Below are 57,671 nucleotides of genomic sequence, written 5' to 3' on the forward strand. Positions count from 1 at the left end.
TGTGTTCACTCCAAAATATCGACGAAAAATTATCTATGGTCAACTTCGAAAAGATATTGGGGCGATTTTAAGAAAATTATGCGAAATGAAAGATGTAGAAATCATTGAAGCTCATGCCATGCCAGATCATATTCATATGCTCGTACGGAATACCGCCTAAAACAAGTGTTTCGAGCTTTATGGGCTTTTTGAAGGGGCGTAGCGCTATACTAATCCATGAGCGTCATGCCAATTTAAAATACAATTATGGCAATCGCACATTCTGGTCTAAGGGCTATTATGTATCTACTGTGGGACTGAATCAAAAAACAATCCAAAAGTATATAAGAGAACAAGAAGCAGAGGACTGGATTAAGGCTAGTATAAGCAAATGAGAATACATGGACCCATTCAAAACATAAAAATTTGTCAACATCAGCAGCATAGAAGCGGTTGGCGGTCACTTAGGAAGGGTCCCTTTAGGGGCCAAGCGAGTATTGAGCCCTTCTAGGGCTAATAAAAAGCCACCCGTTCACACGGGTGGATAGTTACTCGCTTTTAAATAGACATCTTTGATTAGTAGTTTGGCAATTTCTTTCATTATGGCTATATAATCATTTGACGACCTAATATGCTATAATGAAAACGGATAACAAAACCAAGGAGGAATCAACCAATGAAAAAATTATTCGATGAAACACATGAATCTGAGGCAAGGTTTTACCGCACGATTTGGTATGGTTATGTGGAGGGGGATCTGGATGATGCGCTACAAGAAAACATTGTTTCAATTGTAAGGGCGGACTTGACACAAAAAGCAGATAATCCACCAACTGCAACGCATTGGGTTTTCTACGGTGGTGCGACGAATAAAGATGCGGTTGGTGATACGGTTCGTGCTTCGCTCATGATTCGGGAGCGAGACGGTGATTTTGTTTGCCATTATAATATGAGTGATTTTGACTTTGTGATGGTTTTTGATATGGTTGAGACCTTTAAAGTGAATTTACAAAAGCAATTAAATACGATAGAGTGATAACAAACTGAGAAATCAGGTTATGAAAGGATGGGCATGAGGAATCTGAAATTTTCTCGTGTTCTAGCCTTTTATGTTGTGAAAAGTAGAAATGCGGAGATATGTATGAAATGGCAAGGAGGAATCGGGATGAGGGAACTTCAATTCAAGGAACAAGTGAACGGATTTCAATTGTGCTTGCTGTCGACAAACTCTGGTATGCATACGTATATTGCTATTATTGCTTTGGATAAGACGGGACGAAATTTTGAACAAAATACGAAATATATAACGTGTCTCCATCATCCTGAGGTAATGTTAAATCGAGCGATGAGGAAGTTCAATCGAAGTAACCCATATGCGATTGTTTTTGATTGGAAGAAGCAGGCGGAGATAATTTTGGATTAGTTGATAAGATAGACGATAAACATATAACGCTATGCATTTTTATGTAGCGCTTTTTTTTATATATTGACAGATTCTTTGGCAGGGTTTTCGTATGTGCTACGGAGAATGTGAGTCTATGCCTAGTTTTTATTTAGTGTCATCATTCGAAATTGTCTAAAATTTGCATTGACAAACGCCCGATTTAGCTATAAGATAAATGCAATAAAACAGAAAGGGTGAAACATCATGGTACAAATAATAAGAAAAGGCTCACCAATCTACGCGATGGACAAAAACAATAGTCCCGTTGCAACAGCAAAAGACGGAGACCGCTTAGTTTTTGAGGCGTACGATTGCTTTGAAGACCAGCTTACAGATGCGCACGATGCTTTTGAGAAGTTGGACTGGAATCGTATTAATCCTGCAACAGGGCCAGTTTATGTGGAAGGCGCAGAGGTTGGTGATATTTTAGCCGTAACGATTGAGAAACTAGAGATTGGTGATACTGCGACATTATTTACTGGGCCTGACTCTGGTGTTATGGGTGATGAGTTGACAGAAAATACGATTCGTCGTCTCTCAATTGAAAATGGAGTTGTCAAATTTTCAGAAAACATAAACTTGCCGCTAAATAAAATGATTGGTGTCATTGGCACGGCGCCTGCGGGAGAGGCAGTTTCTTGTGGAACGCCGGATGCGCACGGTGGGAATATGGACTGTAAGGAAATCGGCGAGGGAACGACTTTATTTCTGCCAGTAAATGTGGCTGGTGCGCTACTTGCGATGGGCGATTGCCATGCAGCAATGGGAGACGGCGAAGTTTCTGTTTGTGGCGCTGAAGTACCTTGTGACATAACGGTTACTATTAAAGTTTTCAAAAATAAAGATTGGCCGACACCGTTCTTATTGCGCGACGGTAAGTTAAGTACGATTGCCTCTGCAAAAACGATTGACGCGGCAAATATCATGGCAACGAAGCAAATGGTTCACTTTGTGGAGAGTTACACGGAATTGACGAAAGGGGAAGCGATTCATTTACTGTCACTGGCAGGAAATTTGCGAGTATGTCAAATTGTTGATCCGAATAAGACCGCACGAATGGAATTACCACTTACCTATCTTACAAAATGGAGCACAGAGGAGCTGAACTAATATGACACAACCAGAAAAAGGTAGTTTGGAGTCGTTTGGCTACAAGCAAGAATTAAAAAGAACATTAACTTTAAAAGATTTAATTATATATGGACTTATCTTTATGGTACCAATTGCCCCGTTTGGGATTTACGGAGAAGTAGTAACAGCATCGAAAGGGATGATTGTACTTACATACATGATTGGTATGATTGCGATGTTATTTACGGCGCTCAGTTATGGCTCGATGTCGCGTGCTTTCCCAATCGCGGGCTCAGTATATGCTTATGCTCAGCGAGGGATTAATAAAACAGTTGGATTCTTAGCTGGTTGGATGATTTTGCTGGACTATATCTTTGTGCCAGCGCTACTTTATGTTGTATCAGCCAACTCGTTAAAAGCGATTGTGCCTGATGTGCCAGTTTGGATTTGGCTTGTCATCTTTATTTTGGTGAATAGTTGGATTAATATTCGTGGGATTGCATTCACGGCACGTGCGAATATCGTGTTTCTTGTTGGCGAATTGATTGTGCTGGCCATTTTTATAGCGGTTGGTGTTGTTGCGATTTCGAATGGTGCTGGTGACGGCGTGACAATCAAGCCGATTTATAATGCTGCTGATTTCAACTTGCCATTCGTGATGACTGCGGTTTCTGTGGCTGTACTTAGTTTCCTAGGTTTTGACGGAATTAGTACGCTTGCTGAGGAAACGAAAGGCGGGAATAAGACGGTCGGAAAAGCGATTTTGTGGGCGCTTATGTTGGTTGGATTCTTGTTTATCATTCAGACGTATATTGCGGCGTTGATTCATCCTGATTATCTCAATTTTGACAATATTGACACGGCTTTTTACCAAATTGCAGGTGAAGCTGGCGGTCCATTCTTGAAAAATACGACGATTATCGCAACGATTCTTTCTTGGGGCTTTGCCAATGCGCTCGCTGCTCAAGCCGCTATTTCACGGATTTTATTCGGAATGGCGCGTGACCAGAACTTACCGAAGTTCCTCGCAAAAGTGCATCCGCGATACCAAACACCATACTTAAGTACATTGATGGTTGGTATCGTATCACTTGTAGTTGGTTTGGTTTTTGTTAATGATATCGGAATTCTTTCTTCCATCGTAAACTGCGGGGCGTTGACAGCGTTTCTAGTGATTCACGTTTCCGTTGTCTATCACTACATCATCAAAATGAAATCGAAAAACTATTTACTCCATCTTGTCGTGCCAATCATTGGCTTTTTAATTATTTTGTATGTCATGATTAACTTAGACATTTTGGCAAAAATTATCGGTATTTCGTGGCTTATGGTTGGGATTGTGTATTACATGATACTTCGTTTGACCAAGCGCAATACAACGATAAATATGGACTAAAAAAACCTCGGACAATGGCTTTTAAAGCGCTGTCCGAGGTTTCTTTTGTGTGAGGAGACTGACGAGTATCGTTACGATAACATTGGCTGCTAGTGGCAAGAAGCCGATGTTGATATCGCTGATGGCTGTTGGCACGTTAGGAAGAATGGTTGCAAGAGTCATGCTGTAATTGCTAATGAAAATCGTGATCAGAATACCGACGATAATTCCCGCTAAGGCACCTTGTTTGGTTACCGGATTGCGTTTCATTAAACTGGCAAATAAAGAAGGACAAAGTTGCACAATCAAGCTGTAACCGACTTGTAAGATAGCTGCCAGTGCATTTCCGCCTTGAAAAACGAAGAGACAAGAAATAATCGCGAGAACTGGTAGTAACATTTTTGAAAGGCGGGCAATCTTTGCATCGGGTGTGTTTGGTTTGTAGCTGTAAATGATGTTTTTTGTGAGCAACGTAGAAGCGCTCATGAGTAGCATCGAGCCAGGAACAAGAGCAGTCAGCATTCCAGCGGCGCCAATAATACCAACGAACCACGGATCAAATGTTTGAATTGCGAGTTGCAACAACGCAAGATCGCTTTCATCACCTTCTAATCCTGGAATTTGTAAAACTGCTGCAAGCCCGATAAAAATAACAAATAAGAGCATTAATGTATAAATTGGACTTATAATCGCGTTCTTCCGGAATGTTCGTGCATTTTTAGCAGTGAACGTCGATGCAAAAACTTGCGGCCACATATAGAATCCAAGGACATAGAACAGGACGGTAGAAATAAACCAAGTCACTGTATAGGTTGTATGCGGAAATGTGAGTAGTTCAGGTTTGACGGCTTCGATTTGCTCAAACATCGGGCCAATTCCGCCATAATAATGAATCGGAATGTAAATACCCATGAACACAATGACGGCTAAAATCATGAAGTCTTTAAGAACGGCAATCCACGCAATCCCGCGAATTCCCGAGATGATGGAATAAATAATGATGGCAATTGTTCCAACAACGACGGCGGTTTTCATCGGGATAGCACCATAGGATGTGAGCGAAACGATGATGCCAAGACCTTTTAGTTGGATGACGACAATCGGGATAATGGCAATTACGCCAACGAGGGCAACAACGACACCGAGTAGATTGCTATCATATTTTTTAGCAAAGAAATCGGACTGAGAGACAAGGCGATGTTCGTGCGCATATTTCCAAATAAGTGGCAGTAGGAAATAAGACGTGACGTAAGACAAAGCGATGTAAACCATCACATAAACCGCTGAGATGCCTTTGGAATAAGCCCAGCCGCTACCACCAAGAAAAGAAAACGTCGTATACACTTCTCCTGCGGTTAGTAAAAAAACGAAAACCGTATTAAAACTACGACCGCCAACCGCCCAATTTTCAAGGTTCATTTTTTGCTTTTGACGAGCGCGAATACCGATAGCAATCGTGAGGAGGAAGAAGGCCGTTAAAATAATTAGTGCAATCATTGCTCTTCCCCCTTATTCTGATGATCAAAATGGTAAACGACAGCGAGTGTGGCTGTAGATAACAGAATGCCTGCTGCAATCCAGAATAAGCTAAATGGCATACCGAGAACCATTGGATGAATCTTATTCGCAAACGGTATCCCGGCTAATAGAAATAAAAATGGAATGATAAGCAATAGCTTAACCATAAGTTCCCCTCTTTTCGTTTTGAAAACTGTTTTCATCTTACAATAATCTGCTGCTTTTTTCAATGTGAGAGGACTTTTGATGCTAGGTTTGGTAAAATAGCTTTGTATAGTAAATCACAAATGAGGAGGTAACAGAAATGGCAATTAACATGTATTTTGATGATGAGGAAATTGGTCTGGACCGTAAAACGAGTCATCCGCATTTTGTAGCACATTTTAAATCGGATTTTTATTTCGATTGTTCGGATGAGCAATCTCCATTTGGAAGTGATGAAGGTGCAGATGTGTTGGTAGAGTTAGAGGGTTTTTTTCAAGATAAGGAAGTTGAGGGTGTTAGTTTATCTGATTTTCCAAGGCATGTGATGGAGGACCAGTGGAAACTTACCTATTATCCACCGAAAGATATGGACGAAGGCTCGCTTGCGAAACTAATTGCAGAGCATGAAAAAGATGTTTGGATGTCAGACCAAGTTGTTCTAGCAACGGCATTTGGGCAAATCAAGATTACAGGATATATTATTCCTGAGTTAAAAGATATGGCACATGATGCGCTAGGGCGAATGAAAGCCGTGAATGATGCTTTAGGGCGTGAAGATGCATTTGGTTATTACGACAAAATGTTGTATGATTTGATGACCTTTGACAAAACCTATGTATCCGTTTTGCCAGATTTTTGGTGTAAGAGATGCCAGATGTAACATAAGGATATTGACATGGTAGTACAGGGGGACAAAATTTTTGGGGGGATTGACAAACCCTATTTAATAGGGTAAAATAAAGGAGCGAAAAGGCATGAAGTTCGAACTAACAAGAGAATTTATTTATGTTGATGAATTTGATAGAAGTGCGCAGAAATACGGTTTTACAAGCAGAGATTACTTCCATATCGAGCAGCTGCTACTATCAGACCCTAAGAAAGGCACTGTACTACAATTTGCGAATGGCCTCAGAAAGTTGCGTTACGCACCAATACGTTTTAAAAGCGGAAAGAGTGGCGGGTTTAGAATCTTTTATGTGGATATTGAAAGCTATAATATCGTTGTGATGATTACGCTGATCAATAAACGAGAGGCGGATAATCTCACCGATGAAGAACTCCGCTATCTCGGTAAGTTTGTCGTCCAGCTAAAGCAACTATATATGAATAAGGAGTGGTAAACATGTCCGAACTATTTGATTCCCTGGAACGCGGTTTGAAACAAGCTGTTGCACACGCCAACAACACAAAGAAAGCCCGCACTAAAAAAATCGTCATTACCGAGTTGCCAAAATATACAGCAGCTGAAATCAAAGGTTTTCGTCAAAAGATTGAATTAACACAAAGCGCTTTTGCAGAGTTACTAGGCATTTCTACAAAAACAGTAGAAGCTTGGGAAAGTGGCCGGAATAACCCAAATGGTTCCGCATCTCGCTTGTTGCAGTTGATTGACACGAACCCCGACGTTTTATTACAAGCGTTGACAGAACCGGTTTTTTCATAAAAGAATAGTTGTCAGCAAATCGGCGACAAGCACCCGCATTTTGGGAGTTTGTCGCCGATTTGTTGGCATTCCTAGTTAATTGACGAAGCTTGTATTTTTGGCTTTCCAGTCTTCTAGTTTAATGAAAACCCAGAAGGAATAGATGCCTAGCGTAATGATAATTAGGAGTAGCCATTTAATCCAATTACCAAATAGTCCGAATGCGGAGCCGCTAAAGCGCATGCGTCGGCCTTCGATAACCGTGTGATTGATTTTCCAACCGTAAATCATTGTGAGCGCCCAAGGGTAGCAGATGCCTAGTGTAAATACAGTCACTAGTATACCTAGAATTGTCCACCCGATAAATTGGAACAGTCCGCCATCGAAGAACGAAGTCCGCCCATTTTTTGTTTCGTAAAAGTTATCTATTGCCATTTTTTAACCACCTTCCAATGTATTATATTGTACCTTAGAATGGAGGGATTTGTCGATATTGCCTCTATCTTTCTTGGTTTTTTCGGGGTACAATAAAGATAAATCTAAGAAAATGAGGTTAGCGCATTGTCAGAGAATTTTGTAGATAAGATGGAAAATGGGGAAAAGGCACAGTTCAAGGTGAATCATACGCTAGTTATTTCGAGTAGTTTGCTGTGGATTGCAGTTGGCATATTATTATATGTGGTTTTTGATCATATCAAAGCGGTGAACGGTACGGAGAAGCTGATTTTGCTTATTTTTATTGGTTTTATTGTATTGAGGCCTTTGTTTCGATTGCTTAATTTGTCACCAACGTTGGAGCTTTCGACGGAAGGTATGGCATATCGTGGGGATTTTCAAGCTTGGGATTATGTGGCGGGAGTGAAGATTTTGACGCCGAAGTTTAAGCTTTTCTCGCAAGGCAAGATGCTGGTGTATACAAAGATTAAGGACAAGCGTGAATTGGCTTGGGATATCGTTGCGGCTGATGTGAACTTACCGTTAGCCGATTTGGAAATGTTGCTTTTGGAATGTATGGATCGTTATAAGACGAATGAATGATGTTTTTTTAGCTGCTTTTTAGGGAACTTAGAAAGTATGTGAAGGAGGTCGTTTTTGATGGGGAAAACATTGTTTACGACAAGTGCAACGGGTGTTGGTGGCCGAACTGGTACGGTGAGTTCGAATGATACGGATTTATCATTTAAATTAAGTCGACCGAAGTCATTTCATGGAGAAGGTGGAACGGGGACGAATCCGGAAGAACTTTTTGCCTTAGGTTATGCGGGTTGTTTCGGGAGTGCGTTTCAATCAGTTGCTCGTAAGGAGAAATCGGATGCGAAGGCGGCTATTACGGTAGCTGTGTCGATAAATGAGGATGATGCGTTGGGTGGTTATAAGTTAAGTATCGCGATTACGGCAGAAGTTGCGGATGCAAGCCCTGATGAAGCGCAAAAGTTAGTTGATTTGGCGCACGAGATGTGTCCGTACTCGAAGGCAACACGTGGGAATGTTGACGTGACACTTCATGTGAAAATGAAATAATAGCGTAGTTGGACTAGAATTCATTGATTCACTGAGTTCTGGCCCAACTATTTTTTATATCTACATCTTAAGGTCAGGTGGGCATTGCTACTTTTTTGGTGTACAATAAGTTAATAGCAAGAATAGGCGTGGAGGTAAAGAGATGAGTGTGATTTTAAAAAGCAAAAAATGTGAGAAAAGTATATGGTACAAAAAGTACACTGTTCCCTGCGCTAAATAGTGTTAGCTTGGAAGTACATAAGGGAGAGTTTGTCGGTGTGATGGGACCTAGTGGTGCAGGGAAATCTACGCTACTAAATGTGCTCTCAACGATTGATAAAGCGACTTCGGGAAGTATTGCGATTGAAGGGAAGGCCTTTGATACGATGCGGGCGAAAGAAATGGCTGTTTTTAGACGGGATAAGTTAGGGTTTATTTTTCAGGATTATAATTTGTTGGATACGATGACGATTTATGATAATATCGCGTTGCCATTGTCGCTTTCTAATGTGAAACCGGCGGAAGTGGAGCAACGGGTACAAGATGTGATGCGGCAGTTCGGGATTTTGGAATTGGCAAATAAATTTCCAAGCCAGGTCTCTGGTGGACAAAAGCAACGAACGGCGGTAAGTCGGGCAATGGTGACAAATCCGGCATTGATTTTTGCGGATGAGCCAACAGGTGCGCTTGATTCGAAGGCCACGACGAACCTTTTGGAAAGTTTGGTACAGGCGCAAAAAGAACGGCATGCGACGATTATGATGGTGACACATGATGCATTTGCGGCGAGTTTTTGTGAACGGATTTTGTTCATTAAGGACGGCGAAATTTTTACGGAAATTTATCGTGGGACAGCAACGCGAAAAATGTTTTTTCAGAAAATTTTAGATGTGCTGGCGATGTTAGGCGGTGGCTTGGATGACACTATTTAAGATTGCTTTTACGAACATGCGGAAGAATTTTGGTCAGTTTGCGATGTATTTAGGTTCATTAGTTTTGAGTGTGCTGATTTATTTTACGTTTGTATCGTTAGCTTATAATCGAAGTATCGGTATTATTTTCAAAAAATGGGAATTGGGTGGTCAGGGTGTCTTTATGGCTGCTGCGATTGTGCTGATTTTCTTTGTGGGTTTCTTTGTTTTTTATTCGAGTAATTATTTTACACGGCGACGGAAGCGAGAATTTGGTTTGTATGCTTTACTCGGTTTGCGTAAAGAACAGATTGGACGCATCATTTTTTACGAAAATGTGATGTTACATCTGGTTGCGGTTGTGTCGGGGATTTTGATTGGAGTTTTCTTTTCTAAATTTTTTTCGATGTTGCTATTTCGGATTATGGGATTGTCGATTCATAGTGGATTTACGCTTTCGTTTTCTGCTGTTGTCTCGACGTTTCTTGTGTTTGGCATTATTTTAGTGGTGACATCGTTGAATGGTTATTGGATTGTTTTCAGGCATAGTATGGTGGAGCTATTTCAGGCGGATGTTCGTGAGAAGAATCCTCCGAAGGGTTCGCTAATGATGTCAATTTTAGGACTGTTATTTATTGGTTCTGGGTATTTTCTTGCGATGCAACCTGTGGAAGAATCAGCTTTTTGGAACCAAGATTGGTTTTTTTATGAGTTGTTGTATATTTTGCTAAGTGTGATTTTAGGTACTTGGCTGTTACTACGATTTTTCTTTCCGTACGTGGTATATCGATTGTTTAAACGGAAAAACTTCTTTTATCGAGGAACGAATATTTTAACGGTAACGTGGTTGCGGTATCGTTTGAAGAAGACGGCGGGGACGCTCACTATGATTGCGGTGCTTAGTGCGACGACGCTTACGACTATTGGTGCGCTTAGTTCTATATATACCAATATTATTTCTTTTGCTGGTGCGTCGAATCCGAATAGTTATCAAACGACTTGGACGACACAAACGGAGCGAAGGGAAATCTATAAGGCAATTGATGAGAGCAAGATACACTCTCTTATTTATCACGAGCAGGCGGATGTTTATACGGCTAAAGTAATCCATCAGTCGAAGGAAGAACTCGCAGATATTTATCGACGGATGACTTCTTTTTCGGTAATGTCGATATCGGATTACAATCGATTGGCGCAGAAATTGAATCATAATTTGAAACCAATTGGCCATTTAGCAAATAACGAATCGGTTTATTTGAGTCCTGATGGTGAGTTTGAAAACTCGAAAAGGCGGGATGATTGGATAGGAAGGTCTTATGATTTGCAATTCAAAGATGTGAATCAAATATACCATGTAAAAATTACAGATGTGTATAATCATACAGTTTTTAATATGGATACGGTAGACTCTGTGCTAGTAGTGAATAATAATGTGTATCACGCGATTGCTAAAAAGGTGCTGCCGAAGCACATTGATATTTTTCAGGTCACAAATGAAGATAATACAGAATTATTGGATCAGAAAATTTTAAAGATTTTTGATGGTGATACATTTTGGTGGAATGAGAATATATCGAGCTTTTATTCGAATTATCATATGATGAGTACACTTGTCGGTGTATTGCTTTACATTGGGATGTTTATGGGGATTGTGTTTTTTGCAGCGACAGGAAGTATTATTTATTTCAAGCAGGTGACGGAGGCTGTGGATGAGAAGCCACGTTTTGAAATATTGCAAAAGCTTGGTATGAGTCAGCAGGAGATTCGTAAAGTAGTGGCGAAGCAAGTCTTCCCTGTGTTTTTGATTCCGCTTGTTCTAGGGATTTCACATAGTATCGCGGCGATGATTGGTTTTTCGACGAACTTGCTTTTCAGTGTGACGGGCCCTATGATGGTAAGTACAACAATTTATACGCTGTTTTTTATTACGTATTATTTTGTTTGTGTAGACACCTATACGCGAATGGTTTCAATAGGCGACGATTAATCATTGAATGCTAGTCCAATTTTCTGTACAATTATATTGAGGGCAAAGGAGGTATGGCGATGGTTAAAGTATATATAGTAGAGGACGATATTGTTATTCGTGATACGATTCAGAAACATTTATCCAAATGGGGTTTTGAGGTTGCGGTTGTAGCGGACTATAATAATATTTTAAATGAGTTTTTGCAAAATGAGCCGCAATTGGTGATCTTAGATGTGAATCTGCCTTATTTTGATGGATTTTATTGGTGTAATCAGATTCGTGAGGTATCGAATGTGCCGATTATTTTCTTGTCGTCGCGTGATTCGCGGATGGACCAGATTATGGGGATGAATATGGGCGCGGATTATTACATTGAAAAGCCAGTGGATTTGGATGTGCTGATGGCGCGGATTAATGCGTTGATTCGCCGTACGTATTCGTATGTGGAACTGGAAGAGCCGAATGTGATGGAGCACAACAATGTGTTCTTGCATATTGATACTAACACGCTGACTTATTTAGATGAGAAAGTCGAACTTACAAAAAATGAATTCTTGATTTTGTATGAGCTATTGAAGCAAAAAGGTCATATCGTGAGTCGGGATGAGATTATGCGCGTGCTTTGGGAAGACGAGAGCTTTGTGGATGATAATACATTGACGGTGAACGTGGTTCGGATTCGCAAAAAGTTGACGGAGATTGGTCTAGCGGACTTTATTAAGACTAAAAAAGGACAAGGCTACATGATTGAATAAGGGGGACTTCGTGTGAAAATTCTAGTTTTTGGAGGAACGCGATTTTTTGGTAAGAAATTAGTGGCGCGACTAGTGACAGCTGGGCATGATGTGACGATTGCAACGCGTGGAAAGACGGCGGATGATTTTGGCGATTCGGTAAAGCGGGTTGTGATGAATCGGGAGTCGCGTGAGCACTTATTTTGCTTGGCTCAGGAAAAATGGGATGTGGTGTATGACAATATTTGTTTTTCGCCACAGGATGCGTTGTACGCGATTGCGGCTTTTCAGGATAAGGTTGGGAAGTATGTATATACGTCATCATTATCGGTGTATAGTGCGCGTGACCGAGCTTTAGTGGAGGCTGATTTTAATCCATTTTATTATGAGATTGTGACGGGGTCTCGTGAGGATTTTGATTACGGGGAAGGCAAACGTTTGGCGGAAGCGGTATTTTTCCAAAAGGCTGGATTTCCTGTTGTGGCAGTAAGATTTCCGATTGTGTTAGGTCCGGATGATTATACTGGGCGTTTGGAGTTTCATGTGAATCATGTATTGGCAAAAGAGGAGATTGGGATGCCGAATGGTGAAGCAGAAATTGGCTTTATTTCTTCGGATGAAGCGGCGGAATTTCTGGAGTGGGTTGGTACGAAGTCGGATTTGACTGGACCAGTGAATGCGGCGAGCGATTCGGTGTATCGTTTGGATGCATTGATGCAATTAATAGAAACGGCGACAGGCACGACGGCGCTTGTGGAAGAAGTAACCGAAGACAATGATGATTCGCCTTTCGGTATTGAAAAAACGTACTATCTCGATAATTCAAAAGCGAGGGCAGCAGGTTTTGTTTTTCAAGATTTGCATGACTGGTTGCCGAAATTAATCGCTTACCATGTCTCTAATAAGTGACAGAAAAACAATGATTTTCAGGGTTTTTGACTGGGAATCGTTGTTTTATTTTTATACGTTGAATTGGTGATTTTAGTGTATAATAGAACGATGAACATAAAAATTGAAAAAGGATGTGACGAAGGAATGCTTTCCTTTGAAGAGAAAAAGAATATTTTTGACCAGTATACAGAATTAGAGGCACATCCCGTTTCGATGGGGCGTATTAATTATCATTTTCCTGCTAGTGTACGTGAGAAGAAAATTGCAGTGAATCATTTGCATCCGAACGGCAATGCGTTTATTTATGCACCGTTTTTGGATGATGCGGATAAGAATGGCTTTGTGAATGTGCGAGAGGCAACGGAAGCTGAGCTTAAGGAGTTGTTATCGGGTTCCATTTCATTTTTGAGTACGGATGGGGATGAGTTTGAGGAAGGTTATGAGGAGGCGTTTCGTGATGCGTATCGGACGGTCTTGATTTTGCGCTATGAGAACAAGATGTGGGCGATTTATGCGGATGATCATTTGGAAGCTATTTTCCCATCGCGTGAAGCGGCGGATTCGTATTTGATGGACGAAGGATTTCAGTGATTTAAGGAGGTAAAGGAATGCGGAAGGTAAAGCAGTTACAGGAGCGGGTTGCGGTGAGTGATTTACGTACTGCGGCGGATGTTGTGATTAAGAATGGTCGAATCGTGAATGTGTTTTCGGGTGAGATTTATGATGGGGACGTTGCTATTAAGAGTGGTTACATTGTGGGAATTGGTGAATTTAATGAGGCAACGGAGATAATTGATGCGAATGGGCAGTTTATCGTGCCAGGTTTTATTGATGCGCATGTACATGTAGAGAGTGCGATGGTGCCGCCTTCTGAGTTTGCGCGGGTGTTATTGCCAAATGGTGTGACGACGATTGTGACGGACCCGCATGAGATTGCGAATGTGGCAGGTGCAAAAGGCATTGAGTTTATGCTGGATGATGCGGCTACATCACCGCTTGATATGTATGTGATGCTACCTTCTTCGGTTCCCGCGACGCGGTTGGAACATAATGGCGCGAGACTGGCTGCGAGTGATTTACGCCCACTTTACCAACATGAAAAAGTCATTGGACTGGCAGAAGTCATGGATTTTCCTTCCGTAGCGGCAGGTCACGCGGATATGTTGCAAAAAATTGTAGACGCGGAAAAGCATGGTGGGCGAATTGATGGGCATGGTGCTGGGCTTTCCAAGGCAGATTTGAATAACTATTTGGCGGTCGGTATTAGAACGGATCATGAGAGTACGACAGCGGATGAGGCGATGGATCGGTTGCGTGCCGGGATGTTTGTCATGCTACGTGAAGGTACGGTAGGTCGTGATTTATTACAAACGTTACCTGCTGTTACGGCGAAAAATAGTCACCGTTTTTGCTTTTGCACGGACGATAAGTTGATTGATGATTTGTTAGAGGAAGGCTCGATTAATTATAATGTTCGGCTGGCAATTGCTAATGGGATTGATCCTGTGACGGCGATTCAGATGGCGACGATTAATGCGGCGACGTGTCACAAATTGCCGCGAATTGGTGCGGTTGCTGCAGGTTATCAGGCGGATATTTTATTTTTGCGAGACTTAGAAACGGTTACAATTACGAAAGTGATGAAGCGCGGACAAGTGGTCGTTGTAGACGGGATTCGTGAGGAGCCTCGGTTTGAGAAGACGGAAGCGACGTTTGTGTCTCCTGCGATTCGTCATACATTGACGCTGGCTGATTTGGAGTTGCGATTGGCGAGTGAGAAGGCGAATGTTATTGGGATGCAGCCGAATAGTTTGTTTACGGAACACTTGGTGGAGCAGATTGTCGCGCGCGACGGGATGTTTCAGATTTCGACGGAGAACGATCAGTTAAAAATGGTGGTCGTGGAACGGCATAAAGGAACTGGTTGTGTCGGCGTAGGTATCGTGAAGGGGTTTGGTATTCAGCATGGCGCGATTGCAACGACGGTAGCACATGATTCGCATAATATTGTTGCAGTTGGCTCATCGGATGCGGATATTATGCTTGCGATTCGTCATATTACGGAACTAGGTGGTGGTATTGCGGTTGTCCATGATGGCAAAGTGGTTGCTGATTTGGCGCTACCAATTGCCGGACTTTTGAGTGTGGAGCCATATGAACGGATTCAGAAACGATTGGAATTTTTAAATCATGCGTTTCATAATATTAGTACAGCGCAAGGTTTTGATCCATTTTTGACGCTTTCATTTTTGACGTTGCCAGTGATTCCGCAGTTAAAATTAACGGACCAAAGCTTGTTTGATTTTAGCCGATTTGGTTTTATTGAGGTGGGGGTTTAGCATGACTTGGTGGAGATATGTACGCGATAAACGCTTTTTCTTATTATTTTTTGTGATTGTGATGTTTTTTATCGGTGTTTTGTTGGCGGTTGATCCGAACAGTCAGTTGACGCTGGGTAATATTATTTATTTGTATGTGTTTATGTTGCTATTTTTGGTGGCTTATTTGATTCTTGGTTATTCGTTTAAGCGCACGTATTGGAATGAGATGAAAGAGCTAGTAGACGGGGAAATCGAGGAGAATATCTTAGAGTTATTACCAAAACCGCGAACGAGTGAGCAAGCGTTCTTCAATGAATTAATGCGCAAAAAGCATTTGGAAGAACAGCGTGAGATTGCCAAATTGCAAGATAAGCAGCAGGAGTATCATGATTTTATTTTGTACTGGGTGCATGAGGTGAAGACGCCGATTGTGGCTAGTAAAATGCTGATTAATAATCCGGATTTGAATGAGCCAGCGACTATTTTTAAAAAGGTCGAAGAAGAACTGGAATCGATTGATAGACTTGTGATGCAGGCGCTTTATTATTCGCGTTTGGACACGTTTGCGAAGGATTATTTTATTCAAGAGTTGGCGCTTAGTCCGGTCATTAAAGATTGTGTGAAACGGCATTCGAAGCTGTTTATTTCGAAGCGAATGAAGCTTGATTTGGCGGATTTTGATGCGGAAGTGCGCAGTGATAGCAAGTGGCTCGGTTTTATTTTGGATCAAGTGATGACGAATGCGCTGAAATATACGAATCAGGGTGGCGAAATCAAGATTTGGTGCGAGTCGAGTATGGAAAATAGCAAAATTGAGTTACATATTCGTGATAATGGCATTGGAATTAAGGATGAGGATTTACCGCGCGTGTTTGAACAGGGCTTCACTGGTGGGACTGGCCGGCAGGAGAAGAAGGCAACAGGAATGGGGCTATACCTTGCACGGCAAATGTCTGCGAAACTGGGGCATACGATTGAAATTTCGTCTGAAGAAAGTGTTGGTACGGAAATCGTTATTAGGTTCCAGCAAAAAGATGATTATTTACTAATTGCAAAAGACTAGGAAGAGAGGCTGGACGGCACATGGAAAAAAACTTGATTGTTCGCGGTGCGCCGCAGGAATTTGAATGTAAAATTGGAGCTTGGAATGACTTGGAAGGGCATTTGAGGCGACGGAATGTGACGCGTGTCCTCGTTGTGCATGGTGGTGTTTCGTGGGAGAAGGCGAGACGCTTTTTTCCTAAGCTAGCGGATGTAGTAACCGTTTTTGAGCCGTATCGTGGGGAATGTTCGTTTGAAGAGCGGGACCGGATTGCAGAACTTGCGACGGCGGCGAATGTGGACGCGATTATTGGTGTTGGTGGCGGAAAAGTCGCGGATTTAGCGAAAGCAATTGCGGTACATTTGGAACTCGCGGTTGTTATTTTGCCAACGCTTGCTGCGACGTGTGCGGCTTGGACACCGCTTAGCGTGATGTATGACGCGAATGGTGAGATGCTGCAATATGATATTTTTGCACGGAGTAACGGGCTTGTTTTAGTTGACCCTGAGGTGATTTTAGATTCGCCAGTGGAATTGATGATTGCCGGAATTGGTGACACGCTTGCGAAATGGTATGAAGCAGATGTGATTATTTCGCAACTCGAAGAACGGTCTGTCGAGATTGACATATCATTATATACTGCAAAACTTTGTCGGGATATTTTGTTGGATTCAAGTGCTGCGGCGCTTCAGTCCATGCGTGAAGGAACGCTGAGTGAGGCGTTCGTAAAAGTGGTTGAGACGAATATTATGGTCGGCGGCATGGTCGGAGGATTTGGCGATGATTACGGTCGAACTTCGGGTGCACATTCGATTCATGACGCGTTGACAGTCCTTTCAGAGACGCACGATTTACTGCACGGGAACAAAGTCGCGTACGGCGTTTTTGTGCAATTAATGTTGGAAAACAGGAAAGAGGAAATTGCCAAATTAGTTCCGTTTTATACAGAGCTTGGATTGCCAACGAGTTTGAAGGATATGGGGCTATCTGGGTTATCAGAAGAAGCATTGGTTCGCGTCGCAGAACGGGCGGCAGCGCCAGATGAGACGATTCATTTGATGCCGGGTGTGATTACAGCTGATATGGTGCTGGCGGCGATGAAAGGCTTGGAGTTGTTTATTGCGAGTTTGGAGATTAAGTCGAAATGATAGCTATTGATATTCGGGAGTCAGTTGATCGAAGCTGGGATTTCCAAAGCGAAGAGAACAGAATACCGCTGTATTAGTGCGCTGGGTCACGCCGAATATTATTCTCTATTTGGGTTTGAAAAAGCAAGTCAAATGGGATTAAAGCGCCGTTTGATGTTCCTGATGAGAATTTTTTAGTGTATAGAATTGCTGATAGGTTATCAAAGGGAACTGTCAGTTACCCAGCTAGCTTTGATGGTGTTTAGTATTATTTTATTTGGTAATAATAAAGTATATGAAATGAGGTGTTTTGTATGAAACTTTATGGAGTAGAGATGTTAAATAAAAAAGAATATGATGCGTATGAGACAGTTATAGACAGTGCAAAAATAGAGGGTTTTGAACCAACCACTGAGTCTGTGCAACTACTTAAAGATTTTCATGAGAAAAAAAATAAACACTGACAGAGATGGTAAAAAAAAGTTCAAAACGGAGAAATTCATGTATAACTCACCAGAGGATAAGAAATACTATGATTCGGACAACGGTGTATTGAGAAATAAGCTAGGTATTTTGAATCAATAGCAACTTGATTTTATAGAGCACCAAGTTGTGTCTGATAAATTGCTCTCCCTGAAAAATAAAGAAATTAAAAGTGAACGATATGCAAACCATTTGTTGGATATTCATCGTATTATTTTCCAAGATATTTATGAATGGGCGGGGGAGCTTCGAAATGTTGAAATGACAAAGGGAGTAACTAACTTTTTGCCATCTTATTCGTTGCCTAACGCATTTATTGATTTTGATAGTCAACTTAGAGTTATCTACAAAAGGCGAAGTTCTGCTAGTAATGAATGGCTAAACTTACTTGCCAAACTGTCTCTAGATATAAATTTCGCACATCCCTTTAGAGAAGGAAATGGTAGAGCGGGTCGAGAATTTATTCGTCAAGTTGCTAGTCTTTTTGGATATGATTTAAATATTGGAAGGTCACATGAGCTATACATGCAAGCGTGCATTGAGGATGATATTAAACTAATGGGTCAAGTGATTGAAAAAGAAATACGAAGAATGGATTAGTTTATTTCTCCCCAAAATACTCTAATAAAAAATCACGAAACAATGTTTCCGACGGCGACATGTTTCGTTTTTTTGTGGTGATAATTCCAACGGAGCGCCGTAATTCCTGATCCAGCAACGCAATGCTTCTCGTCTCTTTAAAAATTGCGCCATCTAAAATCATCTCTGGCAAAATGCTAATGCCAAGTCCAGCGCCAACCAACCCTTGAATCGTATGAAAATCACGACTTTGAAAAATAATCTCCGGTGAAAATCCCTTGTTCCGCGCAGATTTCGCCACCAAATGATACAAATCGAAATCTTGCGGGTACAAAATAAACTTCTCCTCAGCCAAGTCTTTCAACGCCACTGAATGCCTCTTTGCTAACCGATGTCCGCTCGGCACAATCAACTTCAATTTCTCATCAAAAAAACGATGTGGCATAATTTCCTCATTTTCTTCAGGAACAGGGGACAAAAACGTCACATCTAAATCGCCAGCAATCAACATTTGCTTTAAATCACGATTTGAACCTTCCATAAACTGATACGTAATTCGTGGATATTTTTCGCGAAACGCCGAGATGACAGCTGGCAATACTTTCGTTGCAATGGAGTTTGGCAAACCAACGCGAATCTCGCCAATCGTTGGGTCGGCATATTCTTCGACAATGGCTTGCGCTTTTTGCAGTTCATTAAGTGCGATTTTGGCTTGTTTTAAGAAATCCTCACCTACTGTTGTTAGTTGCATATTGCGGCCGATGCGGTCAAACAGCTTGATTCCCAGCTCTTCTTCTAATTTCGTTATCTGTCTACTGACGGCAGATTGGGCGACGTGCAATTCTTCCGATGCCTGTGTCATATGCTCCGTGCGTGCGACCTCAATAAAGTATTTTAATTGTCGTAATTCCATAGCGCATCTCCAATCTATCTCAAAACGAGATTGTTTTATTCTATTATATATATTGTTTCGATAAATGAAAAGTATTAGAATAGACATTACACCAAAACGTTATAAGTTAGAAAAAAATGGGTACTAATAAAGAAGTGACCTACATAATTATAACTTAAATTATCTGAAATCTTAAAATACGAGTTTTGCGGTCCGAGGAGGAATTAGGATGAAACAGACACATATGCCTGAAAAACATGGATTGTATGATCCAAAAAATGAACATGACGCTTGTGGTATTGGTTTCGTGGCGAATATTAAAGGGCGTTCTTCGCATAAAATTGTCGAACAAGGAATTCATATGCTTTGTCAGTTGAAGCATCGCGGTGGGGAAGTTGGCGGTGATACAGGAGATGGTGCGGGAATTCTTCTTGAAATTTCAGATGATTTCTTCCGCAATGCTTGTGCCAAAATCGATATTGTATTACCTGAAAAATATCATTATGCGGTGGGAATGTTTAATTTCCCGCAAAACAAAGAACAACGCAAAATTTTGCAGGCAGCGACGGAATGCTTTATTGAACAAGAAGGGCAAACATTCTTGGGATGGCGCAAGTTGCCGACGGATGTGACAAAGGTTGGTCTGGGCGCGCAAAAAACGGAACCAGCTGTGTATCAGCTCTTTGTGGCGAAAGATGAGACGTTGGATGAGGAAGCGTTTGAGCGGAAATTATACCTTATTAGAAAACAAGTGGAACGTTTTGCGGTAGGCGATGCGCGGATTACGGAAACGTTTTATGTGCCGAGTTTGTCGACGCGGACGGTTATTTTTAAAGGGATGTTGACACCGGAGCAGATTAATCAGTATTACTTGGACTTGGCGGACCCTGCATATACGTCGGCTTACGCGCTAGTGCATTCACGTTTTAGTACGAATACGTTTCCGAGCTGGGAACGGGCACATCCGTATCGTTATTTGATTCATAATGGCGAAATCAATACGCAACGCGGGAATTTGAACTGGATGAAAGCGCGGGAAAAACGGGCAGAATCGGCTTTGTTTGGGCAAGACTTGGCGAAGTTACTGCCAGTTGTGGATGAGAGTGGTAGCGACTCGGCGACGCTTGATAATGCGCTGGAGTTTTTAGTGCAGACGGGACGGTCGTTACCACATGCGGCGATGATGCTGATTCCTGAACCTTGGGATAAAAATACAGCGATGACAGACCCAAAACGGGCATTTTATGAGTATCATAGCGCTTTGATGGAGCCTTGGGACGGACCAACATCGATTTCATTTACGAATGGTCGCGTGATTGGGACAATTTTGGATAGAAATGGGCTGCGTCCAGCGCGCTATTACGAGACGAAAGACCATACAATTATTTATTCTTCGGAGACGGGTGTTGTACCTGTGGAATCGGAGGAAGTGATTCGCAAAGTGACGGTTGGAGCTGGAACAATGTTGTTAATCGATTTGGAAAAAGGCGAGATTATTTCGGATGATGTGATTAAATCGGAATTGACGACGGAAAAACCATACCGGGAATGGCTGGATCAAGAGATGACGGAAATTGAGACGTTGACAGATCAGGATCGGTTGGAGTACATTTCGTTAAATAAGAAGGACTGTTTCAAACTGCAACGGGCATTTGGGTACACACAGGATGAATTAAGCAAAATCTTGATTCCGATGGTAACGGAGAAAAAAGACCCGACTGGCGCGATGGGTTACGATGCACCACTAGCTGTTCTTTCTTTCCGACCGCAGTTATTGTTTAACTATTTCAAACAATTATTTGCGCAAGTAACAAATCCGCCAATCGATGGGCTTCGTGAAGAATCGGTTATTTCGACGATGACGTTGCTTGGTAATGAAGGCAATATTTTGAACCCGACAGCTACGAATGCGAATCGAATTCGTTTAGAAACGCCGATTTTATCTCGGAAACAGTATGCTTCGATTGCGTTGCAGAAAAAATTTGCGAAGCCGACTGCGTTTATTAATGCGTTGTTTAGAGCGGAGGACAAGGAAAATTTGGCGGAAGTTTTGGCAGCACTTTTTGCAGAAGCGGATGCGAAAATTGAGGCTGGCGCTGAGCTTTTAGTTATTACGGATGATGGCACGAACGATGCGTTTATCGGGATTCCGGCGCTGTTAATCACGAGTGGATTGCATCATCATTTGGTACGAAAAGGAACACGAACAAAGGTTAGTCTAATCGTGAAAACAGCGGAGGCGCGCGATGTTCATCATTGTGCGATGCTACTTGGTTATGGTGCCGATGCGATTTTCCCATATTTGGCGATTGATGTGTTTGCGAATTTGATTAAAGATGGCCGAATTAAAGGCTTTACGGTAGATGAAGCGGAGTCGCGCTATATTCAGGCAATTACGGACGGGATTTTAAAAGTCATGTCGAAAATGGGTATTTCTACGGTGCAAAGTTATCGCGGGGCGCAGATTTTCGAGGCAATTGGAATTGGGAATGATGTGATTGCGGATTACTTCCCAGGAACGGCATCGCAACTCGGTGGTATTCCATTGGAAGTCATTGCGCAAGAGTCTTGGTTGCGTCACCGTGAGGCATTTCACGATATTGGTTTCCAAGAATTCACGCTAAACACTGGCGGTGAGTATCAATGGCGTTCAAACGGCGAATACCATGTGTTTAATCCGCTTGCGATTCACTCTTTGCAGTCAGCGACGCGCGAGAATAACCGCGAAACGTATGATTTGTATTCCGATTTGATGCAGAACCAAAATAACGCCTTTTTGCGGGGACTGTTAACATTTAATTCCCACGGGCGCAAGCCAATTCCGATTGAGGAAGTAGAGCCCGCAGAAGAAATTTTCAAACGGTTTAAGTCGGGGGCGATGTCTTACGGGTCGATCAGTCAAGAGGCGCACGAGGCGTTGGCGATTGCGATGAACCGGATTGGTGGCAAAAGTAACAGCGGTGAAGGTGGCGAAAATCCAGATCGGTTTGAGCGGGATGCAAACGGAGATTGGCGTCGGAGCGCGATTAAGCAAGTTGCATCAGGACGTTTCGGTGTAACAAGCCATTATTTGGTGAATGCGGACGAGCTACAAATCAAGATGGCACAAGGTGCAAAACCAGGAGAAGGTGGACATTTGCCAGGCGAGAAAGTCTATCCGTGGATTTCAAAAACGCGTGGATCGACGACGGGCGTAGGGCTCATCTCACCACCACCGCATCACGATATTTATTCCATCGAGGATTTATCCCAACTAATTTTCGACTTGAAAAATGCCAATCATGACGCGCGAATCAATGTCAAACTCGTATCAAAAACGGGCATTGGCACGATTGCAGCAGGGGTTGCGAAAGGCTTTGCCGATGTCATTTTAGTAAGCGGATATGAAGGTGGAACGGGAGCTGCGGCGCGAAGCAGTATTCGCCACACGGGCGTTCCGTGGGAAATTGGTCTTGCTGAAACACATCAAACATTGTTGCTTAACGGTTTGCGAAATCAAGTGGTTGTCGAAACGGACGGAAAATTGATGACCGGAAAAGATGTACTTGTTGCAGCAATGCTTGGCGCTGAAGAATACGGTTTTGCAACAGCACCACTCGTAACGCTTGGTTGCGTGATGATGCGCGTTTGCCATATGGATACATGCCCAGTTGGCGTAGCAACGCAAAACCCTGAACTTCGTAAAAAATTCGGTGGTTCCGCCGATTATGTCGTGAATTTTTTCAACTTTATCGTGGCAGAAATGCGCGAAACGATGGCTGAACTTGGATTTCGAAGCTTGGAAGAAATTATTGGCCATAAAGAATACTTGGAAACACATGAACGTAAAGAATCCCATTGGAAAGCGAAACATCTTGATTTTTCTAATATGCTATACACGGATGAATTTTACCAAAAACAAGTCCAGTTCTGTACGAAAGAACAAGATCATAAAATTGACCAAACATTGGATATGCGCGAGTTGAAAGCTGTTGTGGCGCCTGCGATTGAAAGTGGGGAGAAAGTGACCGGACGGTTTGCTATTCGCAATATTGATCGCGCGGTTGGAACGATTACAGGTTCCTATGTTAGCAAGAAATACGGCGCGGCAGGTTTGCCAGAAGACACGATTGACCTTACTTTTGCGGGGGCAGCAGGTCAGAGCTTTGGCGCTTTTGCTCCGAAAGGGATGACGCTACGTGTCGAAGGTGACGCCAACGATTACTTCGGAAAAGGACTATCTGGCGGGAAGCTAATCGTTTCCCCAGACTCCCAAACCCCAATCATAGCGCATGATTCGGCGATTGTCGGAAACGTCACGTTGTACGGTGCAACAGGAGGAGAAGCTTACATTCACGGAAAAGCCGGGGCTCGTTTTGCCGTTCGTAATAGTGGCGCAGATGTTGTTGTCGAAGGCATTGGCGATAACGGTTGTGAATACATGACAGGTGGAACGGTGGTTGTACTAGGCGAAACCGGAGAAAATTTTGCGGCAGGAATGTCTGGCGGTGTGGCGTATATCTACAGCCCAAACAAAACCATATTTGAAGCAAAAGTAAATCAAGAACTCGTGACGTGCCGAAGCTCTATGACATCGCGTGAAGAAGCGAAATTGCACGAGCTGATTGAAAAACACGTGCGCTATACAAACAGTGAGTTCGCCCGCAATATTTTAGCTAATTGGGAAACCGAATGTAGCAACTTCGTCTTCGTGATTCCAAATGAATTTGAACTCATGCTAAATCGTATTGAAAAACTTGAAGGCGAAGGCCAAACACATGACGACGCAGAATTACAAGCGTTTTATGAACATAAGGATGGAAAATTGAACCGTCTTGTTCAACTTTAAAAAAAGGAGCTGACCAACCATGGGAAAAGCTACAGGATTTATGGAATATGATCGTATTCCAAGTCCAGTTCGTGATCCTAAAAAACGGACGCGTGACTGGAATGAATATAGTTTACCGATGCCAGAAGTCGATTTACAAATACAAGCGGCACGTTGTATGGACTGCGGTGTTCCATTTTGCCATACAGGTGAAGAAATTAAAAACGGCGTCTCCGGTTGCCCACTACACAACCTAATTCCCGAATGGAACGACGCTGTGTATCGCGGCGAATGGCGAGAAGCACTAGACCTGCTTTTAAAAACCAACAATTTCCCAGAATTCACAGGTCGTGTCTGTCCGGCACCGTGCGAAGGCTCCTGTACGGTAGCCATTTCAGAACCAGCAGTTGGCATTAAATCTATCGAAAAAGCCATCATCGATCGCGCATTTGAAGAAGGCTGGATTAAACCTCAAGCTCCGCTAAAACGCACAGACAAGCGCATCGCCATCATCGGCTCCGGCCCAGCTGGCTTAGCGTGTGCCGATCAACTAAACAAAGCCGGTCATACCGTTACCGTTTTTGAAAAAAGTGACCGTATCGGTGGTCTACTCATGTATGGTATCCCAACCATGAAGCTGGAAAAAGACTCCGTCAATCGTCGCGTGAACCTAATGGCCGAAGAAGGCGTTGAATTCGTTACCAATATCGAAGCCGGCAAAGATATCACGATGGAGCAACTACAAGCGGAATACGATTCTGTCGTGTTAGCAACAGGCGCAGGCAATGCCCGTGATGTCCAACTACCAGGTCGCGATGCCAAAGGAATTTATTTTGCGATGGACTATTTAACCCAAAGCATCAAAGATATTCTCGACAATAACGGTGTCCAAACCATGTCGGCAGAAGGCAAAAATGTCATCGTTATCGGCGGTGGCGACACGGGAGCTGATTGTGTCGCAACAGCCTTACGTCAAGGCGCCAAAAGCATCTACCAATTCGGACATCGCGATAAACTCCCAGATGCCCGTACCATTAAAAACCCATGGCCACAATTTCCAAAAGTATTCCAGATGGACTACGCGCACAACGAAGCCAGAGCAGTTTACGGCGATGATCCCCGTCAATACTTAGTCAGCACAACCGAATTCATTAAAAATAGCCGCGGTGAACTAACTGGCCTGCGCACAATTGATGTAGACGACATCGACGCTGAGCGCAATATCAAACCCGTACCGAATTCCGAGAAAATTTGGGAAGCAGACATCGTTCTTATTGCGGTGGGATTTGCAGGAACAACCAAGTCAGTATTCGAAGATTTCCAAGTAGCAAAAACAAACCGCCATACAATCGATGCTAGAAAAGGTTTTTACCGTACCAACGTAGAAGGCGTCTTCGCATGTGGCGACGCAAGATACGGCCAAAGCCTCGTTGTAACAGCGATTAACGAAGGAAGAGAAGCCGCCCGCGAAGTAGACTTCTATTTGATGGGCGAAACATTTTTACCATGATAAAAAATCTGTCGACCTCCAGTAGCGTAAAAACTAGGGGGCATCGACAGATTTTGTTTTTGTTTAGGGGGAGAAGGGATTAGGATAGTTTTCGAGATTCTGAAAAAAATAAACAGATGCAAAAAAGATAAATTTCTAGGAGGTCGACAGATTTGGGATGTTGAGGTATGATGGGAGTAAGAGTTAAGAGGGTACCTGTTTTTATCTAAGTATTGTGTAATGTAAATCTGCCCGCCTACTTTATGTTGCACACGCTCTTCTTTGTTTTTATCTAAGTATTGTGTAATGTAAATAACTTTTTGTAACAATAGCGTTACTGTTAATCATGTTTTTATCTAAGTATTGTGTAATGTAAATTGGAGTTCTGCTGAATACACAACGCCATTTAAATTCGTTTTTATCTAAGTATTGTGTAATGTAAATGAGGGAGACGCAGGTTAGGTTAGGTAAGGATAGGTTGTTTTTATCTAAGTATTGTGTAATGTAAATCGTTCTACATTACAGCAAGCGACAAATACGTCGAGCTGTTTTTATCTAAGTATTGTGTAATGTAAATTTTATAAAATTTGCATAAATAATTCTTGGTCTAAGTTTTTATCTAAGTATTGTGTAATGTAAATCCTTCACTTATTACTTTTCCGTTTTCTATCGTGTAAGGTTTTTATCTAAGTATTGTGTAATGTAAATACAATCTTGCCATCTACTGAAAATCGATAGTACGTAGTTTTTATCTAAGTATTGTGTAATGTAAATCGGACAGATAGCCAGTATATTACGGAGGATATGGAAGTTTTTATCTAAGCATCGTGAAATGTAAATTGATAGCCCGCTGGATTTTTTGTTTCTTTCACGCTAGTTTTTATATAAACAATTCGAAATCTAGTAGCGTATCGGCAATTTCACACAACCCACCACCCAGATTCACCATTCTACAAAAATAAAAAAATCTGTCATCCCATCAAAATAAAAAGAGGGACATCGACAGATTTTTTTATGCAATAATACATTACCCGTATCTCTCCAAACAACCGTCTAAAAAAGGGATTACAACAATGGAGCTAAAAATATAGTCGCCAGCCCGTCCACAATATCATCTTCTGTATAGCCACTGACTGTCAGTTGACGAATTAATAGCGGATTCAGTACAGCTGCAATGGTCGTGCTCCAAAAAAATGTATCCACATCTGTATCCACTTGCTCAAAAATGGGCTGGATGAGTTCTTGTACAATGACAATAGGTGGTGGGGGGCTATTAGGCACTTGATTATTGTTAACCAGATTTCCATCTATATGAGTAAGCATCACCTCTAACCAACTACTATGAGAAGAGATAAGAGAAACCAAGGCTCGAATTATAAAAACGCCTTTATCGTAACTTGTAGCTTCTTTATTATCATTCATATAAGTCATAATTTTTTGGTGAAGTCGTAAAAAATCTGATTCTAGCATTGCAAAACAAAGCTCACCTTTATTTGAAAACCTTCTATAAAGCGTTCCTTGACCAATATTTAGTTCCTTAGCAATCGCATGCATACTAACATTTTCAATACCATGTTCTTCAAATAATTGCTTGGCTGTATTCACAATGGCTTGTGTCATTTCTTGCTTTTTCTCTATTCTAGACAAATATATCGTCTCCTTATCGCTATATAATCCTAAAAATGGGGCAAAGTGCAATAAATCTCTGGGCAAGTCTTCATTTACGTCTATCTTATCTTTGACCTACCAATTTTAAAATAGGTATCTAGGTATTAAGAGCTCATCTTCATTAGTGTAATACATTTGGTTTCATTTGAACAGCATAAAAGAAATCAAGGAACAAACAAGTTTCTTGCCGAATAAAATGAGCCAAGCAAAAGTAAAAAAGAAAAACTTCTTCATGGTGCTGACTTTGAATAGGTTTTCTCTTTACTTTCATGATATAAAATTATATTTTGTTATTCGTAACGCAAGGATTCCATTGGGTCTAAATTAGCAGCTTTACTTGCTGGTAAGACAGCAGCCAAAATACTTATAATAAAGCTGATAGCAATACCGATAAGCATGAATAGGAAACTCACATTGATAACTCTTGCATCAAACATACCTTCCATAATGTTATTTCCAAAGAAGCCAATAAGCGCTGCGATAATAACCCCAATAACTCCGCTAGCAATACCAATAATAGCAGCTTCTACAAAGAAAATTCGTTTTATATCTTTTCGTCTTGCTCCAATTGCGCGTAAAATACCGATTTCTTTCGTTCTTTCTACGACACTTATATAGAGAACAACGACAATCATAATTGCAGAAACCAATAAGGAAATCCCAGCAATCCCTGCCAGTACAAATGTTGCGATGCTTAGATAGGTATTGACTTGATCCAAAATATTGCTGACACCAGTACCTGTAAAGCCTTTCTTCTCGAGCTCTTTTTCTACAGTGGGCACTTGGTCCACATCATCAACCGTTACATTTAATTGGGTGGGAGCAAGTGTCAAATCTTGTGTTGCGTACATATCTTCTAACGCTTTATATGTGACAAAAGCAGAATCTTGACTTAAAGAAGATTTTATAATGCCTGAAACCGTTAATTTACGCTCTAAAATGATGGGTACCTCAGATGAATCAACAGTTCTAACATAGAAATTGACTTCTTTACCTATCGCTTGCTTCGAATTTTTCATAAGTTTATCTGCTATCGTATCAGATATTAGAATCTCCCCATCTTTAGGGAAGCTACCAGCGACTAAGTCATCTTTATTCACACCACGATTTAATGTTTCCAAACTAATAATATCTGCAGACTCATTTTGATAATTAACAGAACTGCTAACATTTATTGAGGCCACCTTTTCAACATTGTCCACATGATTTAGATTCTCTGCTGTACGGATGTCTTTATTTGTTAATGGCTTGACTTCCTGCAAAGGGTTTGGAACAGCAGATGCTGATGTTTCTGCAGTTTTTGTCACTTGTATTAAATCAGGACTTAATTGCGCATTGATTTGATTGTTAATGTAGTTTGTTACGCCGCTCCCTAGGCCAAGCATGAGAATAACACTAAATATACCAATAGCCCCGCCTAAAGAAACAAGAATATTACGTTTTAAATTTAATCTTACATTTCTAAAAGCTATTTTCATGGCAGCCAATAGAGGAAGGCTTTTTGTTTTTGCATGATGTTCTTCTGGTTCAGACGGGTAGGCTTCTTTTTTTTATGTCTTCCTGAACAATTTTACCATCTTCCATTGTAATAACACGTGTACTATAATCTGCTACACTTTGCGAATGCGTTACAGCAATGACAAGTTTTCCTTGTTTCGCAATATCATCTAGTATATGCATGATTTGCGTACTATTTTTCTTGTCTAAAGCACCTGTGGGTTCATCCGCTAATATAATATCCGGGTCGTTAGATAAGGCTCGTGCTATGGCAACACGCTGTTTTTGACCACCAGATAGCTGGCTGGGACGTTTATGCAAATGTTCGCTAAGACCTAAATCAGTTAAAATTTGTTTTGCTTTTGCTATTCGTTCCAGACGCGGTACATCCGTCATTTGCATAGTCAATGTTACGTTATCCAAGACCGAAAGATGGCTAATCAAGTTAAAATTTTGAAAAATAAAGCCGATTTTCAGTTTTCGATAATCATCAAGCTGTTTCTCTTTCTTTTGTCTTAATGTACCGCCATCAATCATTACATCACCAGTGTAATCTTGATCCATGCCGCCAATAATATTCATTAATGTGGACTTTCCACTTCCTGATTCACCTAAAATAGAAACAAATTCACCGCGTTCAAAACCTACTGTGATGTCATGCAAAACAGGTACACGCTCTTTATTTCCTAGTGAATATGATTTAGCAATATGATGCAATTGAAGATATGACATAATTTCCTCCTCCTTAAAAGGACAGTTGTCCCTTTTGTGTAAATAAATATATCAAAAAAACGGACAATTGTCAACTTTTTGATGAACAAGGCAAAAATGATCGGTTTCTTAAGGTTAAATCGTAAACTAAATCCATGACAACTATTCCAAAATGCATCCAATAATATTAAAAATAGGAAGCATTTTAGCATGGGAAGCCTGATTTGAAGTGCTAGATAAAGAACGCCTCATTCAGAAAACAACATTCGGCGCAAATCTACAAGTCATAGCGAATTTCTCGAACAAGAATTTTGAATACGAAAAGAAAAAAAACCTACAAATAGCGCGATGATTGTGCAAGACGAGAAGAACAAGATAATTTCTACAGAAAACCTTAATTCATAATAACGCGAAAAAAAAATCTGTCGACCTCTAGTAGCGTAAAATAATGGGGGGCATCGACAGATTTTTGTTATGCATTGGTACTAAAGAGTTTAAGCCTATTTTCGAAGATCTGATTGTAAGGTTAGAGAGCGGAAATTTAGGATTTGGCTGCCGGTCGACAGATTTGGGTGTTTGAGGTATGATGGGAGTAGGCGTTGATGGGGTACCTGTTTTTATCTAAGTAATGTGAAATGTAAATAACGATCGACTAATGACAAGTTAAAGTTATCCATGTTTTTATCTAAGTAATGTGAAATGTAAATCATACAGTGATATGACCTATAACCCCTGCCATCCGACTGTTTTTATCTAAGTAATGTGAAATGTAAATACGAAGGTCATGTTTGACATTGTCTAGTTTGTGTTGTGTTTTTATCTAAGTAATGTGAAATGTAAATCGAATCGTACATGTGTAGCTTACCTAGAGTATCTTCGTTTTTATCTAAGTAATGTGAAATGTAAATAAAATAAAATCTGGAAAACAAAATTCACCCGCTCCGTTTTTATCTAAGTAATGTGAAATGTAAATATAATCGTAACGCATTTGTTGTACTTCTTCTTTTGTGTTTTTATCTAAGTAATGTGAAATGTAAATACGGTCTATACGTCCAATCTGCCATTGACGCAAAGTTTTTATCTAAGTAATGTGAAATGTAAATAGTTTTATTGACGACTATATAAAAAATAGTCCGCGTTTTTATCTAAGTAATGTGAAATGTAAATGAAAATGCCATGAATGATATTGAAGGTATTTACGGTCGTGTTTTTATCTAAGTAATGTGAAATGTAAATATTTTTATGCCAATCTTGATTTTTGCAGCTGGTATCGTTTTTATCTAAGTAATGTGAAATGTAAATAAAGATGTGTACGAAAAGTACCTTCAATGGTTTGAGTTTTTATCTAAGTAATGTGAAATGTAAATGTGCAACGATTACACCTTTTGCTCCTAACTGGATTTGTTTTTATCTAAGTAATGTGAAATGTAAATTCCATACGCCACCTTCACTTATTACTTTTCCATCTTCATTTTTATCTAAGTAATGTGAAATGTAAATAGCTTGCTATTTGTTGTTATGTGTGTTAGCATGTGTATTTTTATCTAAGTAATGTGAAATGTAAATAAAATTTTAAGGTATCATATGGTTTATTGGGGACAGATTTTTATCTAAGTAATGTGAAATGTAAATACAAAATATTGCAGGGAGGAGGGAGTGATAGTGCATTTTTATCTAAGTAATGTGAAATGTAAATGTGCTCTACGAACTACATCCCCGAACTTGAATTCGTTTTTATCTAAGTAATGTGAAATGTAAATATGCTAAGGAAAAATATAGTTTGCCTCCAGTTTTAGGTTTTTATCTAAGTAATGTGAAATGTAAATCCTTTTTCAGTCGCGGCTTTTCTTCCCGCCGCAATGGGTTTTTATCTAAGTAATGTGAAATGTAAATGCCCACGATTCATTGTTTCCGATTCAGAAAGTCATTGGTTTTTATCTAAGTAATGTGAAATGTAAATACCTCCCTACCCGCTGGGTACAAGGTAGTTGATAATGTTTTTATCTAAGTAATGTGAAATGTAAATCCAGTGATACCAACGCTTATCATCCCGCCACCGCTGTTTTTATCTAAGTAATGTGAAATGTAAATATTCCGATCGTCACGAATAATCGTAATTCATTCAAGTTTTTATCTAAGTAATGTGAAATGTAAATCAGCGTGTCGTGGACTATGTATTGCTACTTTTGAACGGTTTTTATCTAAGCAATGTGAAAAGTAAATAAGAACGACAACAATGACAATGTTTTTATCCAACCCCAATGTAAATATGAGACTCCCTCATAAACATAACATCCCCCAACCAAATAAACTATAAGCAACCACTAAACTCCCCAAAGTCTATAAGTGTTTTTTGTCATGTTCAAAAAACTATAAACTTGCTTACTGTAAATGAAACAAATAGGAAGTATAGAATATATTTCATACATTTAGAAAATATTTTGGTGAAAAACCATTTACAAAAATAAAATAATAGTGTAAAATTCTTTCTGAAAGGAGCGTTACGATGAATATTAATACATTAAAAGGACAATTGATAGTATCTTGCCAAGCTTTAGAAGGTGAACCTTTGCACAGTTCCATGATTATGGCGCGAATGGCGCTTGCTGCTAAAGAAGGTGGTGCTAAAGGAATTCGAGCAAATTCTCCGGAAGACATTCAAGCAATCAAAGAACTAGTGGATTTACCTATCATTGGCATTTGGAAACGCGATTATGAAGGTTCGAATGTGTATATTACTGCTACAAAGTACGAAGTGAAAGCGCTTCTTGAAACAGATGCCGAAATTATTGCACTGGATGCCACAAAACAAAAAAAGACCAAATGATGAAAAGCTAAGTGATTTATTAGCTCTAATTCATCAGCACAATCGCTTAGCAATGGCTGATATTTCTACTTTGGAAGAAGCAATAGAAGCAGACAGATTAGGTTTTGATCTTATTTCAACAACGCTTGCTGGGTACACGCCATATTCCAAAGTGACAACAGAACCAGATTTTGAATTACTAGAAAATATTGTGAAAAATGTCTCCGCGCCTGTAATAATGGAAGGGCATACAAGCAAGCCAGAACATGTAACAGAAGCACTAAAAAAAGGAGCATTTGCAACTGTCGTGGGTTCCATTATTACGCGCCCAAAATTAATAACAGAACGATATGTAAATGCAACGAAATGGTAGGTTATAACAATGAATGATGTTTTATTAGTTTGTGATTTAGACGGCACATTGCTTGATATTAACGGTCAAATCGATCAAGTGAGTTTTAACAAAATCAAGAAATTTTGCGAAGATGGCGGGCATTTTGTTATTTGTACAGGCAGAATGGATACGGATATTCAATACGTAGAACAAAAGCTAGGATTTGCAGGAGAATACCGTATTAGTCAAAATGGTGCGGTAATTAAAGATAAGGACAATCAGTCTATATTACTTGAAACAATCCCATCTGAATACATTCCAGCACTAAACGATGCAATTTTTTCTGAAGGTTTACGAACGGAAGTATCTGATGAAAATAATCGCCATTTTCCAAGTCCAAGAAAACCAGAAGAAGTAGCAGAATTCGTGGATTCCTCTAAAATTATAGAAGACTTACCTGCCTCTATTTTAGCAGGGGAGATTGAACCAACCATTTATTTAACGTTCGGTAATGAACAATCATTTCTGCCAATAAAATTAGCTATAGCAAACAGTTTGGGAGAAAACAAAGTAACGGTTATTCAAACAAGCCCGACATCTTTAGAAGTATTGTCCAATAAAGTTTCTAAAGGAAAAGCCGTGGAATTAATTCGAAAAAAATTAGGAATTGTATCTGACAGCCTATATGTAGTAGGTGATGCTGAAAGTGATGTATCAATGTTTACACTAACCGAACATGCATATGCTGTTCAAGAAGCAGAAGAAGCTATTTGCGAACAAGCGAATTATTATCGAAAAACGGTAGGCGATGTTGTGGCAGATATTTATAAACAAAAAAAAGGAGGAGAACAGATGAATATTTTGTATGTTCCACTAGATGAACGGCCATGTAATGCTATTTATCCCGAACAAGCGGCATCCGTAAACCAAGCTATTCATGTACTTTGTGTGCCCCAAGAATTATTGGGAAACAAAAAGAAGCCAGCCAATGTTCAAGCAATTCGACGTTTTGTTAAAGAGAACATGGAGCAATGTTCTTATGCTGTTATCTCCGCAGAAATGCTACTTTATGGAGGTTTGTTGCCATCCCGTCTGCACCATTTTACAGAGGCAGATTTAGCCGACTATGAAGCATTTTTACGCGAATTGAAGAACGATTTTCCGGATAAGAAAATTTTCCTTTCTAACTTAATAATGCGTACTCCTAAATATAATAGTGCAGATGAAGAGCCTGATTACTATGAAAAATATGGGGCAGCCATTTTCCGCTATGGTTGGTTGAAAGACAAGGCAAATAGAGAAACTTTAGATGAACAGGAAGAGCACGAATGGCGCCAATTAGAAGAAATATTACCGCAAGATATTATCTGTGATTATGAAACACGAAGAGCATTTAATGTACAGGTGAACCTTTTGCATGTCTCACTAGTCTCTGAAAATATCCTTTCTTTTGTCAGCATTCCGCAAGATGATTCCGCTCCGTATGGCTATACAGCAATGGACCAAAGCAAGGTTTATAGTGAGATTGCTACTAAGAGGTTGAAGGATAAAATCATGGTATATCCTGGTGCAGATGAAGTAGGTTTTACTTTACTAGCACGTGCATATAACGATTACTTGCAGAAAACACCACGTCTATTTGTAAGATATAGTTCTACTTTAGGAGCCCAGCTCGTTCCTTTATACGAAGATCGTCCAATAAATGAGAGTTTGAAGGCTCATGTCTTAGCAGCTGGTTTTCAGTTGGTAGAAGATGTGAAAGATGCTGATTTTGTGCTTGCATATAATACGCCAGGCAAAAGAATGCAAGAATCGTGGGATCAGTTAACAATAAAAGATGTCACATATGATAGCTACCGGCACTTATTAAGTTTTGTTTTGCAAATTCAAGCAGATTTGTCTGCTGGTAAAAAGATTGGTATTTGTGATGCTGCATTTGCAAATGGTGGCGAAATCGAACTCATCGAACTATTAGATGAAAAAGCTATTTTAGAAGAAATTTTAAGTTATAAAGCTTGGAATACGAACTGTAACTCGTTAGGAAGCAGTCTTGGGGCCTTAGCATTTTGCCAAGAGACGTTTAGTACAATGAAGGTGAAAGAAAATCTGTTGGCGAACATTTATGAAGACCTGTTTTACCAAGCGATTATTCGCAAACAAATAACAGATCATATTTTACCAGAAAAAGGACTGAATTATTTTTATTTAGGAGAAAAGTCAGCTGAAATCAGTGAGACGGTTATAGCATCTATTCAAGAGTATCAGTGTTCTATGTTGAAAAATAGCTTTATGAAAGAAAATTTTACGATTGACAAGGTAACTTTTCCTTGGAATCGAATGTTTGAAATTGCATGTACAGTTAAAAATAAGGAGAGTTAAAAATGAGTAAATCGAATGCTTTTATTGATAAATTATTGATTTTTGCAAATAAATTTTCAAGTCAGCGTCATATCGCAGCTATTCGTGATGGTTTCGTAACCCTCATTCCGATAACAATTATTGCTTCTTTTTGGGTATTAGTGAATAATCTTATTTTAAGCCCTACGAATGGTTTACTAAAGAACTTTGATGCTGCCATTAAATGGGCGGATTTAGGAAATCAAATTTATAACGGAACGCTTGGTATTATGGCGCTTATGATTGCTGTAACCATAGGCTACAAATTAGCAGTCAGCTATGGCGACGAGGGATTAATCGGTGCTGTGATGGGCTTAGTTTCATATATGATCGTTTTACCTGCCCAAAATATAATAGCCGATGTAAATGGCAAAACATTCACCGTAGCAGCAACATTGACACAAACGCAAACTAGCGCAACAGGTATGTTTTTAGCGATTATTGCAACATTATTATCCGTAACTTGGTTAAATAAATTTTCTAAAATAGAACGATTGAAAATAAGAATGCCAGATAGTGTACCAGAATCTATTGCTAAGTCATTTAATGTGTTAATTCCGATTTTCTTTGTAACACTTATCCTCGGATTGATTGAAGTGCTTATTGTCTGGATATTTAACACGAATATTCCTGCCCTTATCCTCACATTTTTCCAAGCGCCATTGGTTGCTTCTTTCCAATCGATTGGAGGGCTTTTACTCTATGTGTGCTTTAGTAATTTGCTTTGGGCGTTTGGGCTACATGGTACGTTTATTTTAGGCTCCATCGGGGAACCTATTATGTTAACAGCGATTCAAGAAAATATGGAGGCATTAAAAAAGGGAATCGAACTACCGAATATTGTAACAAAGCCTTTCCTAGATTCATTTGGTTGGATGGGTGGAGGCGGTATGATTATCTGTCTAGTAATAGCGATTATGATTGCATCAAGAAGAGAAGATTACCGCTCCATTACAAAAGTCGGGATCGTTCCATCACTATTTAATGTTAGTGAACCATTAATGTTTGGTTTACCAGTCGTATTTAATCCTCTTTTAGGTGTTCCTTTAATTGTTGTTCCAGCAGTAACGGTAACGATTGCCTACTATGCCACTGCACTAGGATGGATTGCGAAAACTTCTGTCCTTATCCCATGGACAACGCCACCAGTAATTTCAGGATATTTAGCAACCAATGGTGATTGGCGTGCAGCAGTTTTACAAATCATTTTAATCGCAATTGGAGTGTTGATTTACCTTCCATTTGTGAAAGCATCCAATAAAGCAGTTATAAAAGAAACTACAAAACTAAGCAGAAAAGAAAATATTAAAAAATGACTAAAACATCGCTGCTCATCAAGAATGAACACGTGCCTATTAGTCGCTAAATATAAAAAGGCTATGCTTGATAATACAAGTGTAGCCTTTTTGCTGATGAGCTTGAATTAGATAATTCCAGAACCATTTAGTATAATAGAAGAAAGACATATCATAATTGAGGTGAGAGCATGATGGATTTATTAGCAACCATTAGCAGTTATTTTCCATCGCTAAGCAAATCTGAGCAGAAAGTTGCGCAGTTAATTTTGAGCAATCCGGACGAAGTAGAGAACCTATCAATAAACGACCTTGCATCGATGGCTAGTGTTGGAGAAAGTACAGTTGTACGTTTTTCTCGAAAAATTGGCTTAACAGGATTTCAAGATTTAAAGATTGCTCTCGTAAAGTACCAAACTTCCCAGAAGCAAGATCTGACAGATGAGAGCAACGAAGCCAAAGACATTGTTTATCGACAATTGGTAGATGGCTTACAAGATACAAAAGGTTTTATCGAACAAGACAAATTAGAAAAAGTTGCCAAGATGATTCATAAAGCAGAGCATATTTACATACTCTCCGTCGGAACATCAGCATTTATTGCCATGCAATTATGTAATAGACTGAAACGGTTAGGCAAGTTTGTTGAATTTGTTCCAGATGGACATCTTCAAAGCATCTATGCCACAATGATTAAAAAAACAGATCTTGTTATAGCCATTAGTAAATCAGGAAACACAAAAGAAGTCATTCAAAGTATCGAACTTGCGTCTCAAAGTGGTGCCCCAGTAGTCACACTGTCTAACTTTATCAATTCTAAAATTAGTCAAATGGGAGATGTTTCGTTAGTAGCATCATCAAAAGAGTTCTTATCAGATGCGGGATCTTTTTCTGCCGAAGTTAGTCAACTTTACTTATTGGATACATTGATTAAAGCGCTGGTAGATATTAATCCTGAACAGTATCATAAGGTGAGGAACTTAACGAATAGAGCACTAGTTAAGCGAATTGAGTAAGGGTTAGGAAGAAGTAGCATATACTGGAGACTTTCATGGTGTGTGTGACGTAATCAGTAAATCTTATATTTTTTAATAGCAGTATAATATGTATGGAAAATGCTTGATTTTCAGCACAAATCACCAAAATACGCTATACTAAAAAGGTAAAGAAAATCGAAGGGAAGTTTTTGCGAATGAAGCTTGGAATTATGGGTACGAATTGGATTACGGATGCGTTTGTTGAAGGAGCGCTTAACTCGAAAGAATGGGAACTCACAGCGGTTTATTCACGCACATTGGAGAAAGCATACGCCTTTGGTGAGAAATATAAAGTAGCGAATTATTTTGATGATATTGCATTGATGGCAGCATCCGACGTGATTGACGCGGTTTACATTGCTTCGCCAAATGCGATGCACTATGAACATGCGTTACAATTTTTGCGTCATAAAAAACATGTCATCGTTGAAAAACCGATTTTTTCGACGGTTGCAGAATTAGAAGATGCGCATAAAGTAGCCAAAGAAAATGGTGTTTACTTATTTGAAGCAGCGCGCCACATCCAAGAACCGAACTTCAAAATCCTTCAAGACAGCATTCAAAAAGTCGGCAAATTGCACGGTGCGACATTGGCTTACATGAATTATTCATCCCGCTACGACAATGTTCTAGCAGGCGAAGAACCAAATATTTTTTCACTAAAATTCTCTGGCGGTTCGCTCGTTGATTTGGGCGTGTATCCGATGTACACAGCGGTTGCCTTGTTTGGTGTTCCTGAGAAAGCTACGTATTTCGCGACGAAACTACGTACAGGTGTGGACGGTGGCGGCCCGGTTATTTTCGAATATCCGGATTTCACAGTGACCATTTTACACGCAAAAATGTCGCAATCGTTCTTACCAAGCGAAATTTACGGCGAAAAGGGCACGCTAGTTATCAACCCGCTGACAGGCATTAAAGAAATCAAATACATCGACAACCACACGAAAGAAACAGAAGACTTGGCGATGCCGACAATTCCGAATGACATGGAATTCGAAGCCACAGAATTTGCCCGTATCATCGTAGAGCAAGACACACTGGCGTATGAAGACCTAGAAAACCTAAGCAAACAAGTGCTCCAAATCTCCAACGACCTGCGCCACCAAAACGGAATATGGTACAAAGCAGAGCAATAAGTAGGAAGACCAGATGATGCAAATTGTCTGGTTTTGTTGATTATGCAAAATCATGGTATGATAGGACTATCTAAAGCGAAATAAAGGAGTTTATCATGGATATAAAAGAAGTACCTGAAATCTGGGCGGAGCAGTGGCAAGCGCATCATTACGAGGCAATGACGGACATCCAGAAAAAGCTCTACACGCCAATCAAAGAAGGCAAGGATATCATCGCGGTTTCACCAACAGGAACGGGAAAAACAGTTGCTTACACATTACCAGCCATTGAGAAAATCGAAGTAAAACCACATACACAATGGCTGATCCTAGCGCCATCTCATGAGTTAGTCATGCAAATTGCGGATGTTGTTCGTTCTTGGCTTCCCGCTGGTTTGAAAGTTGTCGGCATTATTGGTAGTGCCAATATTAAACGTCAAATCGATAATTTGAAGAAGAAACCGCAAGTCATCGTAGGCTCGCCGGGTCGCGTTTTGGAACTCATTAAACAAAAGAAAATCAAGATGCACGAAGTGAAAATGATTACGCTGGACGAATGCGATCAACTGCTGATTCGTGAACATATTCCAACGGTGCTTGAAATTGTGAACAGCGCGATGCGTGACCGTCAATTAGTTATGGCTTCAGCGACGAAACTAGAAGATCCGATGATGTTTTATCGCAATAGCGAAATCGAGCCAATCATGGTTGAAGCAAAAGCCGAAGAAAGCAATGCGAACGTGAATCATTTGTACATGGAAGTTGAACCGCGGGATAAAGCGATGTTACTACGCCGTATTTCCAATGTGGAAGATATGCGCGCGCTTGTTTTCGTGAAAGATAAAGTTCGGATGGACATTATTTTGGAGAAATTGCAGTACGATGGTGTTGCGGCGGCTGGACTTCATAGCGAAGTGCGTAAAGAGGACCGCAAGAAATTTTTGCAAGCCTTCAAAAAAGGAGAATTGACTTACCTTGTTGTGACGGATGTTGCAGCGCGTGGTTTAGATATTCCAGATCTACCGTTTGTTATTCATTGTGATGTGGCGATGGACGCGAAGCAATATACACATCGCTCAGGACGGACAGGGCGGATGGGCAAGGCGGGGACGGTGATTTCTTTTGTGAATGAACGTGAAGCTCGCACGTTGCGCCAGTATTTGAAAGACTTGAACAAAGAAGCCATTAAAGTTCGTTATTACGAAGGTGTTTTGACGGATGATTTTGAGCATAAAGCAACGAAACGCAAGTAAATAAGCAAACTATGAAGTGAGTCAAATGGTAAAATACGATTCGCTTCATATTTTTTTGAGAACGCTTTAACAATAATTGTCATAGTTAGAAATAAATTTCACAATAGCTATTTTTAGATTGCCGAATGCGTATATTTACAGGTATAATGATGGAAGTAGAGCTTTTTAGTAAGGAGTCGAACGCATGCTTAGTAGAAAAGAAGAAGTATTGAAGCTTCTAAATAGTGTGAACGGTAAGTTGACGGCAAACGATGTTGCTGAAAAATTACAAATGGATCGTGCTAATGCAAGTCGTTATTTAAATGAACTTTTTAAAGAAGAGCAGATTGAGAAACTTCCTGGAAAGCCGGTTCTTTATCAAGCGTTTACAAAAAAAGAGGAAGTGGCTGGAATCGGGAGTGCACAGACGACTTTTGATCGATTAATTGGATCATCACAAAGTTTGAAGGTCAGCATTCAGCAAGCAAAGGCGGCTATTTTATATCCACCACATGGTTTACATACATTAATTCTTGGGAAAACGGGTACTGGTAAGTCTTTATTTGCGGAGTGCATGTACAAGTTTGCACGCGAAGCCGATATGGTTGGTAAAAAAGCACCATTCGTGTCTTTCAACTGTGCCGACTATGCGCAAAATCCGCAGCTTCTCTTTGGTCATATCTTTGGGGTTATCAAAGGGGCATACACTGGGGCGGAAGAAACACGCCAAGGCTTATTAGCGAAAGCAGATGGCGGAATTTTATTTTTAGATGAAATACACCGCTTACCACCAGAAGGGCAAGAGATGTTGTTTACCTTTATCGATAAGGGCGAATACCGACCGCTTGGGGAAAGTGCAACGGTACACACGGCGCAAGTCCAAATTATTGGTGCAACAACAGAATCACCAGACAATTTCTTGTTGGAGACATTCACAAGACGGATTCCGATGACAATTACGTTACCGCCACTTGCAGAACGGCAATTAGAGGAACGCTACCAGCTCATCGAATTCTTTTTAGCACAAGAAGCCACGCGTTTACATCAAACGATTCGCGTGCATCGCCAGGCGTTGATGGCATTTTTGCTGTATCATGCGAGTGCCAATGTTGGGCAATTGCAACGGGATTTGAAACTTGCTTGTGCGAAAGCATTTTTGCATTATAAGACGAAAGCTGCGAACTATATTTTAATTGAACAAGATGATTTGCCGATTTATGTCCAAAAAGGCTTGCTACATTTAAAAGATGAGCCAGAAAAGATGAACCGGCTAATTGATGTGAACAAGACGATTTTCAAGTTTTACGATACGAGTGAGGCAAATGATATCGCGATTGAAGATGTGGATGATGTGTATCAGGCGATTCAAACGAAGGCTGATCAGCTAATGAAAGAAGGAAAGGACCAGCTAGAACTTGAAAAGGCACTGTATATGGATGTTGACCAATATTTTCATGAGTACATGGGGCAACTGCCAACGCAACAATCGGCGAAAGATATTATCGGTCCCGAAATTTGGCAGCTTACTGATCAAGTGTATCAGATGGCAGAGAAACGTTTGGATCGCAAGTATAATGAGAAAATGCGGTTTGCCTTTGCGCTTCATTTACAGAGTACGATAGAACGTATTCGCGAGCAAAAGCATATTGTGCATCCGGATTTGAACAATGTCCGTAAGAAATATTCGAAGGAATTCCAAGCGGCTATTGATATTTCGGCTTTATTAGAGCAAGAGCTTGGTATTGAGATTCCATTCGATGAAATCGGCTTTTTGACGATGTTTTTAACGGAGGAAGTTGTCGAATCGATTTTCACACAAGAGGCGCAAGTCGAAGTTATTGTGATGATGCATGGGCGATCTACTGCCACAAGTATGGTAGAAACTGTGCAGGAGCTGCTTAATATTGAGACGGGAACAGCGATGGACATGCCACTTTCCGTTGAAGTGAAAGCAATGTACGAGAAAGTAAAAGAGAAAGTAAAACAACTAAATCCAACAAAAGGTGTGCTTATTTTATCTGATATGGGCTCCTTGACGTCGTTTGGCAATATGATGACCGAAGAGCTTGGTATCCGTACAAAGACGATTAGTATGGCAAGTACACCAGTCGTTTTAGAAGCGATTCGGAAAGCATCGTTAGGACGCGGTTTGGAAGACATTTACCAAAGTTGCCAACAACTCTTTGAAAATAAATACAAAGCCCAAATTTTGCGGGCAAAACCAACGAAGAACGCGGTTATCTTCACGTGCTTTACAGGAGAAGGTGTCGCCGAACAATTGCGAGCTCGTGTAGCTCCAGTTATCGATGAGTCAAAAGTAGAAATCATCGTCTTGCAATTTTTGCATAAAGAAGCTTTCAGGGATCGCATTGATCAGCTGATGGAAGATTATAATATTTTAGCAATTATGGGTTCGGTAGAATTCCAGTATCGCGATATTCCATTTTTCAGCGCCATGGAAGTGTTCTCAGATGGTGGCCTAGACATCGTGAAGCGTATTATTAACGACGAAGTACCTTACGAACAGCTTATTTCCTCTTTAGAAGGGAACTTAAAAGCGGTGGAATCGCCAGATCAGCTTGTATACTTTCTTCGCAAAATCATTTCGGAGTTACAAATCCAAATGAACTTGGTCTTAGAGCCAGGCGTTGATATAGGTATCATTCTACATCTAGCGTTCCTCGTAGAACGCATGAAATTAGGCGGCGTGGATCGCGAGTTTCCAAATATCGATGCATTTACGAAGCAGCATATGATTGAAATGCAAATCACGCAACAAATGATGGAGAACGTTAACATCGAGTACGATATCCTTGTTCCGCAGTCAGAAATCGCTTATTTGACGCAAATGATGACTGCAAATAAAATAGTTGTAGACGAAAAATAACGCAACGAGACAAGTGTGTAACAGAAGTACACACTTGTCTTTTGTTCATGTGTAAGCGGAGAATGGCTTGCGTATGCGTTTTCTTTTATTTTAAAAGTTGGCACGGAACTTGCATTTATATAAGCGAGGGTTAAGAAATAGCGTTAAGAAAGGGTGAATCGCAGTGAAAACAATCATGTTAGTTTGTTCCGCGGGTATGTCAACGAGCTTACTTGTTACAAAAATGGAAAAAGCGGCGGAGGAGAGAAACCTTGAAGCAACCATTTTTGCAGTATCTGAGGCAGAAGCACCAGATAATATCAACAAGATCGACGTCTTATTACTTGGACCACAAGTGAGGTTCTTAGAAAGCAAGTTCAAGAAGAAATTAGAACCACTAGGCAAGCCAGTCGCAGTCATCAACAGTATCGATTACGGGATGATGAACGGCGAGAAAGTTTTAAATCAAGCATTATCTTTACTTGGGGAATAAGAGTATGCGCGTAGTGAATAACGACAATAGCAAGGTTTTTATGTCTACTTGGGTGAAGACGTAAAGCGTTATTGTAACTAGTCATTAAGCGAAACTCTTAAATATAGGAGGGGACAAAATGTCTCATCCAAATTTAAATTGTTGGGGGAAATAAAAATGAATGGTTTTATCGCGTTTATGGAAAAGTATTTTATTCCGTATGCAGCAAAAGTTGGTGGACAACGTCATTTAGTTGCCATCCGTGATGGTTTCATTTCAACGATGCCATTAATGATTTTAGGTTCATTGGGTACATTGATTAACAATTTACCTATCAAGGCTTATCAAACATTTATGAATAACTTATTCGGAGAAGCTCTCTGGAAATCTTTCGGGGGAAACATTTGGAACGGTACTTTCGCGATTCTAGCACTTTTAACTGCTTTTACTGTAGCTTATAACCTAGCGAAATCGTATGATAAAGATGCTTTATCAAGCGGTGTTGTATCTGTTTCTTCTTTCTTTGCTATTGGTGGATTAACAGGTCTTAGCTCATCAGGTCTATTTTTAGCACTTCTTGTAGCTTTAATCTCTACTGAATTATTCACACGTATGAGTGGAAATCCAAAACTTATCATCAAAATGCCAGATGGTGTTCCGCCAGCAGTATCAAGATCGTTTGCGGCACTATTTCCAGCGATGATTACAGTAAGTATTTTTGCAATGTTTACAACGATTCTTTTCGGTCTTGGCGTAAAAGATATTGTTGGTGAATTCTACAAACTAATTCAAGAACCGTTCATGGGTCTTGCGAATACTTTACCAGCAGCATTATTATTAGCATTTATTTCTTCATTCCTATGGTTCTTTGGTTTACATGGTGCGAACATTATCGAGCCATTTATGCAAACAATTAACGTTGATGCAATTGCTAAGAACGTAGAAGCTTTGAAATTAGGCATAGACGCTCCTTACATCGTTAACAAACCTTTCTTTGACTCTTTCGTTAACCTAGGCGGAACTGGTGCAACGATTGCGATTATTATTTCGGTATTCCTATTTGGTCGCCGCCATAAGCAATACGTGACTGTATCGGGTCTTGCTTCAGCTCCTGGTATCTTCAACATTAACGAGCCATTGATGTTCGGTCTACCGATTGTGTTAAATCCAATCTTGTTTGTACCTTATATCTTAGCGCCTCTAGTGCTTGTTACAATTGCTTATTTTGCAACAGCACTTGGTTTAGTACCAGCAGCAACAATCGTAACACCTTGGACTACACCGCCAATTATCGGTGGGGTATTAGCTACACAAAGCTGGACTGGTGGCGTTCTAGCAGCGGTAAATATTGCCGTAGCAGTTCTAATCTACGCACCGTTCATTAAAGTAGCAGAAATACAAGAAATCCGTCGTGAAAAAGCAGCAGCAGCTGGTGAACCGACAGAAGATAATTTTTAAGATTATATAGAAACACTAGAATAAAAACATACAAGGATGTGGAACTAAATGGAAGAACTAGAACTTACAATTATGAATTTAATCATGTTTGGTGGTAACGCGAAAAGTGACGCGATGCTAGCAATCGATGCAGCGAAAAAAGGCGACTTTGCTTTGGCAGACGAGCAAATCGCAAAAGCAGAACAATCTTTACTAGAAGCACATCATTCCCAAACAAAACTAATCCAAGGTGAAGCACGCGGCGAGAAAACTGAAGTATCTCTACTTCTAGTTCACGCGCAAGATCACTTGATGAACGCGATTACTTTTAAAGATTTGGCGATTGAAATTGTAGAATTATATCGTTCGAAGTAAGACAATGGGGGGTGAGGATTTTTCCTCATCCCTATTTTTAATAAGGAATAAAGAGAGGACGTCGTTTATTATGAGAAAATTAGGTATTTCAGTATTCCCACAACATGCGCCACTTGAAGATTCTTTGAACTATATTGAAACAGCTGCAAAATATGGTTTTAGCCGTATTTTTACATGCTTGATTTCAGCGAATGATGAAGCGGAGTTTGCGAAATTAGAGACGATTTGTCAAACTGCGAACAAGCTAGGTTATGAAGTTATCGCTGATGTCGATCCTGGTGTTTTTGCGTCTCTTAATTTGACATATCAAGATTTAGGTCGTTTTAAAGAGCTAGGATTGTCTGGATTGCGTCTTGATTTAGGTTTCTCTGGATCAGAAGAAGCGGCGATGTCTTTTGATGATAATGATTTACAAATCGAACTTAACATCTCTAACGGTACGAAATATGTAGATAACATCTTGTCTTATCAAGCGAATGTGGCGAATATTATTGGCTGCCATAATTTTTATCCGCGTCGTTATACAGCGCTTTCTCGCGAACACTTCCTTCGCACGAGCGCTCAATTCAAAAACTATAACTTGCGTACCGCTGCATTTGTTTCCTCTAATACAGGTAAATTTGGCCCTTGGTTTGTTGTGGATGGCGGACTTCCAACGCTGGAAGAACACCGTGGTATGCCAATTACAGTACAAGCGAAAGATTTATGGAACACGGGCTTAATTGACGATGTGATTATCGGAAATATGTATGCGTCAGAAGAAGAACTAAAAGCATTAGGCGAGCTAAACCGCAATGAATTGGAACTGGCTGTCACATTCTTAGAGGGTGCAACAGACGTTGAAAAAGAAATCGTGACAACACAAAAACATTTCAATCGTGGCGATGCTTCTGAATACGTGCTTCGTTCTACAATGACTCGCGTTCATTTTAAACAACATGATTTCCCAGCACATGATACCGACACAATCGAGCTTGGTGATGTGACAATTGATAACAATGGCTATGAACGTTACAAAGGTGAGATGCAAGTAGCACTTCAAGAAATGGAGAACTCGGGCAATACCAATATCGTCGCTCGTGTCATTCCAGAAGAACGCTACCTCCTAAAAACAATTCAACCTTGGCAACATTTCCGCCTAAAAGAACACAAGTAAGAATTCGAACAAGCTAATCGCGATAAAAGTGGTTAGCTTGTTTTTTTGTGTTTTACTTCTCGTTTGCAGTCCCTGTTTTTGCCCTGTATAATCAAGGTTGAAGGTTAAGAGAAGGGATGTTAGCGGGAATGAAAAAGATTTGGGGTATTTTTATACTCGACTGGCGACGACTTTTTAAAGCACCGATTGCGTTATTGCTCGTGCTAGCCTTAGTTATTTTGCCGTCCCTCTATGCGTGGTTCAATATCGAAGCGCTCTGGGACCCGTATTCTAACACATCAGGCATTAAAGTAGCGGTCGTGATTGAAGATAAAGGCGCCGAAATTAACGTACCTGGAAAAAGCCCGCAAAAAATCAACGTAGGTACAGAACTAAAAGCACAACTAAAGAAAAATGATACACTCGGTTGGGTTTTTACAACGGAAAAAAAAGCAAAAGAAGGCGTTAAAAAAGGAGATTATTACGCAGCTATCTTTATTCCAACTGATTTTTCAAAAGACATTGTTTCGGTAGTTGGCGGAAATCCCACGAAACCGACGATTAATTACACAGTCAACGAAAAAATCAATGCCATCGCACCAAAAATCACAGATAAGGGTGCTTCCGCGATTGTTGACCAGATTAGTAATGAGTTTGTTGATAAAGTGAGCCGTTCTGTGCTATCCGAGTTAAATCAGACTGGAATTGATTTGGAGAAGGAACTACCGACAATACGCCATATTAAAGATAAGGTTTTCCAAGTGAAGGCGAGTATGCCACAAATCAAAGAAATGGGTAGGCAAGCCATCATTTTAGAAGGAAAACTGCCTGATTTACGGGAAAAAGCAAACCAAGTGAGCGAGCTAAGTAAAACAATGCCAGAAATTAATGCAGCGGCGAGCGATTTACTTCGTATTGAAGCAGCACTTCCTCAATTGGACAAGCTAGGAAAAGAAGTTCTCGTGTTACAGCAGAAGATTCCTGAGATTCAGCAGATTGCGACGGACGTGAAGACTGTAGATGCCAATTTTGGAACGATTGAAAAAACGGTGAACGATGCGCTAGGTGAGTCGACCAAAGCTCTGGCAATTATTTCAGAAGCCGAAGACGCATTGCCAACCGTGAAGAAAATTGCCGATGATGGCGCGAACTATGCCGGAAAAGTCGCCGATTTTTCTAAACAAGTGAATCAGTCTTTCCAAACGGTAACCCCAGCAATCAAGCAGAATTTGATGCTTTTGCAACAAGTGACAAACAACGTGTACGCATTGACAGAGCAACTGCAGAACGGCAGTATTGACCCAGAAAAGATTGTTTCTGTCATCGGCCAAATCGAGACGCAGTTAAACAGCGCAAGCGGCATGCTAGCCAAACAAATCGAACTTCTGAACACATTGAACGACACATTGCCAGACAAGCCGCTAACAGGCTTTATCGGCGATTTAAAGGCGATACAACAAGATATAACGAAGCAACAACAAACACTTGCCAACATCAAAGAGATCATTCAGAACGGTGAACAACCAACCCAAGCGCTACTTGATCAGCTAAACAGCGAAGCCAAGAAAGTAAGCGACGACTTAACGACAGTCATTGGCAAGTACGATAGCGACATTGTCCCAACGATTAATACCGCGCTAAAAACTATCAGCCAAGACCTCATGAAAAGCGCTGGCTTACTAAACACCGCAAAAGATAAACTACCAGATATCGATGCGATTCTCAAAAATGCCAACGACACCTTGCGCACGAGCCAAACCTATTTACGCGAGTTCCAGCAACGTTTACCAGAACTAAGACAAACACTCCAAGATGCAACAGCGTTCATTAATACGAAGCTAGACACAGTTATCGACGGCATCAACAAAGCCGCGCTATTTTACCAAAATGATTACCCAGCAGTCAAAGTCAAAATTCATAAAGCAGGCGATTTCATCCGCAATGACCTACCAACCTTAGAATCAGAAATCACAAATGCTGCTAAACTAATCGAACAAAAATTCCCCGACTTTGAAAAAGCAGTGAAAACAGCAGCTGACTTATCACGCAATGAACTACCACCATTCGAAGAAGCCATCAACAAAGCTGCTGGAAGAATTACGGAGTTTGACCAAAGCTACGATATGCAACAAATCATCGCCTTTTTACGAAATGATGTAGAAAAAGACAGTGATTTTATCGCGCATCCGATTCAACTAAAAGAAACGAAAGACTATCCAATCCCTAACTACGGATCAGCGAGTTCGCCATTTTATACCGCGCTTTGTTTATGGGTGGGGGCGTTGTTACTAATCTCCTTACTACGCGTGGACGTCGAAGTTCCAAGAGGCATTTTCAACCACCACCATGTGTATTTCGGACGATTACTAACTTTCCTATCTATCGGCTTAGCCCAGGCACTCATCGTCACACTAGGGAACATTTTCATATTAGGTGTCTATATCGCAAGCCCGCTGTATCACGTTTTGTTTAGTATGTTCATCAGTATGGTCTTTATGGTGATAGTCTACACCCTTGTCTCGCTATTCAACAATGTCGGAAAAGGCATGGCGATTATTCTCCTCGTCCTCCAAATATCAGGAGCCGGCGGGAATTTTCCAATCCAAGTATCACCACCATTTTTCCAAGCGATATACCCGTTCTTACCGTTCACATACGCTGTTGGACTCATCCGTGAAAGTGTCGGCGGCATCTACTGGCCAAACGCAACACACGACATCATCATTTTAGCGGTATTCGGAATTTCCTTCATACTAATAGGCACACTGCTTAAAAAACCATTAGACAAAGTCATTCCAGGGCTTTCCGCTAAGGCGAAAAAGAGTAAACTAATTCACTAATACAAAAAGAGAACTTGGTGCATAAGAAACCAAGCTCTCTTTTTTGTATGAAAAAAACATTCATGACATTTAAGAAATGTTTTTGTAACAAAACGGGTTTAATGCTATATTTTTGAAACAAAACAAGTTATAATGAAATAGTACATGGAAAAATGCATGTCGTTTCTTACATAATTATCCAGAAACGTAATGTTTATTTAGTGCATGTACGGTGTTAGATGGCATCGTAAGCAATATTAATGTCCTGAGAGGGAATCGAACCCACGGCCTACAGCTTAGGAGGCTGTCGCTCTATCCTACTGAGCTATCAGGACCCATTGAAAATTTACTAACGTAACCATTCTAACATAAAACAGAGATGGGGAGCAATCTGTTTGCAAAAATCATGAAGAGAGGAAGGAAATGGATTGAAAAAAGTAGTAATAGCATTAGTAGGTATCTCACTCCTATTCGGATTAACCGCATGTGGCACGAAAGGCATCGACAAAGTTCAGAGCGATAATTCATTGACAACTATCCAGAACGTGAAGACAGATTTAAAGGATTACCAACTTGTATACGTGAAGGATGATGATGGTACAACCGGAGTGCTCGAGTTTTATACAGATACGAATGGAAAAGATATCTCGAATATACAGCTAAACTCCGCACTCAAGAACAAAGACGACAAAGTAAAAATCAATCTCATGAATGGCCTGAACGGTCTCATTGCAATGGTTGAAATCCATGACAACCAGCTTGCCAATCAAGCAACAGAACTCGTATTATTAGACAGCAACAAAGAAGTCGACGAAGCAATTGGTGTTACTCTAACAAATAAAGGTAAAAGTGATAACGGGAAAACGGTTGCTATCGTCGAAATACCATCCCTAGATGCCAAAACATCCGAAACGTTAAAAACGGTCGAGTTGCGAAATAAAAGACCACAAAACTGTCTACGAAAATAGCATTCAAGGCAAAGCTATTAAGAAGCAACAACCCTCAGAACGCGCCAAGAAAAATAGTTTTTTCCCAGCTGTAAACAAATATATAGTCGACAAGAACTGGAAAGTAGTCAGTGGCGCAACACAGAAAAAATCACTTTACACAGCAATTTTAAGAGATCAAGCTGGTCGCTATCACCTTGTAGAATTCACTTACCCGGACAATAAGTTAGTAGTAAAAGAAACAAACGAAAATACCAACCCACAATCAGACAACGAAGTACTATTATTACAATTACAAGGTGATAAGAACCAATATATCGGGGTTGTTTCCGAACTAGAAAATATCATTGCAAAAGGTGACACAGTTATACTTAAATCCACTGATGGAAAAGAATACACACAAAACTTACACACCGGATACAATGATAAAAATGCTCTTATCCAACTAACCCAAAAAACCGACATGACGATTGATGACATCACAAAAATAATCATCAAAAACAACACTGGCAATGACCTCTACACTATGGATTTGAAATAAAAGCATAAAAAGATACCTATAGAATGTATACTTCAAACAAGAAGTGCATGCTATAGGTATTTTTGTATACTCAAATAGAGCAATCATGAGCAAAAAATGATTCTCAAACGCGGAAATCCAAAGGCTACAACAAAATTCAACTCAGTAATCGCTGAAAAAATTTCGCTCGTTGCACGAGCTATGTCTGCAGTCTATTAGAAGCGTCAATATAGTGGTAAAAGCAAAATGAATTTAGCGCTAGATATAGCCATAAGAAAATCCATATCGTAAACAAACCTTATAAATGAATCATCGAAGAAACCGAAGAACAGCCTGTCATTTCAAATAAATTAAAACCCCACGAGTAAAATTTCTTCCCTGTATATTTATTTCAGTGCCACATGTTTCACAATTTCGTATGCTACTGCTACTGCTTTTTCTAGTTCGTGAATGGGAATATACTCGTGAACGGTGTGTATTTTTTCATAGCCGATGGATAGGTTGGTCGTTTCTTTTCCTTGTTCGTTAAAAATGTTAGCGTCACTTCCACCACCACTGGTTTCGTGTTTCGCTGTTATACCTAATGTTGCCATCGCTTTTGTTGCGATTTTGACTACATTTGTTTCAGCATCAAAGTGATAGCCACCGTACTTTATGTCTACTTTTATTGAAATCGTGCCACCCATTTCTGCTGTCGTTTTTTCAAATAAGTCTTTCATATGTTTTATTTGTGCTTCGCAGGACTCGCTGTTAATCGACCTAACTTCTGCAACCATACGCACATGCTCCATCACGATGTTCGTTGCAGTTCCGCCTTCAATTGTACCAATATTGGCGGTCGTCTCAAAATCAATACGGCCTAGTTTCATTGACGTAATTGCTTTGGCGGCGATTTCAAGAGCTGATATCCCCTTCTCTGGTTCAATCCCAGCATGAGCTGCAGTTCCATGAATTTCGATTTCGAGCCCTGCATGTGTGGGGCTACCAACTGTAATGCTCCCGACTGGACCACCTGTATCTAAAACAAAACCGTAATCCGCTGTAAGCTTACTCATATCGAAGGCTTTAATGCCAATTAAGCCACTTTCTTCTCCTACTGAAAGCACAAATTCGAGCGTTCCGTGAGGTGTGTTGCTTTCCTTGATTAACTGGATTGTTTCAAGCATAATCGCAATACCCGCCTTATCATCGGCTGCTAAAATCGTCGTACCATCTGAATAGATAATCTCCTCTTTAATTTGTGGTTTAATACCCACACCTGGTGTAACCGTATCCATATGACAAGAAAAGAAAATAGCATCGGCATCGGTAGTCGCAGGTAATCGACATAACAAATTGTTGGCGCCAAAACCCGTTTTTGACATCGTATCGTCTTCTTCTACCTCCAAACCTAGCGATTGAAATCTTTCTTTTAAAAAAGCTTGGAACTTGCCTTCATACTTCGTTTCTGAGTCAATTTGAACAAGTTCGATGAATGTTTCAACTAATCGTTTTCTATTAACCATGATTGATTCCTCCCTTTTGCCATTTAATCATTTATTTAACCACGATAGATAACAGGTACATGATACATACTTCGAGTTTTCCCTCAATATTTTCACTTTAAACCTAGCGTGGGGCTATCACTCATTTTCAAACAAAAAACAAGTATAACATTCTGGAATATTTATAATAAAGAGGGAATTAAAAATAAACGCTCATCAGCAAATCATTTCCCATGTTGGTGTTACTAGTTTTCTTGAAAATTTTAACATTGCAAACTTCCATTTTTGTTTACTAATTTTGATAGGAGCCTGTCCATGTAGGGCTTGTAGAAACAATAAGTCAATGAATTAATTGTTTGGAAATATAAAAAAGGGGAAAATAAATTTCGTAGACAAATATAATAGAATGGGTGATTTGAAATGAATTATGCAGAGATTTCAAGAATTAACAGTTTTGCTCACACGCCTTCAGTTACTGTCACAATGCAAACACACAGAGACTTTAACTCATATGAGAATGATCGATTGACACTTAAAAACTTACTAAAAGATGTAAAAGAAAGGTTATTAAAGGACTATGAGTGGAGAGAAATCGAACAGTTGCTAAAATATATCGAAGAGGCAGAAGATCATTACGATCCTTCTACAAATTTAGATACAGCTATATTTTTCATCTCAAACGTTATTTTTAATGAAGTGAAATTACCCATAATGGTTCAACAGAATACAATTAGTATTGGCCCTCATTTTGAGACAAAAAAAATATTACGTGCAATCCAACAAGTGGAACACTATTATGTGCTGGCTCTCAGCCGTGATGAAGTTCGATTAGTAGAATGCTTAAATGACAAACCACTTTTAGAAATTAAAAATCACGATTTCCCAGCACGTAATCATATTTTTCAAACTCATAATATAGAGCGTTATACAATGGGACACAAAAATAATTATATCAAAGAATTTTTTAAAACCGTAGATTATACATTACAAAAACAGCTCAATCAAAATCCATTGCCAATCGTCTTAGCTGGTGTGGATCGTAATATAGCTTTTTTCAAAGAGATTGCTAGTAAGAATGACAGGTTCATAGGAGAATTACTCGGTGGCTTTATTACAGAAAATGGTGTCGATGTGCTTGATATCGCAAAAAAAGCTTATCCAATTGTTCAAAAGTATATTGAAGAAGGCCACGAAGATGCACTGAATAAATTACAAACTGCTGAATCTGGGTCGCGTTTGCAAGTGGATTTAAATGCTGTTTATCGCAGTGCAATAGAAGGTAGACTGCAAACATTATTTGTTGAAAAAGATTATTATGAAGCTGCTGAAATAGAGGACCATTCTGTTCGAATCGGCTCGAGTGTTAGGGAAAGTGAATACTATGTGGATGACGTCGTGCATGTAATTATTTACCACACTTTGAAATACGGTGGTGAAGTACACTTTTTGCCAAACGATATGATAGCGAAATATGGAAGGCTGGCAGCTACTACTAGATATTGAGTCTAAATATAATGCAAAATTTGTTTAGAGGGATAGAGAGGGGCGTACAATGGGAAAAAGAAGCAAAGTCCAAAAAAATAGAGCTTTTCTTACGCACCTATGAGCAAATTTATGGTAACTACTATTTGATGAGTGATCCACGTTTAGAAGCGCAACTAACAGAACACATAATACTACTAAATAATGCTATAAAGATAAGAAATGATTTGGAAATTCATATAATACAATATGAATTGGATGATTCCAAAAAGTTCGAATTAGCCCTATATAATTCCATTACAGATTTGCTAAAAGGATTAAAAAAAGAGTTTCGTGCTAATCTTTTTGTTGCTACTATATCTCTTGCACTGGGTATCCTTATAGGTTTATTGGCTACATCACTCTCCGACAGTAATCAACAGTTTTCATCGGTTATGATTATTGCGGTGTGGGTGTTTATCTGGTACTCGGTGGAAAAATCTATATTTGACAATGTAGCTTTACAAATTAAAAAGAGGCGCTTAAAAAAAATCATAAGAGCACGAATATACTTTGTAGAAGCTGTTCAGAATGAAGGATAATATGCATGGATTAACCAAAGATACAGTTTTTCCAGCGATTGATAAATATGCGTATCTATATGGCTTTTGTCACAGGTAAAGCAAGTGCTGGAGCAAAAATAGTATCCCTTTAAAATGATACCTATAGCATGAACACTTCAAAAAAAGAAGTGCATGCTATAGGTGTTTTTTGTATATTCAAATAAAGAAATTTCTTCGATAGACACGATGCAAATAGGAGGCCGTACTATCCATGATTATGCGGGGAGCTAAGCCGTAATGTCAGTGTAGCAGAACTTGCTTGAGGACATTCCCAAAAATCCTAGTGGAACCGCCAAACCGCGATCCCTTAGGCGTTATTGGAACAGTGGTGACTCCATATTTCGAGTTAGGAAAGCTTACTGCCGATTTACTTAGCGTATGCACTACTTCACAGGTTTAGCGAGTTTGTCGATATACTCAAGCGACATACCAGTCCCAATTGCGACTGATTCCAGTGGACTTGGCGCCATATGTACTGGAACATCGATTTCTTGAACAAGCCATTCTTGGAAGCCTTGAATTAAAGAGCCACCTCCAGTTAGAACGATACCACGATCAACAATATCACCACTTAGTTCTGGGGGACAGTTTTCTAACGTATTTCGAATGGCTTCTAGTATGCGTTGTAATGTTTCTTCTAAGGCATTTTGAATTTCAGTAGAAGTTAATGTTAATGTTTTCGGCAAGCCGGTAAGCAAGTCGCGACCTCTGATATCCATTGTTTTTTCAGCATGTAGGATTGGTGCGTAGCCGAGTTCGAATTTAATACGTTCAGCAGTTGCTTCTCCGACAAGTAAATTGTAATTTTTACGGATATATTGGATGATTTCCTCGTCCATGTGATCGCCGCCAGTTCTTACAGAGTTGCTGGACACGATGCCGCCATAAGAAATGATAGCGATTTCGCTTGTTCCGCCACCGATATCTACAATAACATTAGCAATCGGCTCATCCACAGGTAAATCAGCACCAATGGCAGCAGCTACCGGTTCTTCAATAAGTGTGACAGATTTTGCGCCCATAGACTGAACGGCATCTGAAATCGCACGACGCTCGACAGATGTTGCACCAGTAGGAGTACAAACAACCACATTGGGTTTTTTAATCGAATTACCAGAAATAGTGATAATTCGGCGCATTATTTCGCGAAGTAGCCCCGCTGTGACGTCGAAATCAGCGATCACGCCATCTTTTAATGGACGCACTGCCATGATATTTGTTGGTGTTTTTCCAATCATTTCTTTTGCTTCTTGGCCAATTGCAAGTACAGATTTTGTATTGACATCCATGGCAACTACAGAAGGCTCATTTAAGATAATTCCTTTTGATTTACTATACACTAAGATGTTTGCAGTACCTAAGTCGATACCAATTGTTGTATTACCAAACATTTTTTACCCTCCATATCTCCTTTTTCATGCGTTAATGGCACAGTTTACAGTATAAAGGAGTTTTTTATGTTGTGGTGTGTTATAAAGAGAATGATATAAAAAGGTAACATAGGAAAGGCTAAAGTAGGCGGCTTTTCCAGAAAACGTAATTAGGATGTAAAGAACTTAATATAAATCCAGAATTTAACTTAAGAAAAGAATGGCAGATTGAGTCGCGGGGTTGTTAGTTCTACATCGCCAGAAAAATTACGCTGACTGTAAAAATGGATGCGCCCAGTTCCAATTGCGGTTGATTCGAGTGGATTTGGATCTAAAATGACTGGAAAATCAACTTGAGTCGTTAACCATTCTTTGAGACCGTTTAATAGAGAACCACCACCAGTTAAAATAATACCTTGATCCATGATATCCCCACTTAATTCAGCAGGTGATTGTTCTACCATCACATGTATTGCTTTGACAATTTTGTTTAAAGCATCGATAAAAAGTGGCTGTATTTCTGTGGAAGTGACGAGGGTCAATGTTGGTAAGCCGTTAAGAAGACTGCGACCACCGACTTCCATTGTTTTTAAGGCGTGAGGAATAGGTGTGAATCCCAGCTTTTTTTTGATTTTTTCAGCGGTTAGGTGGCCGATGAGGAGGTGATGAGTTTCACGGAAGTACTGGATAATTTCTTCATCTAGTGTGTCACCAGCGGAACGGATAGACATATTTGCCAAAATGCCACGATAGGAGACAATAGAGATTTCGGTAATGCCAGCTCCAATATTGACAATCATATTTGAAACGGGTGCATTGACTGGAAGGCCAGCCCCAATTGCAGCTGCTACAGGAGATTCAACAATGGTGACGACTTTAATACCTGTCGCAAGAACAGCCTCGCGAATAATATTGCGTTCTACGATAGTTGCACCTGCGGGGACATTTATACTTGCTGCTGTTTTCCGAATGGGTACATGTGTTATTTTAGTCACTCGTTCTATAATAGTTTGTAATAATTTTACTGTGTTATCAAAGTCAGCAACGACGCCGTTTTTCAATGGTTTAATTGCTGTTAGAGTGATTGGGGTCTTTCCGTACATCTGTTTCGCGGGTGTTCCAATGGTGTAGACTTCTTTTGTTTTTGCGTCCAATACGATGACGGCAGGTTCATTGAACATGATTCCTCGCAATTCATTATAAACAACAATATTTGCGGTTCCTAAATCAATGCCAACAGAAGAATGGCTAAACATGAGCACACACCTAACTTTCCTTTAAATTTTTGAAAAGCTTGAGTTCTTAATGATTTTATTGCCTTAAAGTGCTCTATGTAAACCTAAATCACAAAAAAAGCTATACCTATTAGGCATAACTTTTTAAGCTTTCGCACGATTTTGTTTTTCGTAAAGACTGTACATATGGAAGTAAATGAAGCCACTGATGACTGCAAGTACTGCGATAGTTGCAAATGTGGCGAAGTAGCCAACAAATGTGGAGAGTGTAATCGCAAATGGCGCAATAACCTTGCCAAGTGTGTAACGAAGTCCAGCCGCTGAGAAGTACATCGCACGTTTATCGTCTGGAGCAATTTTGGCCACGAAGTTTTGCTGTATTCCAACTGTCATTAGCTCGGCAAAACTAAATAAAATAATAGCTAAAATCGCGCCCCAAGGACCTGTTGAGATGCCGAAAAGCAAGATTGCAACGCCGTAAAGAAAAGAAGAATTCATAAAAACAAGCTTCTCACGATAGCGGCTCATTATGCGTGTAAAGAACACGGTTAGCAAGGCAACACAAAAGCCATTAATTGATACAATCACGCCAAAGAGCTGTTCTCCAGTAAGTTGTAGTGAGAATATCGACGCATCCCCAATCACTTCTGTTATATAAAGCGGGAATAACAAATCTAATTGCATAAATGATTGCGAAATGATGACGCCAGCAACAATATACAAGAAAAATACTTTGTCGGTAAAAATTAACTTGTAATTCTTCAGCTGTTCTAGGAGTACCGTACCAATCTTTTTTTGTCGTTGCGCTTGGCGAAGTTCAGGATTAAGAGCAAGTGGCGCTGTTTCACGACCGAATTTTGTCAAGAGAATCAGTAATAGTAAATCAGCAAGTACAATGGCAATCAATGTTTGCGATGTATAATTATTAAATACCAATGCACCAATAATCGGTCCAATAACGACCGCGATATTAATCATCATGTAAAAAATCGAGTACACATGACTCCGATGTTCTGGTTTCACAACATCAGCAATCATCGCTTGGCTTGCCGGTTGGTAAAAAGACATGAAAA

Annotated in this window: 45 protein-coding genes, 1 tRNA gene, 3 pseudogenes and 2 CRISPR repeat arrays (1 of these 51 running past the window's edge); of the genes and pseudogenes, 37 read left to right on the forward strand and 12 right to left on the reverse strand. The window is 40.1% G+C overall.

From position 1 onward, the window contains the following. Position 1 precedes the first annotated feature (1 nt). The 5 genes and pseudogenes from tnpA (at position 2) to PRIP_RS01660 (ending at position 3,890) form a co-directional block, all read left to right on the forward strand. Positions 2–374, forward strand: a pseudogene (gene tnpA / locus PRIP_RS01640) (IS200/IS605 family transposase). A gap of 281 nt (positions 375–655) precedes the next feature. After that, positions 656–1,015 (forward strand): hypothetical protein, encoded by a 360-nt coding sequence (locus PRIP_RS01645; protein WP_036099098.1) that lies wholly within the window; start codon positions 656–658, stop codon positions 1,013–1,015. 129 nt (positions 1,016–1,144) lie between these two features. Further along, on the forward strand, positions 1,145–1,402 hold the full coding sequence (locus PRIP_RS01650) for a hypothetical protein (protein WP_036099099.1): 258 nt from the start codon (positions 1,145–1,147) through the stop codon (positions 1,400–1,402). A gap of 225 nt (positions 1,403–1,627) precedes the next feature. Then, positions 1,628–2,533 (forward strand): acetamidase/formamidase family protein, encoded by a 906-nt coding sequence (locus PRIP_RS01655; RefSeq protein WP_036099100.1) that lies wholly within the window; start codon positions 1,628–1,630, stop codon positions 2,531–2,533. Position 2,534: 1 nt separating this feature from the next. Beyond that, entirely contained in the window at positions 2,535–3,890 is a 1,356-nt protein-coding gene (locus PRIP_RS01660) for an APC family permease (RefSeq protein ID WP_036099101.1), read from the forward strand. 21 nt (positions 3,891–3,911) lie between these two features. Here the strand turns inward: PRIP_RS01660 and PRIP_RS01665 are convergent, their stop codons facing one another. Then, the gene (locus tag PRIP_RS01665; protein ID WP_036099102.1) at positions 3,912–5,366 is read right to left on the reverse strand and encodes a sodium:solute symporter family protein; all 1,455 of its coding nucleotides are present in this window, start codon (positions 5,364–5,366) and stop codon (positions 3,912–3,914) included. Then, positions 5,363–5,554 (reverse strand): DUF3311 domain-containing protein, encoded by a 192-nt coding sequence (locus tag PRIP_RS01670; RefSeq protein ID WP_036099154.1) that lies wholly within the window; start codon positions 5,552–5,554, stop codon positions 5,363–5,365. Before PRIP_RS01670 ends, PRIP_RS01665 begins: the two co-directional genes overlap by 4 nt. Positions 5,555–5,691: 137 nt before the next feature. On the opposite strand from PRIP_RS01670, the gene PRIP_RS01675 reads away from it, so the two are divergent. The 3 genes from PRIP_RS01675 to PRIP_RS01685 all read left to right on the forward strand — a co-directional run bounded on the left by PRIP_RS01675 (position 5,692) and on the right by PRIP_RS01685 (position 7,035). After that, positions 5,692–6,252, forward strand: a complete 561-nt coding sequence (locus PRIP_RS01675) for a hypothetical protein (protein WP_036099103.1) — start codon at positions 5,692–5,694, stop codon at positions 6,250–6,252. A 94-nt stretch (positions 6,253–6,346) separates the two neighbouring features. Continuing rightward, positions 6,347–6,712: a hypothetical protein gene (locus tag PRIP_RS01680; RefSeq protein WP_036099104.1), complete on the forward strand. Its 366-nt coding sequence runs from the start codon at positions 6,347–6,349 to the stop codon at positions 6,710–6,712. 2 nt (positions 6,713–6,714) lie between these two features. Next, positions 6,715–7,035 carry a helix-turn-helix domain-containing protein gene (locus tag PRIP_RS01685; protein WP_036099105.1) on the forward strand — a complete coding sequence of 107 codons (321 nt, stop codon included), beginning with the start codon at positions 6,715–6,717 and terminating at the stop codon, positions 7,033–7,035. A gap of 75 nt (positions 7,036–7,110) precedes the next feature. On the opposite strand, the gene PRIP_RS01690 is transcribed toward PRIP_RS01685, so the two are convergent. Further along, positions 7,111–7,449, reverse strand: coding sequence for a DUF898 family protein (locus PRIP_RS01690; RefSeq protein WP_036099106.1), 339 nt, complete (start codon positions 7,447–7,449; stop codon positions 7,111–7,113). 150 nt (positions 7,450–7,599) lie between these two features. Here PRIP_RS01690 and PRIP_RS01695 point away from each other — a divergent pair, with 150 nt between their 5' ends. From PRIP_RS01695 to PRIP_RS01745, 12 genes are all read left to right on the forward strand, one after another. After that, positions 7,600–8,052, forward strand: coding sequence for a hypothetical protein (locus PRIP_RS01695; RefSeq protein WP_420912105.1), 453 nt, complete (start codon positions 7,600–7,602; stop codon positions 8,050–8,052). A gap of 57 nt (positions 8,053–8,109) precedes the next feature. Then, entirely contained in the window at positions 8,110–8,535 is a 426-nt protein-coding gene (locus PRIP_RS01700; protein WP_036099107.1) for an Ohr family peroxiredoxin, read from the forward strand. 170 nt (positions 8,536–8,705) lie between these two features. Next, positions 8,706–9,446, forward strand: a complete 741-nt coding sequence (locus PRIP_RS01705) for an ABC transporter ATP-binding protein (RefSeq protein WP_036099108.1) — start codon at positions 8,706–8,708, stop codon at positions 9,444–9,446. Next, on the forward strand, positions 9,433–11,412 hold the full coding sequence (locus PRIP_RS01710; RefSeq protein ID WP_036099109.1) for an ABC transporter permease: 1,980 nt from the start codon (positions 9,433–9,435) through the stop codon (positions 11,410–11,412). Before PRIP_RS01705 ends, PRIP_RS01710 begins: the two co-directional genes overlap by 14 nt. A gap of 59 nt (positions 11,413–11,471) precedes the next feature. Further along, complete coding sequence (locus PRIP_RS01715; protein WP_036099110.1) at positions 11,472–12,149, forward strand: response regulator transcription factor; 678 nt, start codon at positions 11,472–11,474, stop codon at positions 12,147–12,149. A 12-nt stretch (positions 12,150–12,161) separates the two neighbouring features. Beyond that, positions 12,162–13,037, forward strand: coding sequence for an NAD-dependent epimerase/dehydratase family protein (locus PRIP_RS01720; RefSeq protein WP_036099111.1), 876 nt, complete (start codon positions 12,162–12,164; stop codon positions 13,035–13,037). 126 nt (positions 13,038–13,163) lie between these two features. Further along, positions 13,164–13,610: a hypothetical protein gene (locus tag PRIP_RS01725; RefSeq protein ID WP_036083559.1), complete on the forward strand. Its 447-nt coding sequence runs from the start codon at positions 13,164–13,166 to the stop codon at positions 13,608–13,610. Positions 13,611–13,627: 17 nt separating this feature from the next. Then, complete coding sequence (gene ade / locus PRIP_RS01730; protein WP_036099112.1) at positions 13,628–15,358, forward strand: adenine deaminase; 1,731 nt, start codon at positions 13,628–13,630, stop codon at positions 15,356–15,358. Between the two features lies 1 nt (position 15,359). Next, the gene (locus tag PRIP_RS01735) at positions 15,360–16,403 is read left to right on the forward strand and encodes a sensor histidine kinase (protein WP_036099113.1); all 1,044 of its coding nucleotides are present in this window, start codon (positions 15,360–15,362) and stop codon (positions 16,401–16,403) included. Positions 16,404–16,423: 20 nt separating this feature from the next. After that, positions 16,424–17,530, forward strand: a complete 1,107-nt coding sequence (locus PRIP_RS01740; RefSeq protein WP_036099114.1) for an iron-containing alcohol dehydrogenase family protein — start codon at positions 16,424–16,426, stop codon at positions 17,528–17,530. Positions 17,531–17,823: 293 nt separating this feature from the next. Then, positions 17,824–17,973: a hypothetical protein gene (locus tag PRIP_RS17085; protein WP_159101508.1), complete on the forward strand. Its 150-nt coding sequence runs from the start codon at positions 17,824–17,826 to the stop codon at positions 17,971–17,973. Positions 17,974–18,121: 148 nt separating this feature from the next. Continuing rightward, positions 18,122–18,592 (forward strand): Fic/DOC family protein, encoded by a 471-nt coding sequence (locus tag PRIP_RS01745; RefSeq protein WP_036099115.1) that lies wholly within the window; start codon positions 18,122–18,124, stop codon positions 18,590–18,592. Between the two features lies 1 nt (position 18,593). Here PRIP_RS01745 and gltC read toward each other — a convergent pair whose 3' ends face one another. Beyond that, complete coding sequence (gene gltC, locus PRIP_RS01750) at positions 18,594–19,484, reverse strand: glutamate biosynthesis transcriptional regulator GltC (RefSeq protein ID WP_036099116.1); 891 nt, start codon at positions 19,482–19,484, stop codon at positions 18,594–18,596. Positions 19,485–19,692: 208 nt separating this feature from the next. On the opposite strand from gltC, the gene gltB reads away from it, so the two are divergent. Together gltB and PRIP_RS01760 are read left to right on the forward strand one after the other, a co-directional pair. After that, complete coding sequence (gene gltB, locus PRIP_RS01755) at positions 19,693–24,291, forward strand: glutamate synthase large subunit (RefSeq protein ID WP_036099117.1); 4,599 nt, start codon at positions 19,693–19,695, stop codon at positions 24,289–24,291. A 19-nt stretch (positions 24,292–24,310) separates the two neighbouring features. Continuing rightward, complete coding sequence (locus PRIP_RS01760; RefSeq protein ID WP_036099118.1) at positions 24,311–25,780, forward strand: glutamate synthase subunit beta; 1,470 nt, start codon at positions 24,311–24,313, stop codon at positions 25,778–25,780. Positions 25,781–25,977: 197 nt separating this feature from the next. Continuing rightward, positions 25,978–26,599: a CRISPR direct-repeat array (repeat unit 30 nt; unit sequence GTTTTTATCTAAGTATTGTGTAATGTAAAT). Between the two features lie 225 nt (positions 26,600–26,824). Here the strand turns inward: PRIP_RS01760 and PRIP_RS16080 are convergent. The 3 genes from PRIP_RS16080 to PRIP_RS17505 form a co-directional block, all read right to left on the reverse strand. Beyond that, positions 26,825–27,406 (reverse strand): TetR/AcrR family transcriptional regulator, encoded by a 582-nt coding sequence (locus PRIP_RS16080; protein WP_052008673.1) that lies wholly within the window; start codon positions 27,404–27,406, stop codon positions 26,825–26,827. 311 nt (positions 27,407–27,717) lie between these two features. Then, positions 27,718–28,905, reverse strand: a complete 1,188-nt coding sequence (locus PRIP_RS17500) for an ABC transporter permease (RefSeq protein ID WP_241434070.1) — start codon at positions 28,903–28,905, stop codon at positions 27,718–27,720. A gap of 49 nt (positions 28,906–28,954) precedes the next feature. After that, complete coding sequence (locus PRIP_RS17505) at positions 28,955–29,656, reverse strand: ABC transporter ATP-binding protein (protein WP_241434068.1); 702 nt, start codon at positions 29,654–29,656, stop codon at positions 28,955–28,957. A 592-nt stretch (positions 29,657–30,248) separates the two neighbouring features. Next, a CRISPR array of direct repeats spans positions 30,249–31,858; the repeat unit is 30 nt; unit sequence GTTTTTATCTAAGTAATGTGAAATGTAAAT. 283 nt (positions 31,859–32,141) lie between these two features. Here PRIP_RS17505 and PRIP_RS01775 point away from each other — a divergent pair. The 12 genes and pseudogenes from PRIP_RS01775 (at position 32,142) to PRIP_RS01835 (ending at position 48,979) form a co-directional block, all read left to right on the forward strand. After that, positions 32,142–32,814, forward strand: a pseudogene (locus PRIP_RS01775) (N-acetylmannosamine-6-phosphate 2-epimerase). Positions 32,815–32,823: 9 nt separating this feature from the next. Continuing rightward, positions 32,824–35,154: a DUF4127 family protein gene (locus PRIP_RS01785; protein ID WP_149023737.1), complete on the forward strand. Its 2,331-nt coding sequence runs from the start codon at positions 32,824–32,826 to the stop codon at positions 35,152–35,154. Positions 35,155–35,156: 2 nt separating this feature from the next. After that, positions 35,157–36,488, forward strand: coding sequence for a PTS sugar transporter subunit IIC (locus tag PRIP_RS01790; protein WP_052008674.1), 1,332 nt, complete (start codon positions 35,157–35,159; stop codon positions 36,486–36,488). 170 nt (positions 36,489–36,658) lie between these two features. Next, positions 36,659–37,483 (forward strand): MurR/RpiR family transcriptional regulator, encoded by an 825-nt coding sequence (locus PRIP_RS01795; protein WP_241434069.1) that lies wholly within the window; start codon positions 36,659–36,661, stop codon positions 37,481–37,483. Between the two features lie 176 nt (positions 37,484–37,659). Next, a complete protein-coding gene (locus PRIP_RS01800; RefSeq protein ID WP_036099120.1) occupies positions 37,660–38,643 on the forward strand; it encodes a Gfo/Idh/MocA family protein in 984 nt (327 codons plus the stop codon). A gap of 95 nt (positions 38,644–38,738) precedes the next feature. After that, on the forward strand, positions 38,739–39,875 hold the full coding sequence (locus tag PRIP_RS01805; RefSeq protein ID WP_036099121.1) for a DEAD/DEAH box helicase: 1,137 nt from the start codon (positions 38,739–38,741) through the stop codon (positions 39,873–39,875). A 184-nt stretch (positions 39,876–40,059) separates the two neighbouring features. Then, a complete protein-coding gene (locus PRIP_RS01810; RefSeq protein ID WP_036099122.1) occupies positions 40,060–42,741 on the forward strand; it encodes a sigma-54-dependent transcriptional regulator in 2,682 nt (893 codons plus the stop codon). A 163-nt stretch (positions 42,742–42,904) separates the two neighbouring features. Beyond that, positions 42,905–43,213 (forward strand): PTS sugar transporter subunit IIB, encoded by a 309-nt coding sequence (locus PRIP_RS01815; RefSeq protein WP_114983041.1) that lies wholly within the window; start codon positions 42,905–42,907, stop codon positions 43,211–43,213. A gap of 156 nt (positions 43,214–43,369) precedes the next feature. Further along, on the forward strand, positions 43,370–44,650 hold the full coding sequence (locus PRIP_RS01820; RefSeq protein WP_036099124.1) for a PTS sugar transporter subunit IIC: 1,281 nt from the start codon (positions 43,370–43,372) through the stop codon (positions 44,648–44,650). A gap of 48 nt (positions 44,651–44,698) precedes the next feature. Then, positions 44,699–45,004, forward strand: a complete 306-nt coding sequence (locus PRIP_RS01825) for a PTS sugar transporter subunit IIA (RefSeq protein ID WP_036083588.1) — start codon at positions 44,699–44,701, stop codon at positions 45,002–45,004. Between the two features lie 70 nt (positions 45,005–45,074). Then, positions 45,075–46,160: a DUF871 domain-containing protein gene (locus tag PRIP_RS01830; protein WP_036099125.1), complete on the forward strand. Its 1,086-nt coding sequence runs from the start codon at positions 45,075–45,077 to the stop codon at positions 46,158–46,160. 128 nt (positions 46,161–46,288) lie between these two features. Continuing rightward, the gene (locus PRIP_RS01835; RefSeq protein WP_036099160.1) at positions 46,289–48,979 is read left to right on the forward strand and encodes a YhgE/Pip domain-containing protein; all 2,691 of its coding nucleotides are present in this window, start codon (positions 46,289–46,291) and stop codon (positions 48,977–48,979) included. Positions 48,980–49,219: 240 nt separating this feature from the next. On the opposite strand, the gene PRIP_RS01840 is transcribed toward PRIP_RS01835, so the two are convergent. After that, a tRNA-Arg gene (locus PRIP_RS01840) sits at positions 49,220–49,293 on the reverse strand. A gap of 93 nt (positions 49,294–49,386) precedes the next feature. Here PRIP_RS01840 and PRIP_RS01845 point away from each other — a divergent pair. Then, entirely contained in the window at positions 49,387–49,926 is a 540-nt protein-coding gene (locus PRIP_RS01845; RefSeq protein ID WP_036099126.1) for an LptM family lipoprotein, read from the forward strand. A gap of 885 nt (positions 49,927–50,811) precedes the next feature. Here PRIP_RS01845 and PRIP_RS01850 read toward each other — a convergent pair. After that, on the reverse strand, positions 50,812–51,930 hold the full coding sequence (locus PRIP_RS01850) for a M20/M25/M40 family metallo-hydrolase (protein WP_036099127.1): 1,119 nt from the start codon (positions 51,928–51,930) through the stop codon (positions 50,812–50,814). A 399-nt stretch (positions 51,931–52,329) separates the two neighbouring features. On the opposite strand from PRIP_RS01850, the gene PRIP_RS01855 reads away from it, so the two are divergent. Together PRIP_RS01855 and PRIP_RS01860 are read left to right on the forward strand one after the other, a co-directional pair. Next, positions 52,330–53,412: a baeRF3 domain-containing protein gene (locus PRIP_RS01855; protein WP_149023738.1), complete on the forward strand. Its 1,083-nt coding sequence runs from the start codon at positions 52,330–52,332 to the stop codon at positions 53,410–53,412. Between the two features lie 11 nt (positions 53,413–53,423). After that, positions 53,424–53,972 (forward strand): hypothetical protein, encoded by a 549-nt coding sequence (locus tag PRIP_RS01860; protein WP_036099129.1) that lies wholly within the window; start codon positions 53,424–53,426, stop codon positions 53,970–53,972. Positions 53,973–54,376: 404 nt separating this feature from the next. Here PRIP_RS01860 and mreBH read toward each other — a convergent pair whose 3' ends face one another. The 3 genes and pseudogenes from mreBH to PRIP_RS01875 all read right to left on the reverse strand — a co-directional run. Further along, positions 54,377–55,384, reverse strand: a complete 1,008-nt coding sequence (gene mreBH / locus PRIP_RS01865) for a rod-share determining protein MreBH (RefSeq protein WP_036099130.1) — start codon at positions 55,382–55,384, stop codon at positions 54,377–54,379. A gap of 188 nt (positions 55,385–55,572) precedes the next feature. Beyond that, a complete protein-coding gene (gene mreB, locus PRIP_RS01870) occupies positions 55,573–56,619 on the reverse strand; it encodes a rod shape-determining protein (protein ID WP_052008675.1) in 1,047 nt (348 codons plus the stop codon). A 123-nt stretch (positions 56,620–56,742) separates the two neighbouring features. Further along, positions 56,743–57,671: pseudogene (locus PRIP_RS01875) on the reverse strand (MDR family MFS transporter) (it continues 335 nt past the right edge of the window).

Source organism: Paenilisteria riparia FSL S10-1204, assembly GCF_000525995.1.
Lineage (GTDB): Bacteria > Bacillota > Bacilli > Lactobacillales > Listeriaceae > Listeria_A > Listeria_A riparia.

Excerpts from the sequence above, each read along its gene's own strand:
- PRIP_RS01645 (WP_036099098.1), top strand. The coding sequence starts at position 656 with ATGAAAAAATTATTCGATGAAACACATGAATCTGAGGCAAGGTTTTAC.
- PRIP_RS01650 (WP_036099099.1), top strand. The coding sequence starts at position 1,145 with ATGAGGGAACTTCAATTCAAGGAACAAGTGAACGGATTTCAATTGTGC.
- PRIP_RS01655 (WP_036099100.1), top strand. The coding sequence starts at position 1,628 with ATGGTACAAATAATAAGAAAAGGCTCACCAATCTACGCGATGGACAAA.
- PRIP_RS01660 (WP_036099101.1), top strand. The coding sequence starts at position 2,535 with ATGACACAACCAGAAAAAGGTAGTTTGGAGTCGTTTGGCTACAAGCAA.
- PRIP_RS01665 (WP_036099102.1), bottom strand. The coding sequence starts at position 5,366 with ATGATTGCACTAATTATTTTAACGGCCTTCTTCCTCCTCACGATTGCT.
- PRIP_RS01670 (WP_036099154.1), bottom strand. The coding sequence starts at position 5,554 with ATGGTTAAGCTATTGCTTATCATTCCATTTTTATTTCTATTAGCCGGG.
- PRIP_RS01675 (WP_036099103.1), top strand. The coding sequence starts at position 5,692 with ATGGCAATTAACATGTATTTTGATGATGAGGAAATTGGTCTGGACCGT.
- PRIP_RS01680 (WP_036099104.1), top strand. The coding sequence starts at position 6,347 with ATGAAGTTCGAACTAACAAGAGAATTTATTTATGTTGATGAATTTGAT.
- PRIP_RS01685 (WP_036099105.1), top strand. The coding sequence starts at position 6,715 with ATGTCCGAACTATTTGATTCCCTGGAACGCGGTTTGAAACAAGCTGTT.
- PRIP_RS01690 (WP_036099106.1), bottom strand. The coding sequence starts at position 7,449 with ATGGCAATAGATAACTTTTACGAAACAAAAAATGGGCGGACTTCGTTC.
- PRIP_RS01695 (WP_420912105.1), top strand. The coding sequence starts at position 7,600 with ATGGAAAATGGGGAAAAGGCACAGTTCAAGGTGAATCATACGCTAGTT.
- PRIP_RS01700 (WP_036099107.1), top strand. The coding sequence starts at position 8,110 with ATGGGGAAAACATTGTTTACGACAAGTGCAACGGGTGTTGGTGGCCGA.
- PRIP_RS01710 (WP_036099109.1), top strand. The coding sequence starts at position 9,433 with ATGACACTATTTAAGATTGCTTTTACGAACATGCGGAAGAATTTTGGT.
- PRIP_RS01715 (WP_036099110.1), top strand. The coding sequence starts at position 11,472 with ATGGTTAAAGTATATATAGTAGAGGACGATATTGTTATTCGTGATACG.
- PRIP_RS01725 (WP_036083559.1), top strand. The coding sequence starts at position 13,164 with ATGCTTTCCTTTGAAGAGAAAAAGAATATTTTTGACCAGTATACAGAA.
- ade (WP_036099112.1), top strand. The coding sequence starts at position 13,628 with ATGCGGAAGGTAAAGCAGTTACAGGAGCGGGTTGCGGTGAGTGATTTA.
- PRIP_RS01735 (WP_036099113.1), top strand. The coding sequence starts at position 15,360 with ATGACTTGGTGGAGATATGTACGCGATAAACGCTTTTTCTTATTATTT.
- PRIP_RS01740 (WP_036099114.1), top strand. The coding sequence starts at position 16,424 with ATGGAAAAAAACTTGATTGTTCGCGGTGCGCCGCAGGAATTTGAATGT.
- PRIP_RS17085 (WP_159101508.1), top strand. The coding sequence starts at position 17,824 with ATGAAACTTTATGGAGTAGAGATGTTAAATAAAAAAGAATATGATGCG.
- gltC (WP_036099116.1), bottom strand. The coding sequence starts at position 19,484 with ATGGAATTACGACAATTAAAATACTTTATTGAGGTCGCACGCACGGAG.
- gltB (WP_036099117.1), top strand. The coding sequence starts at position 19,693 with ATGAAACAGACACATATGCCTGAAAAACATGGATTGTATGATCCAAAA.
- PRIP_RS01760 (WP_036099118.1), top strand. The coding sequence starts at position 24,311 with ATGGGAAAAGCTACAGGATTTATGGAATATGATCGTATTCCAAGTCCA.
- PRIP_RS17500 (WP_241434070.1), bottom strand. The coding sequence starts at position 28,905 with ATGAAAATAGCTTTTAGAAATGTAAGATTAAATTTAAAACGTAATATT.
- PRIP_RS17505 (WP_241434068.1), bottom strand. The coding sequence starts at position 29,656 with ATGTCATATCTTCAATTGCATCATATTGCTAAATCATATTCACTAGGA.
- PRIP_RS01785 (WP_149023737.1), top strand. The coding sequence starts at position 32,824 with ATGAATGATGTTTTATTAGTTTGTGATTTAGACGGCACATTGCTTGAT.
- PRIP_RS01790 (WP_052008674.1), top strand. The coding sequence starts at position 35,157 with ATGAGTAAATCGAATGCTTTTATTGATAAATTATTGATTTTTGCAAAT.
- PRIP_RS01795 (WP_241434069.1), top strand. The coding sequence starts at position 36,659 with ATGATGGATTTATTAGCAACCATTAGCAGTTATTTTCCATCGCTAAGC.
- PRIP_RS01800 (WP_036099120.1), top strand. The coding sequence starts at position 37,660 with ATGAAGCTTGGAATTATGGGTACGAATTGGATTACGGATGCGTTTGTT.
- PRIP_RS01805 (WP_036099121.1), top strand. The coding sequence starts at position 38,739 with ATGGATATAAAAGAAGTACCTGAAATCTGGGCGGAGCAGTGGCAAGCG.
- PRIP_RS01810 (WP_036099122.1), top strand. The coding sequence starts at position 40,060 with ATGCTTAGTAGAAAAGAAGAAGTATTGAAGCTTCTAAATAGTGTGAAC.
- PRIP_RS01820 (WP_036099124.1), top strand. The coding sequence starts at position 43,370 with ATGAATGGTTTTATCGCGTTTATGGAAAAGTATTTTATTCCGTATGCA.
- PRIP_RS01825 (WP_036083588.1), top strand. The coding sequence starts at position 44,699 with ATGGAAGAACTAGAACTTACAATTATGAATTTAATCATGTTTGGTGGT.
- PRIP_RS01830 (WP_036099125.1), top strand. The coding sequence starts at position 45,075 with ATGAGAAAATTAGGTATTTCAGTATTCCCACAACATGCGCCACTTGAA.
- PRIP_RS01835 (WP_036099160.1), top strand. The coding sequence starts at position 46,289 with ATGAAAAAGATTTGGGGTATTTTTATACTCGACTGGCGACGACTTTTT.
- PRIP_RS01850 (WP_036099127.1), bottom strand. The coding sequence starts at position 51,930 with ATGGTTAATAGAAAACGATTAGTTGAAACATTCATCGAACTTGTTCAA.
- PRIP_RS01855 (WP_149023738.1), top strand. The coding sequence starts at position 52,330 with ATGAATTATGCAGAGATTTCAAGAATTAACAGTTTTGCTCACACGCCT.
- PRIP_RS01860 (WP_036099129.1), top strand. The coding sequence starts at position 53,424 with ATGCAAAATTTGTTTAGAGGGATAGAGAGGGGCGTACAATGGGAAAAA.
- mreBH (WP_036099130.1), bottom strand. The coding sequence starts at position 55,384 with ATGTTTGGTAATACAACAATTGGTATCGACTTAGGTACTGCAAACATC.
- mreB (WP_052008675.1), bottom strand. The coding sequence starts at position 56,619 with ATGTTTAGCCATTCTTCTGTTGGCATTGATTTAGGAACCGCAAATATT.